Annotated in this window: 46 protein-coding genes, 1 tRNA gene and 1 pseudogene; 17 read left to right on the top strand and 31 right to left on the bottom strand. The window is 41.4% G+C overall.

Translation table 11 applies throughout. The features are described from left to right. The first annotated feature begins 506 nt into the window (after positions 1–506). The 3 genes from ACPEH5_RS14760 to ACPEH5_RS14750 are packed head-to-tail and all read left to right on the top strand — an operon-like array spanning position 507 to position 3789. The gene (locus tag ACPEH5_RS14760; RefSeq protein ID WP_042845733.1) at positions 507–1478 is read left to right on the top strand and encodes an HlyD family secretion protein; all 972 of its coding nucleotides are present in this window, start codon (positions 507–509) and stop codon (positions 1476–1478) included. 11 nt (positions 1479–1489) lie between these two features. Next, a complete protein-coding gene (locus ACPEH5_RS14755; RefSeq protein ID WP_042845732.1) occupies positions 1490–2635 on the top strand; it encodes an ABC transporter permease in 1146 nt (381 codons plus the stop codon). Continuing rightward, on the top strand, positions 2635–3789 hold the full coding sequence (locus ACPEH5_RS14750; RefSeq protein WP_129466607.1) for an ABC transporter permease: 1155 nt from the start codon (positions 2635–2637) through the stop codon (positions 3787–3789). The genes ACPEH5_RS14755 and ACPEH5_RS14750 overlap by 1 nt, the downstream gene beginning before the upstream one ends. On the opposite strand, the gene ACPEH5_RS14745 is transcribed toward ACPEH5_RS14750, so the two are convergent. The 4 genes and pseudogenes from ACPEH5_RS14745 to ubiU form a co-directional block, all read right to left on the bottom strand. Further along, positions 3786–4259 (bottom strand): type II toxin-antitoxin system YhaV family toxin, encoded by a 474-nt coding sequence (locus tag ACPEH5_RS14745; RefSeq protein ID WP_409563990.1) that lies wholly within the window; start codon positions 4257–4259, stop codon positions 3786–3788. The genes ACPEH5_RS14750 and ACPEH5_RS14745 overlap by 4 nt on opposite strands. A gap of 34 nt (positions 4260–4293) precedes the next feature. Then, positions 4294–4546 (bottom strand): annotated as a pseudogene (locus tag ACPEH5_RS14740) (type II toxin-antitoxin system PrlF family antitoxin). Between the two features lie 203 nt (positions 4547–4749). After that, positions 4750–5625 carry a U32 family peptidase gene (locus ACPEH5_RS14735; RefSeq protein ID WP_042845730.1) on the bottom strand — a complete coding sequence of 292 codons (876 nt, stop codon included), beginning with the start codon at positions 5623–5625 and terminating at the stop codon, positions 4750–4752. 17 nt (positions 5626–5642) lie between these two features. Further along, positions 5643–6638 carry a ubiquinone anaerobic biosynthesis protein UbiU gene (gene ubiU / locus ACPEH5_RS14730; RefSeq protein ID WP_042845728.1) on the bottom strand — a complete coding sequence of 332 codons (996 nt, stop codon included), beginning with the start codon at positions 6636–6638 and terminating at the stop codon, positions 5643–5645. Positions 6639–7154: 516 nt separating this feature from the next. Between ubiU and ubiT the strand changes: the two genes are divergently transcribed. Continuing rightward, positions 7155–7679 carry a ubiquinone anaerobic biosynthesis accessory factor UbiT gene (gene ubiT, locus ACPEH5_RS14725; protein ID WP_042845726.1) on the top strand — a complete coding sequence of 175 codons (525 nt, stop codon included), beginning with the start codon at positions 7155–7157 and terminating at the stop codon, positions 7677–7679. Then, positions 7673–8176, top strand: a complete 504-nt coding sequence (locus ACPEH5_RS14720) for a GNAT family N-acetyltransferase (RefSeq protein ID WP_048605868.1) — start codon at positions 7673–7675, stop codon at positions 8174–8176. The genes ubiT and ACPEH5_RS14720 overlap by 7 nt, the downstream gene beginning before the upstream one ends. Here the strand turns inward: ACPEH5_RS14720 and ACPEH5_RS14715 are convergent. Further along, positions 8149–8487 (bottom strand): GIY-YIG nuclease family protein, encoded by a 339-nt coding sequence (locus ACPEH5_RS14715; RefSeq protein ID WP_048605870.1) that lies wholly within the window; start codon positions 8485–8487, stop codon positions 8149–8151. The genes ACPEH5_RS14720 and ACPEH5_RS14715 overlap by 28 nt on opposite strands. A gap of 270 nt (positions 8488–8757) precedes the next feature. On the opposite strand from ACPEH5_RS14715, the gene ACPEH5_RS14710 reads away from it, so the two are divergent. Together ACPEH5_RS14710 and ACPEH5_RS14705 are read left to right on the top strand one after the other, a co-directional pair. After that, entirely contained in the window at positions 8758–9009 is a 252-nt protein-coding gene (locus ACPEH5_RS14710; protein WP_042845722.1) for a DUF1471 domain-containing protein, read from the top strand. A 278-nt stretch (positions 9010–9287) separates the two neighbouring features. Further along, positions 9288–9737 (top strand): YhbP family protein, encoded by a 450-nt coding sequence (locus tag ACPEH5_RS14705; protein ID WP_181468820.1) that lies wholly within the window; start codon positions 9288–9290, stop codon positions 9735–9737. On the opposite strand, the gene nrdG is transcribed toward ACPEH5_RS14705, so the two are convergent. The 12 genes from nrdG to phnR form a co-directional block, all read right to left on the bottom strand. Continuing rightward, positions 9734–10198 carry an anaerobic ribonucleoside-triphosphate reductase-activating protein gene (gene nrdG, locus ACPEH5_RS14700; RefSeq protein WP_042845954.1) on the bottom strand — a complete coding sequence of 155 codons (465 nt, stop codon included), beginning with the start codon at positions 10196–10198 and terminating at the stop codon, positions 9734–9736. The two genes, ACPEH5_RS14705 and nrdG, sit on opposite strands and share 4 nt — an antisense overlap. A 4-nt stretch (positions 10199–10202) precedes the next feature. After that, entirely contained in the window at positions 10203–12347 is a 2145-nt protein-coding gene (nrdD, locus tag ACPEH5_RS14695) for an anaerobic ribonucleoside-triphosphate reductase (protein WP_423727054.1), read from the bottom strand. A gap of 360 nt (positions 12348–12707) precedes the next feature. Next, positions 12708–13094 (bottom strand): 2-iminobutanoate/2-iminopropanoate deaminase, encoded by a 387-nt coding sequence (ridA, locus tag ACPEH5_RS14690; RefSeq protein WP_042845718.1) that lies wholly within the window; start codon positions 13092–13094, stop codon positions 12708–12710. A 163-nt stretch (positions 13095–13257) separates the two neighbouring features. Next, positions 13258–13722 (bottom strand): aspartate carbamoyltransferase regulatory subunit, encoded by a 465-nt coding sequence (gene pyrI, locus ACPEH5_RS14685; protein ID WP_042845717.1) that lies wholly within the window; start codon positions 13720–13722, stop codon positions 13258–13260. A gap of 14 nt (positions 13723–13736) precedes the next feature. Then, positions 13737–14672 (bottom strand): aspartate carbamoyltransferase, encoded by a 936-nt coding sequence (gene pyrB, locus ACPEH5_RS14680; RefSeq protein WP_042845716.1) that lies wholly within the window; start codon positions 14670–14672, stop codon positions 13737–13739. 347 nt (positions 14673–15019) lie between these two features. Then, positions 15020–15535, bottom strand: coding sequence for a hypothetical protein (locus tag ACPEH5_RS14675; protein ID WP_166686950.1), 516 nt, complete (start codon positions 15533–15535; stop codon positions 15020–15022). 111 nt (positions 15536–15646) lie between these two features. Continuing rightward, positions 15647–16150 (bottom strand): fimbrial protein, encoded by a 504-nt coding sequence (locus ACPEH5_RS14670; protein ID WP_129466602.1) that lies wholly within the window; start codon positions 16148–16150, stop codon positions 15647–15649. A gap of 408 nt (positions 16151–16558) precedes the next feature. Further along, on the bottom strand, positions 16559–17356 hold the full coding sequence (phnV, locus tag ACPEH5_RS14665) for a 2-aminoethylphosphonate ABC transport system, membrane component PhnV (RefSeq protein ID WP_048605876.1): 798 nt from the start codon (positions 17354–17356) through the stop codon (positions 16559–16561). 2 nt (positions 17357–17358) lie between these two features. Next, positions 17359–18219: a 2-aminoethylphosphonate ABC transporter permease subunit gene (gene phnU, locus ACPEH5_RS14660; protein ID WP_042845711.1), complete on the bottom strand. Its 861-nt coding sequence runs from the start codon at positions 18217–18219 to the stop codon at positions 17359–17361. A 1-nt stretch (position 18220) separates the two neighbouring features. Next, a complete protein-coding gene (phnT, locus tag ACPEH5_RS14655; protein ID WP_198861469.1) occupies positions 18221–19330 on the bottom strand; it encodes a 2-aminoethylphosphonate ABC transport system ATP-binding subunit PhnT in 1110 nt (369 codons plus the stop codon). 6 nt (positions 19331–19336) lie between these two features. Further along, positions 19337–20350 (bottom strand): 2-aminoethylphosphonate ABC transporter substrate-binding protein, encoded by a 1014-nt coding sequence (gene phnS / locus ACPEH5_RS14650; protein WP_198860980.1) that lies wholly within the window; start codon positions 20348–20350, stop codon positions 19337–19339. A gap of 122 nt (positions 20351–20472) precedes the next feature. Next, positions 20473–21192: a phosphonate utilization transcriptional regulator PhnR gene (gene phnR / locus ACPEH5_RS14645; RefSeq protein ID WP_042845704.1), complete on the bottom strand. Its 720-nt coding sequence runs from the start codon at positions 21190–21192 to the stop codon at positions 20473–20475. A 139-nt stretch (positions 21193–21331) separates the two neighbouring features. Here phnR and phnW point away from each other — a divergent pair, with 139 nt between their 5' ends. Further along, complete coding sequence (phnW, locus tag ACPEH5_RS14640) at positions 21332–22435, top strand: 2-aminoethylphosphonate--pyruvate transaminase (protein ID WP_272663838.1); 1104 nt, start codon at positions 21332–21334, stop codon at positions 22433–22435. A 9-nt stretch (positions 22436–22444) separates the two neighbouring features. After that, a complete protein-coding gene (gene phnX, locus ACPEH5_RS14635; protein ID WP_042845701.1) occupies positions 22445–23254 on the top strand; it encodes a phosphonoacetaldehyde hydrolase in 810 nt (269 codons plus the stop codon). A 54-nt stretch (positions 23255–23308) separates the two neighbouring features. Here the strand turns inward: phnX and argF are convergent, their stop codons facing one another. After that, the gene (gene argF / locus ACPEH5_RS14630) at positions 23309–24334 is read right to left on the bottom strand and encodes an ornithine carbamoyltransferase (protein ID WP_048605881.1); all 1026 of its coding nucleotides are present in this window, start codon (positions 24332–24334) and stop codon (positions 23309–23311) included. 162 nt (positions 24335–24496) lie between these two features. Between argF and rraB the strand changes: the two genes are divergently transcribed. Next, positions 24497–24910: a ribonuclease E inhibitor RraB gene (gene rraB, locus ACPEH5_RS14625; RefSeq protein WP_042845698.1), complete on the top strand. Its 414-nt coding sequence runs from the start codon at positions 24497–24499 to the stop codon at positions 24908–24910. A 227-nt stretch (positions 24911–25137) separates the two neighbouring features. Here rraB and ACPEH5_RS14620 read toward each other — a convergent pair whose 3' ends face one another. The 6 genes from ACPEH5_RS14620 to ACPEH5_RS14595 all read right to left on the bottom strand — a co-directional run bounded on the left by ACPEH5_RS14620 (position 25138) and on the right by ACPEH5_RS14595 (position 33303). Then, positions 25138–25335: a heavy-metal-associated domain-containing protein gene (locus ACPEH5_RS14620; RefSeq protein ID WP_034782721.1), complete on the bottom strand. Its 198-nt coding sequence runs from the start codon at positions 25333–25335 to the stop codon at positions 25138–25140. A gap of 61 nt (positions 25336–25396) precedes the next feature. Further along, on the bottom strand, positions 25397–25849 hold the full coding sequence (gene cueR, locus ACPEH5_RS14615) for a Cu(I)-responsive transcriptional regulator (protein WP_042845696.1): 453 nt from the start codon (positions 25847–25849) through the stop codon (positions 25397–25399). Between the two features lie 44 nt (positions 25850–25893). Beyond that, the gene (locus ACPEH5_RS14610) at positions 25894–26163 is read right to left on the bottom strand and encodes a glutaredoxin family protein (protein WP_042845694.1); all 270 of its coding nucleotides are present in this window, start codon (positions 26161–26163) and stop codon (positions 25894–25896) included. A gap of 57 nt (positions 26164–26220) precedes the next feature. Next, positions 26221–28725, bottom strand: a complete 2505-nt coding sequence (locus tag ACPEH5_RS14605; protein WP_042845693.1) for a heavy metal translocating P-type ATPase — start codon at positions 28723–28725, stop codon at positions 26221–26223. Between the two features lie 205 nt (positions 28726–28930). After that, positions 28931–32071, bottom strand: a complete 3141-nt coding sequence (locus tag ACPEH5_RS14600; RefSeq protein WP_042845692.1) for an efflux RND transporter permease subunit — start codon at positions 32069–32071, stop codon at positions 28931–28933. Then, complete coding sequence (locus ACPEH5_RS14595) at positions 32071–33303, bottom strand: efflux RND transporter periplasmic adaptor subunit (RefSeq protein WP_042845691.1); 1233 nt, start codon at positions 33301–33303, stop codon at positions 32071–32073. Before ACPEH5_RS14595 ends, ACPEH5_RS14600 begins: the two co-directional genes overlap by 1 nt. 283 nt (positions 33304–33586) lie before the next feature. Between ACPEH5_RS14595 and ACPEH5_RS14590 the strand changes: the two genes are divergently transcribed. From ACPEH5_RS14590 to ACPEH5_RS14580, 3 genes are all read left to right on the top strand, one after another. Continuing rightward, positions 33587–33877 carry a DUF1471 domain-containing protein gene (locus tag ACPEH5_RS14590; RefSeq protein ID WP_226619061.1) on the top strand — a complete coding sequence of 97 codons (291 nt, stop codon included), beginning with the start codon at positions 33587–33589 and terminating at the stop codon, positions 33875–33877. Positions 33878–33907: 30 nt separating this feature from the next. Then, entirely contained in the window at positions 33908–34261 is a 354-nt protein-coding gene (locus tag ACPEH5_RS14585; protein ID WP_042845689.1) for a helix-turn-helix domain-containing protein, read from the top strand. Positions 34262–34488: 227 nt separating this feature from the next. Beyond that, on the top strand, positions 34489–34887 hold the full coding sequence (locus ACPEH5_RS14580) for a MerR family transcriptional regulator (RefSeq protein ID WP_042845688.1): 399 nt from the start codon (positions 34489–34491) through the stop codon (positions 34885–34887). Between the two features lie 43 nt (positions 34888–34930). Here the strand turns inward: ACPEH5_RS14580 and ACPEH5_RS14575 are convergent, their stop codons facing one another. From ACPEH5_RS14575 to pepA, 4 genes are all read right to left on the bottom strand, one after another. Then, on the bottom strand, positions 34931–35425 hold the full coding sequence (locus ACPEH5_RS14575; RefSeq protein WP_042845687.1) for a GNAT family N-acetyltransferase: 495 nt from the start codon (positions 35423–35425) through the stop codon (positions 34931–34933). Positions 35426–35597: 172 nt separating this feature from the next. Further along, positions 35598–38468, bottom strand: coding sequence for a valine--tRNA ligase (locus tag ACPEH5_RS14570; protein ID WP_198861468.1), 2871 nt, complete (start codon positions 38466–38468; stop codon positions 35598–35600). Positions 38469–38504: 36 nt separating this feature from the next. Then, positions 38505–38954: a DNA polymerase III subunit chi gene (locus ACPEH5_RS14565; protein ID WP_034782118.1), complete on the bottom strand. Its 450-nt coding sequence runs from the start codon at positions 38952–38954 to the stop codon at positions 38505–38507. A 467-nt stretch (positions 38955–39421) separates the two neighbouring features. Beyond that, the gene (pepA, locus tag ACPEH5_RS14560; protein ID WP_423727053.1) at positions 39422–40933 is read right to left on the bottom strand and encodes a leucyl aminopeptidase; all 1512 of its coding nucleotides are present in this window, start codon (positions 40931–40933) and stop codon (positions 39422–39424) included. Positions 40934–41273: 340 nt separating this feature from the next. Here pepA and lptF point away from each other — a divergent pair, with 340 nt between their 5' ends. Both lptF and lptG read left to right on the top strand, forming a co-directional pair. After that, on the top strand, positions 41274–42371 hold the full coding sequence (lptF, locus tag ACPEH5_RS14555) for an LPS export ABC transporter permease LptF (protein ID WP_281110873.1): 1098 nt from the start codon (positions 41274–41276) through the stop codon (positions 42369–42371). Beyond that, a complete protein-coding gene (lptG, locus tag ACPEH5_RS14550) occupies positions 42371–43447 on the top strand; it encodes an LPS export ABC transporter permease LptG (protein WP_071548680.1) in 1077 nt (358 codons plus the stop codon). The genes lptF and lptG overlap by 1 nt, the downstream gene beginning before the upstream one ends. 59 nt (positions 43448–43506) lie before the next feature. Here the strand turns inward: lptG and ACPEH5_RS14545 are convergent, their stop codons facing one another. The 3 genes from ACPEH5_RS14545 to ampH all read right to left on the bottom strand — a co-directional run bounded on the left by ACPEH5_RS14545 (position 43507) and on the right by ampH (position 45998). After that, entirely contained in the window at positions 43507–44004 is a 498-nt protein-coding gene (locus ACPEH5_RS14545) for a hypothetical protein (RefSeq protein ID WP_129466592.1), read from the bottom strand. Positions 44005–44128: 124 nt separating this feature from the next. Continuing rightward, on the bottom strand, positions 44129–44572 hold the full coding sequence (locus tag ACPEH5_RS14540; protein WP_129466590.1) for a hypothetical protein: 444 nt from the start codon (positions 44570–44572) through the stop codon (positions 44129–44131). A gap of 202 nt (positions 44573–44774) precedes the next feature. After that, a complete protein-coding gene (gene ampH / locus ACPEH5_RS14535) occupies positions 44775–45998 on the bottom strand; it encodes a D-alanyl-D-alanine-carboxypeptidase/endopeptidase AmpH (RefSeq protein ID WP_042845677.1) in 1224 nt (407 codons plus the stop codon). A 413-nt stretch (positions 45999–46411) separates the two neighbouring features. On the opposite strand from ampH, the gene ACPEH5_RS14530 reads away from it, so the two are divergent. Next, positions 46412–46496: transfer RNA gene (locus ACPEH5_RS14530), tRNA-Leu, on the top strand. Between the two features lie 316 nt (positions 46497–46812). After that, a complete protein-coding gene (locus tag ACPEH5_RS14525; protein ID WP_281110872.1) occupies positions 46813–48060 on the top strand; it encodes a tyrosine-type recombinase/integrase in 1248 nt (415 codons plus the stop codon). Positions 48061–48295 lie beyond the last annotated feature (235 nt).

Here is a 48295-nt window from a genome sequence, read left to right as displayed (position 1 = left end):
TTATGGGATGTTGACTACGTTCAGCTCTTTGGGTCATATACTGATGTATGCTCCCCAAGATGTCTTCTCTTGTCGCCTACCCACAATGCGAACTATTTAGAGCATGGCTCGTCATGTGCACGTTATGGGATGTTGACTACGTTCAGCTCTTTGGGTCATATACTGATGTATGCTCCCTAAGATGTCTTCTCTTGTCGCCTATCCACAATGTGAACTATTTAGAACATGGCTCGTTATATTTTACATTGCGGGAGTTATTCACTTTAGCGTCTATTTTTAGTCTTTATTTGGCGAGTGATTATACCGTAAGTCATTGGTTAAGTAATCGACATTTGAGTAAAGGACATTCATCATTATTTGACATAAGAAAAAAATCGATTCAATATTAGACAATGCCCTACCTTTTCGTGATCTTGCGCACGAATTTATTAACGCTGTATTTAATTTTCTTGTCATACTCTAGGGATGATAGTTTCCCCCGTTATTATTTAAGGTTCACATAAATAATGAAAAAAAGAACAATAGTACTGATTTTGCTGATGCTCATTTTAATAGCAGCAGCTGCACTTTTTCATTCCCATAATCAATATTTATTGTTGCAGGGAGAAGTGGATGCACCTGAAGTTATTGTCACCTCAAAAGCGAAGGGGCGAGTGGTTGAACGCCATGTCGAGCGTGGGGACGATGTCAAACAAGGGCAGCTTTTATTAACATTAGAAAGCCCTGAGTTGCAAGCGCAATACGAAGCCTCAAAAGCGGCAAGGGACCAAGCAAAAGCTCAGCTCGAACAATCGATTAACGGGACCCGAGCAGAGACTATTCGGGACCTTAAAGCCACATTAGCGCAAGCAAACTCACAATATCAAAATGCTTCTCGCGAATATGCGCGTTTGAGTAATTTAAAAAGCAAAGGGTATGTTTCAGCAAATGAACTTGATAATGCCCGTAAAGCTAAAGATGTTGCATATTCTCAAGTACAAGGTGCAAAAGCTCGGTTAGAAGAGGGGCAGAATGGGGATCGTGTTGAGTTACGAAAACAATACGAAGCAGCTCTGAATCAAGCAGAACAAAAACTTACAGAGCTACAAGTACAGGTTGATGACCTACAAGTTAGAGCGCCTGTTGACGGTGAAGTCGGCCCTATCCCAGCAGAAATAGGTGAACTATTCAATGCAGGCAGCCCGTTAATTTCATTAATTCGCTTACCTCAGGCTTATTTCATTTATAACTTGAGAGAAGATATTTTAGTCAATGTGAAAAAAGGCGATAAAGTTCAACTTGATGTGCCCGCATTAGGCAATAAGGTGATTGAGGCTGAGGTTCGTTATATTGCACCAAAAGGTGATTACGCAACAAAGCGTGCAACCCGTGCAACTGGTGACTTTGATTTAAAAACGTTTGAAATTCGTTTATATCCATTAGAGCCAATTGATGGGCTGCGGCCCGGTATGAGTGTGCTATGGCACTGGGATAAGTAAAAGGTGTTGCCATGAAATTAAAGTTCGCTTGGCAAGGCTTCGAGCATGCTTTTAGCCGTGAAACTAAAATGGCTATCCGTAGCCCTGTTTTTCACTGGTTGAGCTGGTTGTTTCCATTGATGTTGTTTACGTTGGTGAGTTCTAACTTTTCAGAAGGAACGCTGATGGATTTGCCTGTGTCAGTGGTAGATGACAACCATAGTCCAGTATCTCGGCAAATTATTCGCGACTTGAATTCAGGCCCTCACGCAGATGTAAAAACTATCGATGACAATCTGAATACATCCTTAAAAAGATTAGGCAGCTCAAAAGATTATGCATTACTGTACATCCCCCATGATTTTGAAGAGGATGTGTTAAGAGGGCGCCAACCTGAACTGCGTATGTACTACAACGCTTTATTTTACGCATCGGGAAGTTATGCAATTCAAGACTTTAGCGGCTTAGTTGCGGAGCTAAATGCAAAGTACCGCCAAGAACTGGCGAGGTCGATGGGAAAAGCACTACCGCCGTTGGCGCAAGTGACACTTTCTTATGACAGCTTGTTCAATCCGAGTGGTAGTTATATTTATTACCAGCAGTTTGCTGCGACTATTCATATGTTACAGCTGTTTGTCGTCACAGCGACTATTTATACTATGTCGCGAGGGAGCACTTTACAAAGCGTTAAACCTTTCGCTACTGCCCTATTAGGGAAGATGGCTCCGTATACGTTATTTTTCACGACATTGTTGGCAATTGAACTTGCTGCACTCGTGACCATTTTTGATGCTAAAGTGGTGGGTAACCCATTGTATATGCTGGTGGTAGGCTTCTTTTATGTGATAGCGGCACAAAGTATTGGGGTATTACTATTTAGCTTTACCTCTAGTGCTATTATGGCTTATAGCTTAATAGGGATGCTAGTGAGTATCGCTTTAGCGTTCTCAGGAATGGCTGTGCCTGAATTATCGATGATTTTACCCGCGCGAATTATTTCTAATATTGAACCCCTTACGCATACACTTAATGCAATGTTCGATATTTTCTTACGGGAAATTTCGTTTGGTCGAATTGTAGAAGTTTGTTTGTTTTTATTAATTTACCCTGTCGTAATTGCCTTTTTAGTTCGTAAACGCTTGGTTAAGCGGCTTGCAACTCAAGGAGGGGAAGTTTAATGGCGGTCTATTTTGCGACTTTCCGTAAAGTGCTACTGGGTATGTTAGAAAAGCCGATGTGGCTACTACTTTTAGTCTCATTGTGCGTGATGAGTTTGGTCTATGCAAAACCTGTTTTATGGGATTTGCCTGTTGCCGTGATCGATATGGACCATAGCACTGCTAGCCGCGAACTAATCCGTGATTTAGACGCGACGCCAAAAGTACAATTGCATGGTTATGATAACCTTGCGCAGGCTCGTCAGGATATGATCGCTAGAAAATTATTTGCGATAATTATCATTCCAACCGATTTTCAGCAGCATTTACTAAGTGGTAAAAGCATTACTGTCCCTGTCTATGGTGATGCGACTAACCGCCTCGCTAGCGGCCAAATTCAACAAGAGCTTTCAAAAGCATATCAAACTCTTTTAAACGCTTATAATACGCAATTACTAACAAAAGCAGGTTATAGCAAAGAACAAGCCAAAGTTATCATTACCCCAGTCCGCAGTGAAACTGAGCCGTTGTATAACCCCGGAGTCAGCTTTGCGGCCATTGTTTTCCCAGGTTTATTGGTGATGTTGTTACAGCACTCCTTGTTGATCGCTTGTGTGCGCGTCAGTATTGCGATCCGTTCAACACCGAAAGGTAAACCGCCTTTAGCCGTTTATTTGGGAGCATTATCTGCGTTAATACCCATTTGGTTGTTTTTATCTACGGTCTTTTTTGCACTTTGGCCATGGGTATTGGGCTTCCGGCAAGAAGCACCGCTGTACTTAATTTGGATATTTACCTTCCCGTTTCTATTAGCGGTTATTGGCCTAGGCAAGTTGGTAACAGAATGCTTGCGCAGTGTTGAAATGATCTATTTAACGTTAGCGTTTATCACTACGCCAGTGTTTTATATGTCAGGCACTATTTGGCCATTACAAGCGATGCCAGATTGGGTACGTATGATTGCTTCAGCATTGCCATCAACATGGGCCACAAACGCCATGGCAGGCCTTAACCAAATGGGATTGCCGTTTAGTGAGGTGTTGATGGATATCGTTATGATGCTAACACTTGGTGTAATTTATACGGTTATTGGTGTGTTTATTGGCATGCTAAGAGATGGAGAGTTACGCCATATTAGCCATATGTTTAACCGTTGGCGTAGGCATCGGCATTAATCGTTATTTTTGAGTAGGAAACCTATGGCTGAGTTAGGATCAACGGCTTTTGTTGCCATTTTTGCTTCTTGGCTTAAGGTTTCCCAGTCATCAGGAGGGCTTAGCATTGAGGCAAATACTTGATAGGCATCATTTTTGGAACTATATGAACGTAATGTACTGAAATCATTTACCCAACTAATAATGATGATTTTATCTTTTTCACTGCAACGAAAGAATAAACGGAACTGCTGTAAAAATTTAGCCCGAAACCAATGTTTGTGTTTCGCTCCTAAGGTATTACCTTGGTAAAAAATTGGGTCAAGTGGGTTAACTGCAATTCGTTCTGTTATCACTTTATTAATTGCAGCGAGTAATTTTGTGGGAGCTTTCTTTTTATAGCCTATTGGGGCAGATTTTTTTAAGGTTTGTACTGTACTGACTAATGCAACTAACTGTTCTAAGAAACATGAGTGAAAAAAATTTTCCATCCGTTAATTTCTAACATTCCCTGTGACTCCATGATTAACTATCAGTAAGTGGTGCATCTAAATCAATGTCGATATTCGCAGTAAGTTCATTGACCTTATTCCATAATGCTACAGGCACAGGATAAATGTGTCGTGGATTTTCTTTCATATCTTTTTCTAGGAAATTGAGAAACTATAGGGTCCTCATAGGCGTTTGTTTGCCTAGAAATAATGACATTACCATCTGCTAATAGCGAATATTCAATTATTTCACCAGGTTGTAAGTGTAAAGCATCATGTATGGCCACAGGGATAGTTGTTTGACTGCGTTAGGTAAGGCGGGATTTTGCACGTAAAGAAACAGTGCTTGGGTTTATATCAATCATTTTATTTACTTCAAAAATTTCCAGCCTATCCTCAGTGTAATGCAAATGCAAATGCAAATGCAAATGCATTGTGCAATGCATTTGCATTACACTGAGGATAGGTGGTTATGAGGTGGGTAATAGGCTTAAGGCACCATCGACAACCCTGCAATTTGTCGCCAGTAACCATTGCAATTTTGGTTGATAATATTCAACGGGATCTCCCCATTTTCATTGGCTTTAAACTGCTTGATTACCTCAAGGGTCTCAATGCCTTCAGGTGAAATGCGCACAATATCCACAAGGTCATGCATTGAATACAGGTCATTGCCGAGGTTATAGCAAGCGCCACTGAGTGTTTGAATACCATTTAAGGTAAATACTTGCTGCTGTTCTTGAGAAAGAACCTTGCGCCCTTGGGGGTAGTTAATACAGCAAGTCTCACATTCGTCTTTTTGCCGATTTTCTGAACGAGCCGTAAAACAGCGGGCAGAGTAGGCCAGAGGTAAATGACCGTAGCTCATCACTTCCACCTCAAATTTACCGTGGATACCAATATCATCACATTGATTGAGCAAATTAATTAGCCAATCACGAGATAGCTCTACAGGCATACACCAGCGCGTCATACCTTGGCGTAATAAAATATTTAAAGTTTGTGCGTTATAGCAATTTAACCCGTGCCCAGCGACAAAAGGAAGGTTTCTTTCGACTAACATGTTGACCACACCAAAATCATGGGCTTCAACGAGAAACTCACCATTATCAACTAACTTACTGATTTCTTTAAGTTCGGAAGGGGCTTGAAGAAGGGCAAGGGTACTCAGAACAATTTGTTTGCCGCTCTTGGCCAGTTGTTGGGCGAGCTCTATCCAATCATTGGGTTTCATTTCTCGGCGCTTACTGCAAACCGTTTCTCCAAGGTAGATAATATCGGCTTCACTTTCGATTGCGCACTGATAAAATTCACTTAATGTGTGTTTTGGCCAGTAATAAAGAACCGATCCTAATGAGTACTGCATAATATTTACCTTTTCAATTACTGCCACTTGCGATGATAAGCACCCAAAGTCGTCTGGCTGCCTTCTGAAAGCCCACCTAATACTTTTAGCCATTTAGGGTCGGTGGTGAAGTTATCAGGGTTGGCTTTGTAACGGTCAATCGCTTGGCGCCAAATCCGTGTTACCTCCGTGACATAAGCAGGGCTGCGCTGGCGGCCTTCAATCTTAACCGAAGCAATACTAGCGGCCATGAGTTCTGGTAACAGTTCAATCGTGTTGAGGCTAGTTGGTTCTTCTAGGACGTGGTATTTTTGACCATCGACAAGGTAACGCCCCTTACACAAAGTAGGGTAGCCTGCATTTTCATGTTCTTGGTAGCGGTCGATTAAGACGTCATTCAGGCGAGACTCCATACCATTTTCTGTTTGCTGCCAACGAACAAAACGAGCTGGTGAGCAAGCGCCTACGGTGTTTGGTGATTCGCCCGTTAAGTAGGAAGATAAATAACAACGGCCTTCAGCCATGATGCATAAACTACCAAAAGCAAACACTTCAAGCGGCACAGGGCTATTTCTAGCGAGTTGTTTTACTTGATGAATAGATAAAACGCGTGGAAGGACAACACGATGTACTTGAAAGTTTCGCTGATAGAAGCGGATCGCTTCTGTATTGGTGGCTGAAGCCTGAACCGATACGTGTCTTTCGATATGCGGGTACTTGTTTGCTGCATACTCTAACATCGCGATATCGGCTAAGATTAACGCATCAGCCCCTAAATCCGCAGCAAGATCGACGGAGTTTTGCCAACGTTCATAACCGGTAGGGTGTGCAAATGTGTTAATCGCAATATGCAATTTGCGATTATGGTTATGAATGTAGCGCTCTGCTTCATGCAGCTTTTTTTCAGTGAAATTGAGCCCTGCGAAGTGGCGCGCATTGGTATCGTTTTTTAACCCAATATAAACAGCATCTGCGCCGTTATCGACAGCGGCTTTCAACGCAGGCAAATTCCCTGCTGGGCAGAGTAATTCCATTGGCCTATCCCTGTATAAAATTTAACAACGGACATTCTAGTCAAGGGAACTGTTATAGATTTTGATTTAGAGCAGAGAAATTGTTAATGGATATCAGTATTCGTTAATTAAGGCTGTGGGTGACTGAATTAGTGAGTGACTTTTTTGTGAGTTAGGGCACTAAAGAATAAAATGAGACCCGTTTCATAAATCTGGATATTAAGTCATTTTTGGTTATTTATTGATCATGATTTGTGGTAAAAGCCACCAATAGAAACTATCCATTTTGTTAAAAATAAATATGGGTGACATGGGCAAAAATTGATATAGGATCAGACCAATAAGGTGTTTTTTTGGCAAGATAACTCATCGTGAGCTAAATAGTGTATTGATGATCTCAGTAATTGGGGTTATTAACTACAAATATTTTGTTTAACTAATTGAATATACAATATGTTACCCTAAATAATTCGAGCTGCTACTGTTGTTGAGTAGTTACCCGAAAACGGGCAGACAATTAAGACGGGAGTCAGTACTGTGCTAGGTAAAATTCGTTCTCAACTCATCACAAAAGGTCCTTCATTTTTGAAATTACCTTTAAAAGTGACCCCATTTGCTGTGCAACGCCATGTGCTTGAACAGCTACTAAGTTGGCAATTTCGTGAGTCAGTCAAAGAAGGGGAACTCGATTTTCTCGAGGATAAATGGCTAAAAGTTGAAGTTCGTGACTTATCATTGGTGTGGTTTATCAGTTTGCAAGATGGCCAATTAGCCGTTAAACAGAACGCACAAGCTGATGTCAGCGTTAGTGGTAATGCAAACGACCTTATTTTGATAGCAGCACGTAAAGAAGATCCCGATACTTTATTTTTCCAACGTCGCTTGGTGATTGAAGGGGACACCGAATTAGGTTTATACGTTAAAAACTTAATGGATGCTTTTGAATTGGAAAATATGCCGGCTCCGCTGCGTTTTGCTTTACTGCAATTGGCTGAGGTGATTAAAACGGTTCATGATAGCGAGGACGTAGAGCACAAATCGCCTGCGTTAACTTCATGCTAATTCGAGTTGAAATCCCAGTCGATGCAATGGGAATTGATAAGCTATTGCGTGAAACTTTTCCAACAGAAGCGGAAGCTAACCTTGTTCAGCACTTGCGAGAAGACGGCTTATTAACGCTTGGTGTTGTTGCGACCAATGACAACGGCGAAGTCATTGGTTATGTAGGCTTTACACCTGTTGATGTCAATGGTGAAGACGTACAATGGGTTGGGTTAGCTCCTTTAGCGGTTAGTAAAGCTCACCAAGGCCAAGGCATTGGTGAAAAATTGGTTTATGAAGGGTTAGATAGCCTGAATGAATTTGGTTATGGTGCTGTCGTCGTTTTAGGGGATGAGCGTTACTATTCACGTTTTGGTTTTGAACCAGCCTCAAAACAAGGAGTGAATTGCCAATGGCCTGAACAACAACCCCATTTCCTGATATGTGGGCTCGAAAATGGCGAAATAGGGGCTCATCAAGGCCTAGTGACTTATTCTTCACACTTCAGTAATTTATAGTTAGCTAAGTAATCAATGAGATTATCAGGCTGGTCAATGACCAGCCTTTCTTTTACCTTTTTATTCAACTTCTTAATTTGATATTCCACTTGTGAGGCAGTTGATCGTGAACCGACAAAACACGAGAAAGCTAATATAAGTGGCGTTTTCCCTTTCAATGCTTTTGCGCCTGTACCCGCTTTATGTTGTTCAAAACGGCGTTGCACATCTGTCGTGATACCACAATACAAGGCATTATTTTTCTCTCTTACTAAGTAAAGATACCAATTACTTTGCTGATCTTCGCTTTTTTTTGATGTGTTTTTTATCATTTTGTGCTGGCGTGTTGAGATAAAACAATAGGTTAACAACGAATATATTCGTTAAGAAAGATGTTTATAACATATTAAATTTTAAATGAAAAATGATATAAAACTGTCACAAATCCGTAACCTCAAGTTAGGTTTTGATTCAAATAATTTGAATAACTATAGCAAAATTAGCTAATTTTCATTCTGAGTTAAAGCGCATAATATGATCCATATCACAGAGGGACAGTAAAAATCCCAACTAAAAATCAAGTTTGTTAAAAGGAACATACCATGAAAAAATCAACATTATTCGCTGCTGCTTTAGCTTTAGGTGCTGTTTCATTTGGTTCAATGGCAGCTGATGAAGTTCAACATTCTAGCCAACCGGCTGCAGGTTATGTATCTGTAACAGGTGCTGTGAGCGTAAATGACCTTACCGCACAATTAGCCAAAAAAGCTGATGAAGCTGGTGCGACCTCATTCCGTGTCATTTCTGCTGGCGGTGAGAATTCAATGAGTGGTACAGCAGCTATCTATAAATAAATTTACTCGTCATACTTCGAGCCGTAGTGTTGTTGGCCGTGTTTATTCGCACTAGTCACATACTTATGTATGCCTCTAGCGCCTCGTTTACTTGCCGCCTAGCTACAACTCGAATTATTTAGAGTAAAGACTTAGGTGAGATAGCCTAAAAAGCCAAGTTAATTAGAACCATTTTCTAATTAGTTAGGCTATAGTAATAGCGAATTTACGCCTACGTTCAGAACATTTTAAGCAAGCTCACGGGGTTATCTCCAAGAGCTTGTTCTGAACGGGTTTATATGGAAACCGCTATGACCCCTGAACAAACCTTACAACACATCCAGCGCTATATCGCCCGCCAACACGTTTTTTCCTTATTTGCTCATCATCACAATGATATCTGGCCTGCCAGTTGTTATTATGCATTTGATGCGAAAACTATGTCGTTGATTTTAATGACTGATGCCAGTTCGAAGCATGGACAATTGATGGTAGCTAACCCACAAGTCGCTGGGACGATTTCGACACAATCGAAAACGGTCAATCAGATACAAGGTATTCAATTTATCGGCAAAATAGCAAGGTTGGAAAGTAAACCAGAACAACTAGCTAGAACAGAGTACTGCCGTCGTTTTCCTGTGGCATTGACAGCGAAACTGCCTATTTGGCAGCTTCACTTAGACAATGTCAAAATGGTGGATAATAAATTGGGATTTGGTACAAAATTACATTGGACCCGAGAAGCTTAGCGCAAATGGTGGATCACCTGATTTGCGCTGCCACGCCAAATTAAACGTGGGTCGTGCAAATTTTGCTCAAACTTACCGTCAATCAAGGTATTCACAAAACTGACCACCTTTTGTTGCTCAAGGGTAAGCTCATTCAATTTGTATCCCGTCCATACCCAAATGTCTTTATCTGGGCAGACTGTTTTTACTCGCTTCACTAGCTTGAGTATCGCTGGCAAATTGGCGGGATGTAGCGGGTCTCCACCGGACAGGGACAAGCCCTGCCGACGAATACGCGTGTCTTGCAAATCTTGAATGATTTGATCTTCCATTTCTTGGGTAAATGGTACGCCGGAATCCACCCGCCATGTGCTTTGGTTATAGCAACCGCGGCACTGATGCACACAGCCAGAAACAAACAGTGTACAGCGGGTACCTGGACCATTAACAACATCAACGGGGTAATATTGGTGGTAATTCATCATATTAACCTAATTGACCATTACCTAGATGCTTAATACGACGTTTCACCTCTTCTTGTTTCCCCGCATTGAAGGGCCTAGCATCTGGGCTACCTAAATAACCGCAAACTCGGCGAATAACAGAAACTCGGTTGGTGTCATGGTTTCCGCAAGCAGGGCAAGTAAACCCTTTACTGGTACAGGAAAACTCACCAGAGAAGCCGCATTCATAGCATTCATCTATTGGTGTGTTGGTTCCATAATAAGGGACGTGCTGATAGCTATAGTCCCACACATCTTCCAGCGCCCTAACATTATGTTGTAAGTTCGGGTATTCGCCGTAACAGATAAAACCGCCATTCGCGAGAGCAGGGTAAGGGGCTTCAAAGTCAATTTTGTCGTATGGGTTGACTTGTTTTTCAACATCTAAGTGGAAGCTGTTGGTGTAGTAGCCTTTATCTGTGACACCAGCAATAACCCCAAATTCAGCAGTGTCGATACGGCAAAAACGGTCACACAGGTTTTCACTTGGTGTGCTGTATAAGCTGAAACCGTAGCCTGTTTGAACTTTCCATTCATCAGTAGCTTGGCGTAAGCGGTTGACGATAGCCACTGCTTTTTCGCGCAGTTTTTCGCTGTCATACACATGCGTTTCTGAACCAAAGAGTGCATTGATTGTTTCATGTAACCCAATGTAACCTAAGGAAATTGATGCTCGTCCATGCTTAAATATTTCAGCAACATTATCATCAGCTTTTAACCTTACACCACAAGCACCTTCCATATAGAGGATTGGGGCAACGCGGGCTTTCACTGTTTCTAAGCGGGCAATACGAGTCATTAAGGCTTTTTTCGCGATAGCGAGGCGTTCATCCAGTAATGCCCAAAATGCATCTTCACTGCCTTGTGCTTCGATAGCAATACGAGGCAAGTTGAGGCTGATAACTCCTAGATTGTTGCGTCCATCATGAATTTGTTGCCCATTTTCTTCATATATACCCAGAAAACTGCGACAACCCATTGGTGTTTTAAATGAGCCAGTGACATCAACAACACGATCGTAATTAAGAATGTCGGGGTACATGCGCTTACTGGCGCATTCTAAAGCGAGTTGTTTGATATCGTAATTAGGGTCACTTAGCTTATGATTTAAGCCATCTTTAATCGCAAATACGAGTTTAGGGAAAACGGCTGTTTTACGGTTTTTACCTAACCCTGCAATACGATTTCTGAGGATAGATTGCTGAATTAATCGGGCTTCTTTTGATGTGCCAAGACCAAAACCAAAGGTGACAAATGGGGTTTGGCCATTCGCGGTGTGTAGTGTGTTAACTTCATATTCTAATGATTGGAAGGCGTCATAACATTCTTTATCGGTACGGCTTTGGGCATAACCTTCTGCGTCTGCAATTCCCCATTCTTTGGCGACTTTTAGGTGTTTTTCGTAGCTGATTGCGACATATGGCGCTAAAATTTCGTCAATACGGTTAATTGTTGTACCGCCATAAATATGACTCGCAACTTGTGCAATGATTTGTGCTGTTACTGCTGTTGCGGTAGAAATAGATTTCGGGGGTTCTATTTCGGCATTTCCCATTTTAAAGCCGTTAGTTAACATGCCTTCAAGGTCAATTAACATACAGTTAAACATTGGAAAGAAAGGGGCATAGTCGAGGTCGTGATAGTGGATTTCGCCTTTTTCATGAGCAATCACGACATCACGAGGTAAAATATGTTGTTTAGCATAGTGCTTTGCGACGATCCCTGCGAGTAAATCACGCTGAGTTGGGATGACCTTACTGTCTTTATTTGCGTTTTCATGGAGTAACGAGACGTTACTTTGTTCTATAAGGCCTCGAATATCATGAGTCAGCTGGCTACGTTTTTCGCGTTCGCTGTCCCTATCGTGGCGATATTCAATATAAGCGCGTGCTAAGTCCTTATACGGCCCAGCCATCAATTGGTTTTCTACGGCGTCTTGGATCTCGGCAATATCCACTTGGTTTCGGCTGCAAAGTTGCTCTTTAACTATAGTTGCAACTTGAAGACAGTAATCGTCATCCTTAACATTTACTGCGGCAGCAGCACGTTTAACGGCTTCCTGAATTCGTGGAAGGTCAAAGTTGACCTGACAACCATCTCTTTTAATCACAACCGTTCCCACTGTCATTCTCCTTGCTAAGTTATCCACAGCGTTAATCAAAGTATTTTTGATCTTGATTATTACGACTCTTCTGTGGATAAAATGTGAATAAATACTACATATTGTGCCAATTGATATAATTAAAGCACAATATGTAGGATATTGCTTTTTTTTAGCAGCAATAAGTTTGATCCAAAACAAGGAAAAAAATTAATTGTATGAATATCAAAAGCGGGGAAGTTAAAAATAAATACTTATCATCAGGGAGTGCTAATTTAACTTAAATTATAGTTTTGTTCGCTAGACTTAAGAAAGGATAAGCTGTATCGGTATTATCAAAATAACACCCCATATAAAGATGATGGGGTGTTTAAAGCAAATTAGCGGTTACTTACGAACAGCAATAGCTTCGATTTCAATTTTGACATCTTTAGGTAGGCGGGCTACCTCGACGCAAGAACGAGCAGGGAATGGCGCATTGTGTTGTTTGAAAAATTCTTCATAGGTGGCATTCACTGTCGCAAAGTCATTTAAATCTTTTACAAACACCGTTGTTTTCACGATATTAGCTGCACTTAAGCCCGCTTTTTCTAAAATAGCTTTGACGTTAGCTAGGGATTGACGTGTTTGTGCGGCAATATCTTCCGGGACTTCACCTGTTTTAGGGTCAACAGGAATTTGGCCTGATGTCATCACTATACTGCCCAAATCTACGCCTTGAACGTAAGGACCGATCGCTGCTGGTGCATTTTCTGTATTGATTTCGAATGACATAATTACTCCGTTTCATCACGTAAAGAGAAGATACTCATGTTATTTCAACCTGCGGCTATATGTGCGGATTTGAATATAATTTGAGTATAACTGTATGGGTCATCAGGCGCTATTATAAACATGGATCACGCCTGAACAACACCGCAGTCTACGCTGAAATATCCTATTGGTTATTGATCACAGCGTCTCTATCGAATTCTTTTTCGCAAAACTGGCAGGTCAGAGCCACTTCTTTGTCGATTTTTTTCACACGAAAACTGCTGGATACCGGCTCATTATGGCTAATACAGTTACTGTTTGGGCAAATCAGTACGTTATCGATATAGTCAGGCAAGGTGAGTTCTAATTTTTCCACCACTTGGTAGTCTTCAATACGATTGACAGTGGCTTCAGGGGCATACATTGCTAATTGGTTAGCTTGTTCTGGAGTTAAAAAGGTATTTTCAATTTTAATAATATCTTTTTTGCCCAGATTGCTAGAAGGCAGGTTTAAGCCAATAGTGATACGCTCATCGGTTTTTGTCAGTTTAAATAATTTCAGGAGCTTGAAACCAATTTGAGCAGGAATATGGTCGATAACGGTGCCGTGGCTGATCGCTTCAACTTGTAATTTATGGTCGTGTGTCATGGTGATTTTCCTCCTCAGATAGCTAATTCTTTATTTAAAACCAGTGATAACAATGCTTGTCGTGCATAAATCCCATTGCCAGCTTGTTGGAAATAGTAAGCGTAAGGTGTGCTATCGACATCGACAGTGATCTCATCGATTCGTGGCAGAGGGTGTAATACTTTTAAGTTCGGTTTCGCACAATGTAAATCAGCAGCATGAAGAATAAATTGGGCTTTAACATTGGCGTATTCTGATGGGTCCAGACGCTCTTTTTGTACGCGTGTCATGTACAGAATATCGAGCTCTGGCATGACCTCATCAATATTATTATGCAGGCTATAAGTTGCGCCTTTCTCTTCTAATATATGCAAAATATGATTTGGCATAGACAGAGCTTCAGGTGCAATAAAATAGAAGTGGTTGCCTTCAAATTTTGATAACGCTTGGGTCAGAGAATGCACTGTTCTGCCATATTTGAGGTCACCAACCATGGCGACTTGTAGATTTTCTAACCTACCTTGTGTTTCTTGAATAGTGAACAGGTCGAGTAAGGTTTGAGTAGGATGTTGATTCGAGCCATCCCCTGCATTGATGACAGGGATATGCCCTGCAAACTGGCTGGCTAGTCGAGATGCCCCTTCCTGTGGGTGGCGCATTACAATTGCATCAACATATTGGCTAATCACCGAAATGGTATCTGCCAGCGTTTCGCCTTTCTTGCCTAATGATGTATTGGTACTGTCAGAAAAACCAACAACCGAAGCGCCTAAGCGGTGAATAGCGGTTTCAAATGATAAACGTGTCCGCGTTGAAGCCTCAAAAAAACAACTTGCGATGACTTTATGTTTTAGAAGTTCAGGTTGTGGCTGTTTTTTCAGTGAAGCGGCGACGTTGAGTACGAGTTCAAGGTCTGAACGATCTAAATCATTAATTGAAATGATATCGCGTTGGTATAAAGGGTTCGGCATTGTTGTTCTCCTGTGTCAGCAAGACATGTTAGGTCTATAGGCCAAAAAAAAGCCCCTCAATTGAGGGGCTTTCTTGGAAATACGAAGGGGAAAAACAGGCTGTCCAAACCGCCTGAAGGCAGTGTGTTGGAGGTGTTCTCTGTAAAAAATACAGCAGCAGCGTTCATAGTTTCTCCCGGCAAATTGTGGCGCATTATACGCATCTCATTCTTTGACGCAAGCGTTTGCATAAAGAAAAATAAATTTTTTTAATTTTTGCATTTAGAGCGAAAACTTGCCTACTGAATAAAAGCGGAAAAATCAGCGAGATGAGGGTGGAGTTACTGATTGTAGTTATTGTTTTTGTATTACGGGTAATCTACCGCTAAGTTCCCTGCAATGTTAAATGAGTGCTCACCGTAGTCGCCGGTACCATTAGGCGCAACCCTGATTATAGTGGCATCGATATAATAACTTTTTTGATTTTTTATCATCGTAATATCAACGCTTTTATTCGGGAGAATAGGTGCTCCTTGCCAACTTAATTTCACACCAAACGCATGACTTGAAGTTTGAAATAGTGTATTTGAATTGGCGGTCGGTGCTGCGTTAAACGATAGCTTCGCGTTGACGGTAGCATTACAGTCAATATTGAGTGCGATTTTATGTGGTGCGGTTTCTTCGCCTATACGATTACTATGGCTAACAGATAATGAGCGATGGCTTGCGATTGTGTTGTCAGAAATATGACATATAGTGGGTGTCATTGAAAATGAGCCACTAATATGGATAGGTACATTTTGCGTTGCCGCTTGTGAAATAGAAATAGCGCTGAGGAGTAGCCCAAAAGAGATGAAAACTTTAAAAAAAATAACGGAATTCATAATGTTTCCCAAATGATAAATCATGCATTTTATCTATTTTCATATAAATTATTATTACGTGGCTGAGTAATGAATTAACCCAGCCACAATCATATAGAGGAGTAATAAATATTACTGATAGGTAATTGCTAAGTTAGCCGTAATGTCAAAGGTATGATTACCAAAGTCATTGGGACCATTAGCAGTTAAACGGGTTAGGCTGGTAGAAAATGAAATACCGTTCCCACCTTTTACCACTTTAAAGTCATCACTTTGACCAGGTTTAACTATAATATTGTTATATTTTAATTTTACACCGAATGCATCACTTGATGTTTTAAATGTTTCAGGTGAATTTGGTGCGTTATTTGCGACAAAAGTGAGTTTAGCATTAGCAGGGAATTGGCATGTGAAGCTTAAATAGCCAGAACTATGGAATGCAGTTTCATCGCCGACTTTTTCTAGTGTATTGATCGCACCAAAATCTGTTCTGTTTTCAAGCTTTGCATCATTACAAGGTTGGGTGACATTTGAGAAGGTGCCTTTAATATTAATTGGCATATTTTGAACAGCTGATAACGCAGGTAAAGAAACACACAGTAATAGCGCTAAACCACTTTTTTTTAGCAAGTGCATAATAAAAATCCTTTTATTGATTTTGAGAAGTATTTTATTTTAATGAAGTTATTAAAAATATTAAATAGACGATATTTAAATAAACATTTAATTTTGTTTTAAAAAATAAACCCCATTAAAAGACTCTTTTTAAACTGTAGTGGTTTATGTGTTTAATTATTTTAAGAGTAAATGCTTAGGTAATATTTTGATATAAATGATTTATATTTTAATAACTATGTTTGTTTACTTAAGTATTATATTTAATATTGCATTTGTATTTTTTGGTTAATAACCATTTTAATGTTAATGAATTTGTTATTAATGTTAATTTAAATGATGAACTGAATATATAATTATAATTTTGGTAATATCAAAATATTGAAAAATGAATAAAAGCTCATTGCGAGCTTTTATTGGGGGTTGCTCTTATTTTTGACTTAACTTAGTCGCTATTTTTTCTAGCTTGAACATTAATAATAAGGTGATGGCGACCAGTACAATGGTCAGTGCTGAGCCATCTGCGATATTACCACGGTCGGTTAAGCTAAAAATTGAGACGGGCAGGGTGGCCCAACCGGGGGGATATAACATCATCGTTGCGCCTAACTCCCCTAAAGATAGGGACAGGCTTAATGCTAATGCTGAGATCATCCAAGGCATCAAGAGTGGTAGAGTGACGTGACATAGTCGATACCAAGGTGAAGCACCTAAACTAAAGGCGACATTTTCAATATCAGGGGAAATGCGGGTTAGCCCAGTAGAAACATTGCTAAATGTGAAGGCTGAAATTAATACAAAGTGGGCACTGAATACAATCCAAAATGTCCCGTTCATTTGTAGATATCCTTGGCTAAATGCAACAAGGATACCAAGACCAATAGAGACTGAAGGTATTGCGCTTGGTAAGTAAAATGCGATACCGAGTAATTTTTGCCATTTCCCGCTCTGTCGTCTGAGCGCCAATGCGGCCCAAAGCCCACAAAATAGGGCAAATAGGCTGGCACAAAACCCAATAATTAAACTAGAAAGAATAGCATCCCAAGCTGGGCCACTGAATGCATTGACAAAATGCTCAAATGTAAACCCTGAAGGCAAGATACCATTCCATTGCTGGCTGAAACTCGACATTAAAATCATCACTAACGGCAGCAAAAATAATAGTGAAAACAAGCTAATAGCAATCAAGGTTGCGACGGCTCGACCTTGTTTAGACCAAATCAACATAGTTAATTCCTTACTCCGAGGCGAGTTGTAGCCATTCTATAGAGAAAAAATAACCCGAGAGAAAGTAAGATGTTTACTAAAGCAATCATACAGGCAACCGCATAATCAGACTCTAGTATGGCTTTGCTGTACACCATCATAGGTAAGGTATTCACGCCTTTTGCGCCGATAAATAAAACGATCCCAAACTCATTGGTGGTTAATAGTAAGCAAAGACTGCCGCCAGCAAGTAAGGCGGGAAGTGCGGCTGGAAAAATCACTTGAGCAATAACACGAGCGGGGTGCGCACCTAAAATACTCGCAGCTTCTAATTGGCTTTTATCTATTTGCCGTAGAGCAGCCATCAATGGGCGCATAATTAACGGCGTGAATACGGTGATCTCGGCTAAAATGACCCCATTGATAGAATATAGGAAATCAACTGGCGGTAGTTCGAAATCAAATAATGCCATTAACGTGCCATTTAGTAGCCCAGCGGAACCATAAATAAAAGTAAACGCGAGAGTAATCAAAAAGGTGGGTAATGCAATAAATGTATCAATAACTTGGGTAATAAAACGGCTACCAGGAAAGGGGATAAACACTAATATCAGGGAAAGTATGCTCCCTACGATAAGGCAGCCTAAGGTAGCAAAAAACGCGATTTGCAGGGTGTTCCATAGACCATTAATGAAACGTTTAGATTCAATTAGTTGCCAGAGTGCATCTAGCCCCCAGACACCAGTTTCATTTTGTAGTGCTTGTTGGGCGATTAACAATAACGGATAGAAAAAGAGTGTGGCTAACACCAGCAATGGCGGTATTATCCAATAAATGGGTTTTAGAGAGATACTTGACCGTTTTGGCACACTGATATATGACATGTCATTCCTCAATCAATACGGTATCAGTAGGCGAAAACCATAAGGTGAGTTTATCGCCTACTTTGGGCTGTGAAGCTAAGTGCGTTACCGCAACACTGACTGTTTCGCCCGCAACATCACAGACTAAATGAGTCAAGTCCCCCTGCCAGCGAATTGATCGTAAAACAGCCTGCAATTGATTGCTCGTTTCGTTTCTTGGCGTTAGCGTAATATGTTGTGGGCGGATGCATACCCATTTGTGTGTGCTTGCTCGCATACCGGGGGTATAAGCTTCCAGCAATGTACCACTACAGCTCACATTGACAATTGCTGGGTTGGCTGAAAAACCGAGGGCGGTAGCATTTAAAATATTGGCACGGCCTAAAAACTCAGCGGAAAAACGGTTTGGTGGGCGGTGATATAAGGCATTCTTTTCACCATGGGCGACGAGATAGCCCTCCTTCATGATACCAATTTTGTCGCCTAGGGCGAGGGCTTCTGTTTGGTCGTGGGTGACATAAAGAATAGTTAATTCAGGTAGTTCACGGTGTAAGCGTGCAATTTCTTCTACCATATTATGGCGAATCTGTGCATCAAGCGCAGAGAGAGGTTCATCGAGTAATAAAACGCGAGGACGTACCGCAATCGCTCTAGCAATCGCCACCCGCTGTTGTTGCCCTCCCGATAATTGATGAGGGTAGCGAGTCGCATAATCTGTCATCCCAACAATCTTCAAAGCCTCGGTGACCCGTTCATTGATCAAGACTTTAGGTTGTTTCTGGGCGCGTAATCCAAACGCTACGTTATCCTCCACCTTCATATGAGGAAAGAGTGCATAGTTTTGTACCACCATCCCAAGCCCGCGTTGATAGGGAGGGAGGTGGGTGATATCGGTATCACCTAATAATATCCTTCCACTATCGGGTTGAGCAAACCCTGCAATAGCACGCAATACAGTGGTTTTTCCTGACCCTGATGGGCCAATTAGTACTAATATTTCTCCGGGGTCAATGGTTAGGCTTAACGGCTTAAGCACGACATTGTTATGATAGGAAACACGCAAGGACTCTAGTGTGATCCCTGAGTGTTCTGTTTGCTGCATTGCGGCAGTGAGTTTATGTTTCATTAGCATCACAAATTACTCACCATCAGTGACTTTTTGCCAACGTGAAATATCGCTGGAAAGTGAAACTTCGACTTCATCCCAATTTGGTTGCCATGTTTTAACACCTTCAAGCATTTTCACAGCTGTACGGTATTGTTTATCGGAAGGCGTGATATCGGAACGAACAGGCATTCCCCATGACAACTCACTCACACGGCTTTGTGATTGTTTATCTAACAAAAAGTTAATTAATTTTTTGCCATTTTCTGTTTCAGGCCCGTTTTGTACTAGGCCAACAACATAAGGCAAAACGAGCGCACTACGCTCCCCATTATCATCTTTTGGCCAGAAAATTTGTACATTTGGGTTGCGCGCCATTTGGGATAAATTCATTTGTAAATCGCCATTGGCAATATAAAGCTCACCTTTGTTAACTAGTGCGGTCAGTTTACCGGTAGAGGCGGATGGGCCTACGTTATTAGCTTGTAATTTACCGAGGTAATCAAACCCTGCATCTTTGCCATTAAAACTATGAAAAACTTGCAGCATGACAGCCGTACCGTCACCGGCTTGCCCTGGCGTAGAGTATTGCAGCTTATTTTTAAAACGCGGGTCGAGAAGAGAAGCCCAATTTTCTGGTGGTGATTTTAGTAACTTAGCATTATAGATAAAGGTTAAATAATTATTGACCAATGGCGTGTAATAGTGATTTGAAGTTGGAATACTGGCCGCAGCCTCTGGAGTAAATTTTGCTAACAGTTGAGTTTTAGCGGCGCGTTGGATAAACGGAGGAACAGTGATTAGCACATCGGCTTGTGGGTTGGTACGTTCTTTCGCTAAGCGTTCAACTATTGCACCAGAGCCACTTTCAACATATTGCACTTTGATGCCTGTTTGTTTGGTGAAAGCTGCAAATTGGTTTTTATACCAACTATTATTACCGTCATGTAGGCCATCAGCTGAGTAAACCGTGACAACATTATCGGCAAATACTGTTGTTGAACAAAAGGTTGCCATCAATAGGCAGGCTAAGTGAGTTTGTTTCATTGTCTTCTCCTGTTAGGGTAAAATGCACTCTGGTATATACCAGATTCTTTTACGCTAACGGGTTTATATGACAAAAAGATGAAACAGAGCTAAATAGTGAAAATATTTTACTGATGTTGGTTTTACAATGTATCGACTTCAATTCTCAGGCTGTCATGACGCCAATATTCCACATCGTAATCTAGAACTCTTCCGTATTGATCATAGTTCAAACGCTGCAGTAGTAATGCGGGACGACCCACCGCGACCCCGAGTGCATAAGCGGCTTGAGGAGGCATGGCTGTTGGGTAGAATGACAAGTGCATACTGGTATATATCAACCCGAAATGGGTTTCATATACCTCGGTTAAACTGCCATTGAGATCATGGCGTAGTAACTCGGGGACTCGGGCTGGTAGGCAATGATTTTCACAATAACAAACAGGCCTTTCATCGGCAAAGCGTAGGCGTGTGAGTAAGTATATTTGCTCGAAAGGTTGGAGCTGCAACGGACTCATGGCGTCAAGGGGGACAGTGACAACTCGGCCATCTAACAAGGTCGTTTTAGGCTGGCGGTTTTGCTCAAGGCAAAGTTTATGAAAATTAGTATTTTGTGTTGGGTCTAACCAAAGGCGTTCAGGAGTGACAAACCAGCCACGGCGTTCAGAACGATAAATTGCGCCGCTTGATTCTAATTGCGCCAAACTTTCACGGATAGTGACCCTCGTGGTACCAAAAATAGCACAAAGCTCGCGCTCAGAAGGGAGCTTATCGCCACTTTTTAGTTCCCCATTCTGAATTCTTTTTTGTAATTGAGCCTTAATTAGCAGGTACTGAGGCATTTCATCCGTTGATAATTTCATTGTTATTTCCGCTGATTATTTCTTCCACATTATACATAGTTATATGAATTTTTTGTTGCACGGGCACTTTTCCTTTGACCTTTTGATCTCCCTAAGACCATTATAATGGAAATCTGGTATAGACCAATAGGTGAATTGAATGACAACCAAAAATTATTTGCTGTTAACACCGGGTCCGCTAACTACCTCTAAAACGGTGAAGCAGGCCATGTTATTTGATAGTTGTACATGGGATGACGACTATAACTTAGAGGTAGTACAAAAGGTCCGCCAACAGCTAGTTGCCCTATCAACGGCGCAGTCAGGCTACTCATCGGTATTATTACAGGGCAGTGGCAGCTATGCGGTGGAAGCGGTTTTAGGAAGTGCGATACACCCAGAAGATAAATTATTGATTATCAGTAATGGTGCATACGGCGCACGGATGGCTGAAATGGCACAGCGTTTAGGGATTACACATCATCTCTATGATTGTGGTGAGGTGGTAAAGCCAGATATTGAATGGATAGAACAATTACTACAACAAGATAGCCAGATCACACACATTGCGATGGTACATTGTGAAACGACGACGGGGATTTTAAACCCGATAGAGCAAGTCGCCGCGCTAGCGAAGCAGTATCAAAAACGCTATATCGTTGATGCCATGAGTAGCTTTGGCGGTATCCCAATGGATATTGGGCAACTAAATATTGATTTCTTGATAAGTTCGGCAAACAAATGTATTCAAGGAGTACCGGGCTTTGCATTTGTGATAGCACGCACTGAAGCACTTGAAAATTGTAAGGGGCGCTCTCGCTCATTATCTCTCGATTTGTATGCCCAGTGGCGTTGTATGGAGGATTCCCATGGTAAATGGCGTTTTACCTCACCAACGCATACGGTATTAGCCTTTGCTCAGGCTCTTAAAGAGCTTGAAGCTGAAGGGGGGATAACCGCTCGTTTCCAACGTTATCGGCAAAATCAGCGAAAACTAGTCGCAGGTATGCGAGCTCTCGGATTTAAAACATTATTAGATGATAGCAACCATTCACCGATTATCACCGCATTTTACTCACCAAGTTCAGTTAATTACCAATTTAAAGAGTTCTATCAGCGATTAAAATCGCAAGGTTTTGTTATTTACCCAGGTAAGGTGTCACAGAGTGATTGTTTCCGTATTGGAAACATTGGCGAAGTGTATGAAACAGATATTGACGCATTATTGTTAGCGATAGAAAAAGCCATTTACTGGAAACAATAAGGAAGAATTATGAACCGCATTCAGGCTGTTATTCTGGATTGGGCAGGTACTACGGTGGATTTTGGATCTTTTGCCCCCACGCAAATTTTTATTGAAGCATTTAAGCGTGTGTTTGATATTGAGATCACCTTAGCACAAGCCCGTATTCCTATGGGGTTAGGTAAGTGGCAACATATTGAAGCACTTGGGAAATTACCTGAAATTGACACTTTATGGAAGGTGAAATTTGGGCGCTCAATGACCAGTGAAGATATCGATACAATCTATGCGGCATTTATGCCATTGCAGATTGCCAAAGTTGTCGACTTTGCAGCACCAATAGCTGGAGTTTCCGACACAATCACTACTTTACGCCAGCAAAATATTAAAATTGGTTCTTGTTCTGGTTACCCTCGCGCAGTAATGGAGAAATTAGTACCAGCAGCACAAAAACTCGGTTATCACCCTGATTACTGGGTCGCGAGTGATGATATCCCAGCGGGAGGACGCCCGGGGCCTTGGATGGCATTGCAAAATGTGATTGAACTAGGCGTAGAAGCAGTATTTTCCTGTATAAAAGTTGATGACGCAGTGCCCGGTATTGAAGAAGGCCGCAATGCAGGAATGTGGAGTGTTGGGTTGTCTGTTTCAGGTAATGAATTTGGCAAAACATGGGAGGAGTACCAAAGTATGCCAGAAGAGGCAGTTAGCCAACTGAAACAGCAGGCGGCTGATAAACTTTTTGCCGCAGGAGCTCATTATGTTATTGATACTTTAAACGATTTACCTTCAGTTATCGATTCCATTAACCAGCGTTTAGCAAAAGGTGAGCGCCCTTAACGCTTGATTATGGCACCATCGGCATGATATTCGTGCCGATGGTGATTGCCAATCTTAGAAGATATTTACCGGTAGTTCAGGGGCTAATGTTGCGACCATTACGGCTTTGATAGTATGTAAGCGGTTTTCTGCTTGGTCAAAGACGATACTATAAGGGGATTCAAAGACTTCTTCCGTGACTTCTAGCCCACCATACATATTGAACTCTTTCGCTAGCTGAGCCCCAAGCGTGGTATCTTCATTATGGAAAGCGGGTAAGCAGTGCAGGAACTTCACATTCGGGTTGCCTGTAAGCTTAATCACATCCATATTCACTTGGTACGGCTTTAATAAATTAATACGCTGCGCCCAAGCCTCTTTGGCTTCTCCCATCGAGACCCAAACATCAGTATAGATAAAGTCAGCTCCTTTAACGCCTTCAGCCACATCTTCAGTGAGCGTAATTTTTGCACCTGTTTTTTTCGCTATCTCTTGGCAAGCATTGACCAGCTCTTCTTCCGGCCAGCAGCTTTTCGGGGCGACTAAACGCAAATCTAAACCTGTGAGAGCCGCAGCTTCTAACATCGAGTTGCCCATGTTATTGCGTGCATCGCCTAAATAGGCAAATTTAATTTCTGAGAATGGCGTATTTGGTCGGTGTTCTTGAATGGTCAGCAGATCGGCTAATAACTGTGTGGGATGGAATTCGTTGGTTAATCCATTCCATACAGGCACTCCCGAGTGCGCGGCTAATACTTCTACGGTTGATTGAGCAAATCCCCGATATTGAATGCCGTCGTACATCCGCCCTAGCACCCGTGCGGTATCTTTCATGGTTTCTTTATGACCGATTTGGCTACCAGAAGGCCCTAAATAGGTCACTCTAGCGCCTTGGTCGAACGCACCAACTTCGAATGCGCAACGTGTGCGAGTAGAGTCTTTTTCAAAAATGAGGGCAAAGTTTTTACCTGCGAGGAGAGGGTGTTCTGTACCGGCTTTTTTTTCTGATTTTAACCAAGCTGAGAGTTTTAACAGTGAATGAATTTCGCTAGATGTAAAATCAAGTAGCCTTAAAAAATGCTTGCTATATAAGGGGTTCATAAATTACGGCCTTTTTATGTTGAATTAATATTCAATTTATATCCATAAAAATTCAAAATCAACCCCAAGTGAAAAAGAAATTATTTTTAAATGTATGGTTTCACTGTCAACCCTATGGGAGAATGGGGCGAGACTAGCGATAATGGAACAAGGGGTGTGGATATGGTAGATAAAGCTGAACTCGATGCGCAGTATGAAGAAACTCGGTTAATTATCGAGGAACTGTTAGAAGATGGTAGCGATCCTGATGCATTGTATGCAATTGAGCATCATTTCTCTGCGGACAACTTTGCGTTATTAGAAAAAGCAGCAGTTGAAGCATTCAAGCTAGGTTATGAAGTGACGGATGCGGAAGAGTTAGAAATTGAAACAGGTGAAACGTTGATGTGTTGCGATGTGATCAGCGAAAGCGCATTAAACGCAGAACTTATTGACGCACAAGTTGAACAGCTAATGAAGCTGGCGGAAAAAATGGGTGTCAACTATGATGGTTGGGGCACTTATTTTGAAGACCCAGATGCAGAATATGATGACGAAGACGGTGATGATATCGAGCCCGAAGATCGCGTTCATTAATTCTAACATCTAAGACTGTGATAATGAGCCTGCCTTTGAAAAATGACCAAAAGCAGGCATTTTAAAATAAAATAGTTGAACTGGATGTACAAAAGGTTATTTCAACAAGGCGTTTGTTATTCATGCCCTTGAAGATTGACTAATATTCAATAACCTATTCGATTTTTCGCCAAACAAAATATGTTTGTCTGCAGTCTGAAATATATTAGCTATTACTCCCTACTAAATTATTTAGGATCTGCCGGGTATCCCGCGGTGCTGAGCGCTGTACGGAAAATACTTTCATCTATATGGCTGGTAATTAGCACTTTTTTTGTCGTTGGGTCCGTTTCTACCTGTGCATTAGCATCAATATCTAACACAATTTTGGTAATTGATTTAGCGCAGCCACCACAAGCCATTTTAGGTATTGTAAGGTTAATCATTTTCTAACTCCTATTATTAACATTTTGATAAATATACAGCTTTACCCTATTGGAAGGTCAATCAGTTTTTTACTGAATAATTTGCGAGTTGTCCTTTTTTAGTGACTGGAGTTTCAAGGTATTCGGCTGGATTCACTAAGTTTTCAATGATAGGGCAGTCAGGATCACTATTACCGTGGCAATGTTTTGTCAGTACTTCGAGAGTATTTGCGATACCTTGTAGATCATTAATTTTTCTTTTTAATTCATGAAGATGAGTAAGTGCCATATTTTTAACATCAGCACTAGCACGTTCTCTATTGCGCCATAAGCATAGTAGAACTGAAATCTGTTCAGTCGGGAAACCTAGGGCTCGGGCGCGACGAATGAGGTTTAGGCTATCAATATCTGTTTGACTATAATAGCGATACCCTGCATTAGTCCGTTTTGCTTTGGGGATTAACCCAGTCTGCTCATAATAGCGGATCATTTTTGCTGAGATGCCAGAAAGTTTAGCGGCTTGACCGATATTCATAATCTTATCTCCTCAATAGAATAGGTATTTTAGAAATAAAATACCTAGCTATTTTCTTTAGGTAGTTTGAGTGCTGCTAATATGTTTGGTTTTTGCGATGAAAAAGTACCGTAAAAAATATGTTCCCCAATGATGATAATGGGAGCAACACGTACACCTGTTCGAGCTTTAGCTTCAGCCATAATTTTGGGGTCGGTAAGGTCTCGTTCTTCAAAAGAGAGCTGTTCTTTAGCTAACCAATCCTTAAGTTGTTGACAGTCAGGGCAAGTTGGCGTGGTGTAAATCAATATTTGTTCTTTTGATGAGAGTGTCATAGCTAACTCCTTTCTACGAGTAAAGCCAGACTTTATAAAGTCTGGCGATTAAGTCCTTTATTGAGTTTGAGCCATACTATCTTTCATAGGGGCTTGGAAGCGTTTTAGACGTAAGGCATTACCTAATACGAATACGCTAGAAAGTGCCATTGCGGCGGCGGCTAAAATAGGTGAAAGCAAAGTTCCGTTAATTGGGTATAGCAAGCCTGCGGCTACTGGGATCAATAGCGCATTGTAAGCGAAAGCCCAGAACAGATTCTGTTTTATGTTACGAATAGTTGCTTGGCTTAATGCAATGGCATCAACAACACCGCGTAGATCTCCTGACATCAATACGACATCTGCGGCTTCAATAGCGACATCTGTTCCTGTACCAATTGCTAATCCAACATCTGCTTCGGCTAATGCTGGGGCATCGTTGATACCATCACCAACAAATGCGACTTTATTACCATTGTTACGGAACTGTTTTAGGGCTGAAACTTTACCATCTGGCAATACTTCTGCGGCAACTTCATCAATCCCAAGCTGTTTAGCGATAGCTGCGGCAGTCGCTGCATTATCACCGGTGATCATGGCAACTTTTAAACCTAAAGCGTGTAACGCGTTAATAGCCTCTGGTGTTGTTTCTTTAATGGGATCAGCTACGGCGATAATTGCAGCTAAGCGACCATCAATAGCTGCGTACAATGGGCTTTTTCCTTGCTCTCCTAGTCGTAGCGCAGATTGCTGGAAGTGACTGACATCTAATCCGAGTTGTTTCATAAAGCGATCGGCGCCAACAGAGACTGCTCGACCATCTACTCTGGCTGAAATACCAAATCCTGGGACAGCTTCAAATTCTTCAATTGCCGCAAATGTCAGACCTTTTTCGTTTGCTGCGTTGACAATTGCTTCCGCAATCGGATGTTCAGAACGGGTTTCAATTGCAGCGACCAAGGATAAAACTTCATCATATTCAAAGCCATCTGCAGGGACTAGGTCAGTGAGCTCTGGACGTCCTTTTGTTAATGTCCCCGTCTTATCAAGAGCAACTACAGTGACATCGCGTAGAGCTTGCAATGCTTCGCCTTTGCGGAATAGAACACCTAACTCAGCCGCTCTTCCTGTTCCAACCATGATAGATGTCGGTGTTGCGAGGCCCATTGCACATGGACATGCGATAATGAGTACAGCAACAGCATTAATTAATGCGAAGGTCAGGGCTGGGTCTGGGCCAAATATTAGCCAAATAAAGAATGTGATCACGGCACCTGTCATAACGGCAGGTACAAACCACATCGTGACTTTATCAACTAACGCTTGAATAGGTAATTTTGACCCTTGTGCCTCTTCAACTAAACGAATTATCTGGGCTAATACAGTGTTTGAACCAATTTTAGTGACGCGAAAACTAAACGCGCCTGTTTTATTTATTGTGCCGCCAACAACTTCAGAACCTACTTCTTTAGATACAGGAACAGGTTCTCCTGTGATCATGCTTTCATCAACATAGGAAGCGCCTTCGATGACTTCACCATCTACAGGGATTTTTTCACCAGGGCGAACGAAAACAATATCATCCGTTATAACTTGATCCAGAGGGATCTCAATCATTTTTCCATCGCGTTCTACACGAGCCGTTTTAGCTTGTAACCCTACAAGGCGTTTAATCGCTTGGGAGGTTTTTCCTTTCGCTCGCGCTTCTAATGTGCGACCAAGTAGAATTAACGTTACGATAACGACAGCTGCTTCAAAATACACATTTGCGGTGCCAGCTGGGAGAACTTGGGGGATAAACGTTGCTACTACTGAATACCCATAAGCCGCGGCAGTACCTACAGCAACAAGTGAGTTCATATCAGGCGCAGCGCGTAATAGTGCTGGAACTCCTTTTTGGAAAAAGCGCAAACCAGGACCAAACAAAACAAGGGTTGCTAATATAAATTGGATATACCAATTGAGTTGCTGCCCAAGGTTTTCTGATACCCAGTGGTGAATACCTGGAATAAAGTGTGAACCCATTTCAATAATAAATACTGGTAAGGTAAATATAGCCGCAGTGAACAACGCACGACGTAGAGAGCGCTCTTCATTTTCACGGCGCTCATTGGCTTGGTCATTTGCATTGGTCGTTGTATCTGATAAACGGCGAGGTTTATAGCCAGCTTGAACAATGGCTTCTTCCAAAGTGGCGATAGTGACCACTTCAGATAAATGGCGAATACGGGCGCGTTCTGTTGCTAAGTTAACATTCGCTTCAATTACACCCGGTATTTGTAATAATGCTTTTTCAACGCGACCGACACACGATGCGCAGGTCATCTCTTCGATCGCCAGTTCGGTTGTTTCTTCCCGCACTTTATAACCTGAGCTTTCTATCGCGCGGATTGCTACGTCTGGATCAACATCACCTTTAAAGGTGATATCAGCACGTTCTGTTGCTAAATTCACCACAGCCGTATCAATATTTGTAACCGCTTTTAATGCCTTTTCAACACGACCAACGCAGGATGCACAGGTCATGCCTTCTACTGGCAAGCTCAGTCTATTGACTGAGGTATTAGAAATATTTGTTGTCATGGACCTACCCTCTTGAATGTCTTTATTGAGTAAAGACTAACGTTTACCTTAAGGGTAAGGTCAAGTGCTATTTTTTAATTTTTATTTATATTAATGATAATTTCCTTTATTTTTTTGTTTTATAATGAATTTTATTTGGTGATTAAATAGAAAGCTCACCAAACTACTTGTGCTTAGTGAGCTTCCTTATCGGATAAAATATACGTTATGTTGATTTCTTGGACGTTAATCTCCGTATCGTCATATAAAATACAGGGGTTAGCAATAAGCCGAAGAAGGTGACGCCTAACATGCCGAAAAATACCGCGATCCCCACTGCTTGTCTCATTTCAGAGCCTGCTCCAGTGGCTAGTACCAGTGGAATAACTCCAGCAATAAAGGCGAAAGATGTCATCAAAATAGGGCGCAATCTTAGGTGCGAAGCCTCCAATACAGCGGTTAGTGGATCTTTTTCTTGCTTCTCTTGCACTATTGCGAATTCAACAATCAAGATAGCATTCTTCGCCGCAAGACCGACCAGTACAATAAAGGCAATTTGTGTGAAAATATTATTATCCCCGCCGAGCAACCAGACTCCCGTAATTGCTGACAGTAGTGCCATTGGGGCTATTAGTAATACTGAGAATGGTAACGACCAACTGTTATATTGGGCAGCTAATATTAAGAAGGCAAATAGTACAGCTAATGGGAAAATATAGAGAGCAGAATTACCCGCTAATTGTTCTTGGTAAGTTAAATCTGTCCATTCAAAATCCATTCCTTCAGGTAAGGTATCACGTAAGATTTTCTCCATTGCGTTAGTTGCTTGACCAGAGGTATAGCCTGGAGCTGCATTGCCAGTAATATCAACGGAAGGATAGCCGTTATAATGGATCACGCGGTCTGGGCCATTTGTACGAGTAATAGTCACTAATGCACTTAAAGGGATCATTTCGCCATGTTTATTACGCACTTTGATCAGTTCAATATCTTTTGGGTCCATTCTAAATGGAGTATCAGCTTGAACAACAACACGATAGGTACGACCGAAGCGATTGAAGTCATTGACGTAGAGAGAACCTAAATTGATTTGTAAAGCATCGAAGATATCGGTCAGTGTTATTCCTTGAGACTTGGTTTTCTCACGGTCAATATCTACATCTATTTGTGGGGAATTAGTCTGAAAACTAGCCATCATTCCTGTTAACTCGGGTGATTGCATCGCTTTCATAAGGATTTGTTCTTGCACTTGTGCTAATGCATCAAAACCTAGGTCAGCCCTATCTTCGATTTGTACTTTAAAACCCCCCATTGAACCAAGTCCAGGCACAGGAGGTGGAGGAAATATACCAACAAATCCGTCAGGTATCTGGCTGAATTTGCCCATTAAGCGCTCTGCAATCGCATTTGCAGACAAGGAGGGGTCAGTGCGCTCATCAAAAGGCTTGAGCATGGCAAACATGAGGGCAGAGTTAGGCAAATTAACAGGCCCATTCACTGAGAGGCCAGGGAAAGCCACTACATTTTCAACTCCTGGTTCCATCAATGCAAGGCGTGACATTTCTTTGACAACGGCTTCTGTTCTATCGAGAGATGAACCGGATGGTAATTGAGCAACGCCAATCAAATAGTATTTATCTTGTGCGGGAACAAAACCATTAGGCACTACTTTGAAGCCTAATGCGGTTAGCCCAACAAACCCCAGATATAGCACTAGAACAATTAAGCTTCCTCGAATACAACGGCGTACGATTAGAACGTATTTGTTAGATAATGTATTGAAAAAAATATTAAATTTTGTAAAGAAACGACCAAATATTGCATTGATAATACGAGTAAGCCAATCTAACTTTGTATTTTTATCATGGGATTTGAGCAAAATCGCGCTAAGGGCAGGGGATAACGTTAGCGAGTTAATTGCTGAAATAATTGTCGAAATAACAATGGTTAATGAAAACTGACGATAAAATTCTCCTTGTAGGCCAGACAAAAATGCGGTGGGAATAAAAACGGCGGCTAGAACTGAGGTAATCGCAAGGATTGGGCCTGTAACCTCCTCCATTGCCTTAAATGCGGCTTCTTTTGGGGCTAAGCCCTCTGAAATATGCCTTTCAACGTTTTCGACGACGACAATAGCATCATCGACAACTATTCCTATTGAGATAACTAAACCAAATAAAGATAACGTATTTAGAGAAAAACCAAACAGGTACATAAAGGCAAATGTGCCGATTAAGGATACTGGTACAGCGACTAATGGAATAATAGAAGCACGCCAACTTTGTAAAAACAAAACAACAACCAGGACAACTAATATGGTGGCTTCAAGCAGTGTGATGGCGACAGATTTTAAAGAAGCACTGACAAATATGGTTGGGTCATAGGCGATTTTATAATCGATTCCTTCGATAAAGTTAGCTTGTAAACGCGCCATAGTTTCTCTGACTGATTCGGCAACCTCTAATGCATTTGCCCCTGGGCTCATCACAATTTGTAGCCCGACTGCATTTTGCCCATTCAGCAAACTACGAAGTGAATAATTATCGGCACCTAGCTCTAGCCTAGCGACATCTTTTAAATAGGTGGCTTGTCCATCTTCTCCTGAGTGAATAATAATATTGCCAAATTGTTCTTCAGTTGTGAGTCGTCCAAGGGCGTTTATACTAACTTGAAATGATGATGTTGCATTCGGTTGTTGCCCAATAGAGCCTGTAGCAACTTGGACATTTTGTTCTCGAATAGCGGCAACGACATCATTTGCGGTTAGCCCTAATGAGGCTATTTTTGTTGGGTCAATCCATGCTCGCATCGCATATTCACCTTCACCCCATACTAATGCGCTTGCCACTCCAGGTAGTCTTGCGATTTCATCACGGACATTGAGTAATGCATAGTTAGAAACAAACAGAGGTTCGTAGACATTATTAGGCGAATACATATGGACAACCATTAGTACGTCCGGTGAAGTTTTCTCTGTGGTAACGCCAATTTGCTGAACTTCTTGGGGTAAACGGGGAATAACGCGTGATACTAAGTTTTGTACTTGGATCTGCGCGATATCGGGGTCAACATCTTGTCTAAACGAGATTGTGAGCACCATTTTTCCATCGGTTGACATCTGTGAGCTCATATAGAGCATGCCCTCGACGCCATTTACTGCTTGCTCAATGGGGGAGGCAACGGTGTCTGCAATCACTTTTGGGGTGGCACCAGGATAACTCGCAATAACTTGAACTGTCGGCGGTGTTACCGATGGATATTCGCTTAGGGGAAGCTTATAAAAGCTTAATACCCCAGCTATCACTATAAATATTGATAAAACCATAGCGAAAATAGGGCGCTGTATAAAGAAATGAGGAAACTTCATTATTGTTTCTCCTCGACTTCATTGACGGTCAGATGTTTGTTGTTCGTGGTTGACTGAGTTGCTTCTGCTGCTAATGAGGGATGCATAGGAATAGGATTAGGCATGACTTCCATACCGGGTCTAATAAGGCCTTTAATAATAATTTTCTCACCAGCAGTTAAACCGTGATTAATGACTCGGAGGCCGCCAATCATGGCGCCTAGTTCCACAGGGCGATATTCTGCCTTATTATTTTTATCTAGAACGAGGACGTAGTTCTGCCCTTGATTAGAAGCAATCGCTTGGTCATCAATTAAAATTGAAGGTGTTTTTTCTCCTATAGGCAGTTGTGCACGAATAAACGTACCGGGTATCAATTTGCCATCTTTATTGGCGATAACCGCTCTGACTTTTACTGTGCCAGTCGTTCTCTCGATTTGATTGCCAATAAAATTAAGGGTGCCAGTATATTGCGTATGTTTTTCATTTGGTAACCGTATGGTCACTGGAGGTAAAGCTGTCGCGCTATTTTTTATTGTTGACTGCTGTAAACTTGTTAGTTTATGAAAGGTAGTTTCATCAATATCAAAGTAAGCATATATTGGGTCAATAGAAACAATCGTGGTTAAGCGAGTCGCCTCATTCGTATCCCCACCAGTCACTAAATTACCTTCAGTAATAAATGCTCTATCAACTCGACCCGCAATCGGTGAACGGATTTGGGTATAAGATAAATTTAATTTAGCGGACTCTACGGCTGCTTTGGCGGATTTTACTTGCGCATTATTAGCCGAAAGTATAGAAAGGGCATCGTCATAGTCTTTACGGGAAATCGCCCCTTTATTGACTAATCCTTTGAGGCGCTGGTAATTTCGCTGAGCTTGTATGGCTAAAGCTTCTGCTTGGCTTAATTTTCCTTCTGCATCAAGTAGTGCTATTTGAAAGGGTCGCGGATCTATATGAAAGAGTAAATCCCCTTTTTCAACCAGTTTCCCCTCTGGAATTTCTATCGAATTAATGCGTCCACCAACCCGAGGGCGTAAATCCACGATTTTGGGAGACGCTAAATAGCCTGTAAATTCAGAGGAAGGGACAATTTCTTGTTGAATAACTTCTGCTACAGGCACTTTGGGAAGTATGGTGGAACTTGCTGTTTCTGATTTGTTATCATTATTTGCGTCTTGAGCAATAACTAGACCACTTATGCCCATGGCTACAACAAATGTAGCGTATATCCCGATTTTTATTTTCATAATAAACCTTACCTAATTAATTGATCTCATTGTTAGCTTAAAACTTGAATAAGAAATATTTGGGCAGGGTAAAGGTTACAGTAGTTGTAAGGTCAACCGTTTTAATTTAATAAGGCTTTAATAGGATATTAAAAATCGAAAAGGAACCTTTAATTAATTCAATTATGATTAATTGACTAAAATATACTGTGCAAAAATAGAAATAAGCTATTGACCTTGTATCTACTTTAAGGTTTTTAATAATAATCATTAATTTAAATACATACTTAAATAAGGGTTAATGATGAAGAAGATGATAGTTTTATTAGCGTTAAGTTTATTTAGTTACCAGGGTTTGGCTTCCGGTAATAAGGTTAACTTTCAGCCGGTATCAAATAAAATAATTGAAAATAATTCCTCAACAGAACCTCACAGAAAAATATTAGTAACAAAGACTTTTGTTGGTGATGCTAGTTTGTCATCAATTGAAATGCAGGCTCAGCAAGAAGCTAAAAAGTTAGGAGCGAGCCGCTATAAAATTGTTGGCGCAAGCGGTGAAAATCAACTTCGAGGACATGTCACATTTTATCAGTAAAGCCATTCGGTTTTATTAAGGAGATGAGCGATGAGTCATCAAACCATTAGAGAAAATGTAATACAAGATATTCTTTTGTGGATCGATATGAATGTAGATAAACCACTACAGATAGCGGAAATCTCTGATAGAGCAGGATATTCAAAGTGGTATTTCCAACGTATTTTTAAAAATACGGTTGGTGTGAGTTTAGGACAATATCTTTTAATCAGCCGCTTGTTAAGGGTATCAACAGATTTGAAAGAAACCAATGATAAAATCATTGATATCGCTTTCAGGTATGGATTTGATGGTCAGCAAGGGCTAACACGAGCATTTAAGCGAGAATTGAAAGTGACCCCTGCTAAATATAGGAGAGAAACAATGCTAAGATATCATGCATAGTTTAGTGAATAGGTTTTAGAAGAAGGAATAGAATTAGCTAGTCATCTGGCTAATTCTATATACCAAAAGAACCAAAAAATACGATACTAATAAATTTAATTATATATTTTAATAATATAGTGGACAAATGAAAAAAAATATGTTTTTTTCTTGACATTACAATGATGGTAAGGATTAGTATTATTGAAAGTTTACAATGGGCTGTATCCGTTTTTAGGTGGTCAATAATGAAAATAGGTGAATTATCAAAACTATTCAACATTCCAAGGGAGACTATACGTTTCTATGAAAAAGAGGGGTTAATTATTCCTCCTAATAGAAATGATAATAACTATCGAAGCTATAGTGAAAATCACATTGAGAGACTAAGGTTTATTAAAAACTGCCGTAGTCTTAATATGTCTCATCGCGAAATAAAAAAACTATTAGACTTAGTGGATAATAATAGTAATGATTGCCAATTAGTTGAATCTGTTATTAATACGCATTTAATTAATGTGAGAGAAAATATTGAAAAATTAATTAACTTAGAGAAGGAACTAATTATTTTACAAGAACATAGTGATGAAATAGGTTCTCGATATAAATGTGGGATCATAAAAAATCTATTATCTAAAGAATATTAGATAAATAAGGATAGCATATTGACTACCCTTATAAGCTTTATAATTACAACGCTTTTAACATACGAATTTCACAGTCGCTATGGCCTGTATTACCTAAAGGGGCATCAATAAATTCAAAACCTAACTTTTCGTATAGCTTAATTGCGGCTTGTAAGTCTTTGGTGGTTTCTAAATAGCAACGGGTATAACCTTGTTGTTTCGCAAACTCCAGTGACATCTGCACAATTTTTTTGGCTAAGCCTTTGCCACGTAATACGGAAGATAAATACATTTTCTGTAATTCCGCTGTTTCGTTATCGCCGCCTGCCAGTTGTGAAACACCGCCGCCACCGACAATTTCCCCATCCATTTCTACCACCCAATAAGCGCTACGGGGTTTGTTGTATACCTCAAATAAGGTATCTAAGATGGGGTCTGCAACGGCAAATCCTTTATCTGCAGTTAAACCATGTTCAGCAGAAACTTCACGGATCACCGCGGCAATCCCTGCATTATCTTGTTGTTCAATAAGTCGAACGTTATAGTTTTGTGTTGTCATGTGAAACTCTTGATTATTATTGTGTACAACTCAGTGTAGAGAGAACCAGAAGGGAACTTCAATCTGAGAACTGCGAACGCAGTCGTTTGATGATACTCGAATTATTCAGCAAGAAAAAGCCCTTATTAGTTAAACCAATAAGGGCTTTCAAGTCGGCTAAATTAATGAACCGTTATAAAGAGGCAATTGTCACTTTTTGCGCTTCAATTTTCGCTTTCGCTTCAATATTAGCGGTTAAACGCTCACGCTCTTTTTCCACTACCGCAGCAGGTGCACGGCTTACAAAACCTTCATTTGCCAGTTTGTTTTCAATGGTTTCGATCTCTTTAATCACTTTTTCCAGCTCTTTATCTAAACGAGCCAGTTCGGCGTCTTTGTCTACTAGACCCGCCATTGGGATCAGTAACTCAGCACCACCAACTAATTTGGTGACAGATATAGGCGCTTCTTCACCTTCAGTTAATACTGAGATGCTTTCTAAGCGAGCCATTGACTTGATAAAGTTCTGGTTTTCATCGACACGACGTTTCGCATCGGCAGAAGCACCACGCAGCATTACATCGAGCGGTTTACCTGGGGAAATATTCATTTCAGCACGAATATTACGCACGGCGATAATCGCTTCTTTGATCCACTCAAGGTCACTCAGCGCGAGTTGATCCACTTTAGCCGCATCGAACTCAGGGAACGCTTGTAGCATGATAGTATCAGCGTCGATACCTTTCACTACTTTGACGCGTTGCCAGATGGTTTCAGTGATAAACGGAATGATAGGATGTGCAAGGCGCAGTAAGCCTTCTAATACCTCAATTAAAGTGAAACGAGCCGCACGAACTTGTGCTTCGTTACCTTTATGAACCGCAGGTTTAGACAGCTCTAAATACCAGTCACAGAACTCGTTCCATGTGAAATCATACAGAATACCCGCTGCGATATCGTAACGGTGAGTGTCTAACGCATCGCGGTAAGCTTTCACTGTCTGATTAAATTGTGCCATGATCCAGCGGTCAGCGAGTGAAAAGCTCATCTCTCCGCCGTTTTGGCCGCAATCTTGACCTTCCGTGTTCATCAACACGAAACGGCTCGCATTCCAGAGTTTATTACAGAAGTTACGGTAACCAGACAGGCGTTTCATATCCCAGTTGATATCACGACCTGTTGAAGCTAATGCCGCTAAAGTAAAGCGCAGTGCATCGGTTCCGTGGGCTTCAATTCCTTCTGGATACTCTTTACGGGTGCGTTTAGCGATCTTTTCAGCCAATTGTGGCTGCATCATGTTGCCTGTGCGTTTTTCGAGTAAATCTTCCAGAGAAATACCGTCAATCATATCCAGTGGGTCAATAACGTTCCCTTTGGATTTCGACATTTTTTGGCCTTCTTCATCGCGGATCAGGCCTGTCATGTAAACAGTTTTAAATGGAACTTGTGGCTCGCCATTTTCATCTTTAATGAAATGCATGGTCATCATGATCATTCGGGCGATCCAGAAGAAAATAATATCAAACCCACTGACTAATACATCGGTTGGATGGAAAGTTTTCAGTGCATCTGTATTTTCTGGCCAGCCGAGGGTGGAGAATGTCCACAAGCCGGAAGAGAACCAAGTATCTAGAACGTCATCATCTTGACGTAGTGTGATATCTGCCCCTAAGTTGTTTTCACGGCGAACTTCGTCTTCGTCACGACCTACGTAGACGTTGCCTTTTTCGTCATACCACGCGGGGATGCGGTGACCCCACCACAATTGGCGAGAAATACACCAATCTTGGATATCACGCATCCACGAGAAATACATGTTTTCGTATTGGCGAGGAACGAACTGAATACGACCGTCTTCGACAGCTTTGATGGCATCACGGGCTAAAGGCTCAGTACGTACATACCATTGGTCAGTTAGCATTGGCTCAATAACGACACCACCACGATCGCCATAAGGGACGGTGAGGTCATGAGGTTTCACCTCAACGAGTAGGCCTAATTGCTCAAACTCTGCCACAATAGCTTTACGTGCTGCAAAGCGCTCCATGCCACGGTATGCTTCAGGCATTTCGCTGCTATAAGCGGTTGATGGGTTACCGTTAGTATCGAAAACTTCAGCTTCGCTACGTACGTTACCATCTAAATCCATCATGTTAATCATCGTTAACTGATGGCGCTTACCGACTTCGTAGTCATTAAAGTCATGAGCTGGGGTGATTTTCACGCAGCCCGTGCCTTTTTCCATATCGGCGTGCTCGTCACCAACAATAGGAATACGGCGGTTAACAATTGGTAGGATAATTTCTTTACCAATCAAATCTTTATAGCGAGGATCTTCTGGGTTAACAGCAACGCCAGTATCTCCCAACATGGTTTCAGGACGTGTAGTAGCAACGACTAAATAGTCTTTGCCTTCGGCGGTTTTTGCCCCGTCAGCTAATGGGTAACGCAGGTGCCACATAGAACCTTTAACTTCACGGTTTTCAACTTCTAAATCAGAAATTGCGGTGTGCAGTTTTGGGTCCCAGTTAACAAGGCGCTTACCACGGTAAATTAAGTTTTCTTTGTAGAGACGAACGAAAGCTTCTTTAACAGCTTTAGATAAGCCTTCATCCATGGTGAAGCGTTCGCGTTCCCAATCAACAGAGTCGCCTAGCCGACGCATTTGTTGAGAAATAGTGCCGCCAGATTCTGCTTTCCATTCCCAAATTTTGTCAATAAATGCATCACGGCCGTAATCGTGACGGTTTTTGCCTTCTTCTGCCGCAATTTTACGCTCAACGACCATTTGAGTCGCGATACCTGCGTGGTCAGTACCTGTTTGCCATAAGGTATTTTTACCTTGCATACGTTGGTAACGGATCATGGTATCCATGATGGTTTGTTGGAAGGCATGCCCCATATGCAGGCTACCAGTGACGTTCGGTGGTGGAATGACGACACAGAAGCTATCTTGGGTGGTATCCCCATTAGGTTTGAAATAACCGCTTTTCTCCCAGTGAGCATACAGTGATTGCTCAATTTCTGCGGGGTTATAGGTTTTATCGAGCGAAGGCTCATTCATTGGGCTATCTGGTTTCTTTTCCATTATCTTTTGTATTCAGTAAGTTGGCGGCGCCGCCATAGTCAAATTGAAGCCGACGCTACGGTATATTTTGTACCGCTCACGCGCCAACTGTTTTAAAGTTTCATCAATAGGTACGAAGTCTATCACTTCATGGAAAGCCGTGGCAAAATCTGCGAACTGATTTTGTAAATTAATCAGTATATCACGTGGCGTATTTCCCCGTTTGGCAGGCCAACAAATTTCAATAGGCGCACCATAACGAGGGCCTTCACCCGCTAAATTATGGGGAACAAACTGATGTGGATCACGCTGCCACAAGGTTTCATCTATTTTTTCTGCCTGTTGCTGCGTTTCGCAAGCAATCAGAACTCGCTTCCCATTACGCCACAATTGAGCAGCAAGCTCGCAAGCTAGCCATTCATGGGCTTCAAGATCAGGAAGCGGTGAGGCTTGTGTTAGTTGGTAAAATGTACCTTTTTTCATATACCCATTATACCCGTCATACTTCAGTTTGTAGGGGTGTTGGCTACGCTCTTTCGCCTTAGTCACATACTTATGTATGCTCCTAAGGTCTCAGTCGCTTGCCGCCTACCTACAAACTGAATTATCTAGGGTATAGCTTAAATCGCTACCCTTCAATTTGCAGGGGTGTTAGCTACGTTTTTTCGCCTTAGTCACCTACTTAGGTATGCTCCTAAGGTCTCAATCGCTTGCCGCCTACCTACAAACTGAATTATCTAGGGTATAGCTTAAATCGCTACCCTTCAATTTGCAGGGGTGTATTTTGGTAACCAAGCGCAGTATATATCTATGCTTAATTATATCCTTTTTTATAGCTGCCTCAAAATGGCTTTCTCAGTGCCTTGAAAACCAAAAAACAATATCCCGAATCACTATTGCTCATCGGGATATTTTTATGGACGAGATACAGCTAAATCATTTAAATGGGATTACTCATCACCATTTAAACCCGCGCGGTTTAGTAAAAACTGCGCTAGCATCGCGACCGGACGACCAGTAGCCCCTTTCGCGGCACCTGAACGCCAAGCGGTACCTGCAATATCAAGGTGTGCCCAGTTATATTTAGTGGCAAAGCGAGATAGGAAGCAGCCAGCGGTAATTGCACCTGCTGGACGACCACCTGTATTCGCTAAATCAGCAAAATTAGGGGTGATTTGGTCAAAATACTCATCCGCTAGTGGTAAGCGCCATGCACGGTCACCCGCTTGTTCCGAGGCATTTAACAGCTCATGAGCTAGTGGATTATGGTTTGACATCAACCCTGTATAATGGCTACCTAATGCAATTACACAAGCCCCTGTTAAGGTAGCGATATCAATAACCAGCTCAGGTTCAAAGCGTTCAACATAGGTGAGTGCATCACACAGAACTAACCGACCTTCCGCATCAGTATTAAGTACTTCAACGGTTTGCCCTGACATGGTAGTTAAAATATCGCCGGGACGATAAGCGCGACCACCAGGCATGTTTTCACAACCTGCTAGTACCCCAATCACATTGATTGGAAGTTGCAATTCAGTGATAAAACGCATCACGCCATACACACTTGCCGCACCACACATGTCGTATTTCATTTCATCCATGCCTTCGCCTGGTTTGATTGAAATACCACCTGAGTCAAAGGTTAACCCTTTACCGAGCAGAACAATTGGCTTGCTGTCCGCATCTGGGTTGCCTTTATATTCCATAATGGACATCAGTGATTCATTTTGTGAACCTTGCCCCACTGCTAGATAGGCATTCATTCCCAGCTCTTTCATTTGCTCTTCACCAATCACACGAGTGGTTAGTTTGCTATCTGAAATATCTGCTAGTTGACGAGCTTGAGAGGCTAAGTAACCGGCATTACAAATGTTTGGTGGCATGTTACTTAAGTCTTTCGCAGCTTTAACCCCTGAAGCAATGGCTAAGCCATGGGAAATCGCGCGCTCACTACTGGTCAATTCACGGCGTGTTGGGACATTAAACACCAGTTTGCGTAGTGGGCGACGGTGCTCTGTTTTATTACTTTTTAGTTGGTCAAACACATACAGCGATTCTTTTGCTGTTTCGACTGCTTGACGTACTTTCCAGTAGTTATTGCGGCCTTTTACATGTAATTCAGTTAAGAAACATACGGCTTCCATTGAGCCTGTTTCATTCAGAGTACTAATTGTTTTCTGAATAATTTGTTTAAATTGGCGTTCATCTAATTCGCGCTCTTTACCACAACCGATAAGCAGAATGCGTTCAGACAGAACATTTGGTACATGATGGAGTAGCAGGGATTGCCCTACTTTACCCTCAAGTTCGCCGCGGCGCAGCAGGGCGCTGATATATCCGTCACTAATTTTGTCCAGCTGTTCAGCAATTGGGGACAGACGGCGTGGTTCAAAGACTCCGACAACAATACATGCACTGCGTTGTTTTTCCGGGCTACCACTTTTTACACTAAACTCCATGCGTTCTCCTGAATCTTAAAGACAAAGGCCGATGCTCCCGCTAGAATTAGCGTTTCGCATGATCTACCTCATAGAGAATGAACTCTTTATGTTAAACTGACCATCTATACGCGAAATAAACCAAGTTGTATGCTGTTTATCGCGATACAACTACGAAGTATGGCGAGTATATTTGGTTTCGCGAATATTAAGCATGTTCTGATATTTTAATCAGTATAGAGAATGCTTTTATATCATTCTAGCCATACAATAAACTAGAGTATATGTTAGTAAATGGCAGACATTGAACGAACTTAGCCATTTTCTACCCAAAAGACAAGTTTTCACAGGCGTAATAAGCGTGATCATTATTAGATATTTGGTACGGGAAACCCTGAAAAGTCAGTTAGCCATACTTTTTGTATTGATGCTAATCTTTTTTAGCCAGAAGTCGATAGATATTCTGGGCGCTGCCGTTCAGGGCAATATTCCATCAAACTTAGTACTTCCTTTACTGGGGTTAGGTGTGCCTGAAATGGCGCAACTTATCTTACCTTTAAGCCTATTTCTTGGGCTATTGATGACCTACAGTAAGCTTTATACTGAAAGTGAAATTACGGTAATGCACGCCTGCGGTTTAGGGAAAAGTGTTTTGGTCAAAGCGGCGTTAGTGCTGGCCATGATTACCGCCATGGTGGCAGTTGCCAATATTACGTGGATGCTACCGTGGTCATCTCAATATCAAGAACAAGTGTTAGCGGATGCTAAAGCTAACCCAGGTTTAGCCGCAATGGTGGAAGGGCAGTTTAAAACCACAAAAGACGGCAACTATGTTTTGTATATTGGTGATGTAAAAGGGAGTAATTTCAAAAATGTTTTCCTAGCGCAGTTACGTGCTGCGAATGAACAGCGCCCTTCTGTAGTGGTTGCCGAAAGTGGTTATATGAAGGAAGACCCTGATGGCCGTCAAGTGGTCATTCTTAATGAAGGGACCCGTTACGAGGGGACGGCATTATTACGTGATTTTCGTATCACTGACTTTGTCAATTACCAAGCCATAGTCGATCATCAAACAGGTGAGGCTCGTAATGACCGCGTTGAGCAAAAGAATATGCTGCAATTGTGGAATGAAAATACACCTGAAGTGAATGCAGAGTTTCATTGGCGTTTAACGATTGTTTTCTCGGTTATCGTCATGGCTTTAATGGTGGTACCTCTAAGTGAAGTGAACCCACGTCAAGGTCGGGTGCTAAGTATGTTACCTGCGCTGCTGTTGTACCTCATCTTCTTTTTGCTGCAAAGTACGTTACGCAATAGTGCAGATAAAGGTGATATTGACCCAAGGTATACCATGTGGGCAGTGAACTTAGGGTATTTAGTCTTAGCGGTGATCCTCAATGCATGGAACACTGTTCCTATGCGCCGTATGCGTCTTAAATTGAGTAAAGAGGTTGCCTGATGTTTGGTGTTTTAGATAGGTATATCGGTCGGACCATCCTAAATTCTATTTTGGTGACGCTTTTTTTATTGGTTTCACTCGCTGGGATTATTAAATTTGTCGAGCAACTGCGTAAAGTGGGTGATGGTGATTACACTGCGTTGAGCGCGGGGGTTTTTACTTTACTTACGGTACCAAAAGATATTGATGTTTTCTTCCCGATGGCGGCCTTATTAGGGGCGTTAATGGGCTTAGGTGCACTCGCTTCACGTAGTGAGCTGGTGGTCATGCAAGCTTCTGGTTTTACCCGTTTACAGATTGCCCTTGCGGTGATGAAAACGGCTATCCCTCTGGTTATCGTGGCGATGTTCATTGGTGAATGGATTGCACCAGCCGGTGAGCAATGGGCGAGAAACTACCGTGCAGAAAAAATCGTTGGTAATTCATTAGTGGTTACTGACGAGGGAATGTGGGCAAAAGATGGCCGCGACTTTATACACATTCAGCGTATTAATAACGCAACATCGATTCAAGATGTATCGATTTACCGTTTTGATAAGCAACAAAAACTTAACTCGGTGATGTTTGCTTCAAGTGGGGAGTATGACACGGCAAATAAACAGTGGGTGTTATCTCAAGTGGATGAGTCAATATTAAGCAGTGAGAAAAAAATTACGGGTTCACAGCGGTTGACGGTTGACTGGAAAACTAACCTTACCCCAGAAAAACTAGGGATAGTTTCTTTGAATGCGGATTCGTTATCTATTCGTGGCTTATATCAGTATGTTTCTTACTTGAAAGAAAGTGGTCAAGTTGCAGCTGTTTATGAATTAAGTATGTGGAAAAAAATATTGGCGCCACTCTCTGCCGCTGTCATGATGTTAATGGCCGTTTCGTTTATTTTCGGGCCATTACGCACCGTACCAATGGGGGTACGTGTTATTTCAGGTATTGTGGGCGGCTTCTTATTTTATGTGCTAAACCAAGGGTTTGGTAACTGGAGCCTTGTTTATTCAGTACCACCGATTATTGCAGCTATCTTGCCAAGCTTATTGTTCCTAATTGTCAGTATTGTTTTATTAGTGAAACGAAAATAGCGTTTTATAGGTCATTAAAGGCTGTGTATCTTCGGGTATCACAGCCTTTTTCTTTGTCGTCATTTACTTAGTAATAAGTTTCCTAATTTACTGATAATTCTTAATAGTTTATTCTGAGGACGGAATAAAGCTTGTTGTTGCCTATTATCTGCAGATGTACTGATATATTCACCTTTAATCCCAATAACATTCAATCGACTTTTATTCGCTAACTGTTGAGCACAAGAAAAAATACCGCCATTCGCCGTATATGACTGGCGAATAAGATAAGCTTTTTTCCATTCTTGCTCTGTGAATGCGATTTGTACTTCTTTTCGTGCTTCACTGACAAGTTTTTTATATTCAGGTGTTTGTTCTAATTTCTTTTGATTGTTTTTTAAAGGATGAGAATTGAGTGATCCAAGATTTATTTCTACTGATGTCGGTTTCTGCGGGGCAGGGAATATGTTTTGGTGGTTATGGATTCTTCTAAGTTGGAGAACCAACTCAGAAACGTTGCCCTGTTTAATGGTACAGGGCCGTGTTATATGATGTAAAAAAAATGGAGAAGTACGCATTTTAATTCCTATTCATCAAGTAGAAGAGGGATTAAGATTAGCCTTGAATCAGCTTACAACATTGCATAAAACGATTATAAATATAAGAAATAGCTTGAATAATAGGGCATTAATACTGTTATTATTAACCAACTATTGCGTAACCTAATGCACTGATAAAGGCGACTACCCTTGTTTGGGGTTGAAATAACTTTTTTCTGGCTCCTGAGATATGACTTTGGTTATCAATAGCTAAAATATTTTGGCGACTCCGGTTTGCTAATTGCTGAGCAAGTGAAAAAAAACCACCTTTCATACTATTTTGTCGTTTAAATTTAAAAGCCGTTTGGCACTTTTCCCGATATATTCGCCTTTCTTCTTGTCGGTAAGCTTTGATAGCTTGTAATTCTGAGCCATCTAAATATTTGTAGGGGTATTGAGTAGCAATAGACCTATTCTCTACGTACTCTGGTTTTTTAGTACAATGGCCTTTAATACTATTCAAAATTTCTATCAATTCAAATTGGCTAATTTTCGGGCATTGTGTAGCCTGACAACTTAATGTTATCGCGTGGTTTTTTGTTTTCATTTTAGCTCTGGATGTGTTAATGGAAGGCTAAAAGATTATCGGGAATTTGAATGAATTGATTTTAAAAATGGGTAGTAAAATTATCAAAAACAGCCTGAATATATCAGGCTGTTGTCGCAATTAATGAGATAATGCGGGTAAATCCACGTTTTAGGGTCGGGGTGTAACTCGCCATTGTTTGTAATGCTTTGGCGGTACTCCTTCAATGTTTTCCATATGCGTGGTTAGAAGATAGCGAAGCGACGAGTTCATTAACGCCAATAGTTAACTTACTAAATTTGCTGCTATCTTTTCGGGTCATGACGACAAATACCCCAATGTTTTGCTGTGGGATCATCGCCATATAGGTATTAAACCCACCGCCGCCGCCTGTTTTCTGGTAAATTCCTGGAGTGCCATTCTTCGGTTTCATATAAACCCACCCAAGGCCTAACCCATCCGCATGGCCAGCGACGTCCATTCCTTTAATTTCTAACAATTTTTCGCGAGGGAAATAGATGCCTTGCTCACGAGCCGCGGTGACTTTCCTTAAGCTCTTATCTGTCGATAAAAATTGTTGCATCCACTTTTGCATATCTGCTGGGGTTGAATACACACCACCGCTTCCTGCTGCTGCAAGTGTATTATGGCAAGGGCTTGGTTTAGTGCCTTCCATTAAACGTGCACATTGAGCTTTATTGGGTGTATAGGTGGTATTGGTCATTTTGGCTGGGGAGGTGACATAATGACTAAACAATTGTGGGTAAGAATGACCTGATGCTTTCACCATGGCATCAGCTAATAAGTCATATGCAAGGTTAGAATAGGATGCCTCAGTGCCTGGCGTCGCATCTAATTTGCCTGTTTTTAACCATGTCCAGCGGTTATCTTGGGTTGGCCAAATAAATACAGGACGCCCCCATTTTCCGCCTGGTTGCTCACGAGGTAAGCCACTGGTGTGGCTTGCAAGGTGGTAGAGGCGAATCGGCTGCCCACTGGCGTTATCAGGCACAGTAACACCATGATAGGCATATTGTTGCAGCGGGTCAGTAATTAATAACTTTTTGTCTTGTTCAAGCTTGATTAATATTTCACTCGTCATCAATTTAGTAATTGATGCTATGCGAATGAGTGAATTTGGCCCCGGTTTTTTACCATTGCCGGGTGCCGTTTCGCCATAATAACGGGATAAAACTTGGTTATTATCAATAACAATTATTGCCATACCTCTGGCGTCGCTTTCGTTAAAAATACGATTGGCATATAAATCGACAATTTTAGCAACGCGTTCGTAGGTCCTTCTATCTCCTTCAAAAACCTGCCAGTCAGTAGATGCAATATCATTCGTTTGCAGAAATTTTGGTGTTTTTTTGGTCGTTGTTGAACATGCCATCAAGGCTAAAGACAACGCAGATACTGACAGAATTTTTAGTAATGATTTCTTCATGTTTGAAGCCAGCCGATATGATTGTTTGCAAATGGCTATTCAGCCAATCTTATTTTTTCTTAGCGAAAATTTTCATTACCACACCAATTAAGATGCCAATAAAGATCCCTGTCGCTATCCACCCAACAAAACCCATGATAAAGCCTTAATGTTTGTATTAGATTGCGGATAAACTAACAAAAATAATTGTCTATCGCCAGTGACCCAGCGTTGTGATAAGAAAAATAGTTAGGGAAAGCTACCATATCGGCTAATGAAGATATAAACAAAAGAAGCTTTCTTTCTCTTATCATGTGATTTTAGCAATATGCGTTTTTTTTAATCGAACAGACTTGATCTTCAAGAATAAGTGTTGCCAGTAGACACAAGGCAAGTATAATGGCAGCGTTTTCCAAGAAACACATCACTTCAGTGCCGGAGTGGCGGAATTGGTAGACGCAGTTGATTCAAAATCAACCGCCTTCGGGTGTGCCGGTTCGAGTCCGGCCTTCGGCACCATAAGAACATCAAGAGACGTCAACCGACGTCTTTTTTTGTATCTGAAATCCAGTGTTTGCAAGGCTTCCCCCGCGTTTTCAGTCAATGCATGTCAATCTAACTCAACCCACATCAACCTCCGAGTGAGTATACATCTGAGTATATCTTCGCTTCGATAATATTTGTATACTCATTATATCTCGAATTACCGATGCTAAAGCAATGCAGGCGCAGCCTGTGGCGTAGACACTTAGTTGTTTGTGTAACTCGAAATCATCAACAGTAATCTGAGATATCTTGTTTATATACTCACTCTGGGGTGAAGAGGATAAAGAATATGGCATTAACCGATACAAAAGTTCGTGCAGCTAAACCTGAAGAGAAAGCTTATACACTGACAGACAGTGATGGCTTATTTCTGTATGTTCACCCCAATGGTTCTAAATATTGGCGTTTCCGTTTTCGCTTTGGCGGCAAACAACATTTAATGGCCTTTGGCGTATATCCTGAAATCTCCTTAGCGGATGCAAGAGAAAGAAGGAATGCTGCCAGAAAGCAAGTTGCTTTAGGTATTGACCCACGCGAACTCAAGAAAGAATTAAAGGAAAAGCAGCAAAAAGAATTTAATACCTTTGAGAAAGTTGCTCGTGATTGGCACGCAACAAATAAGAAATGGTCTGAAGGGCATAGCCATCGAGTACTCAAAAGCCTAGAAGACAATATTTTTGCTGCTATTGGTAAACGCAATATTGCCGAACTGAAAACTCGCGATCTCCTCGAACCGATTAAAGCCGTAGAGATGTCTGGACGTCTTGAGGTGGCGGCTCGTTTACAACAACGCGTGACAGCTATTATGCGCTATGCCGTACAAAGTGGTTTGATTGATTATAATCCTGCACAAGATATGGCTGGCGCAGTAGCGACAGGTAAACGAGTTCATAGAGCGGCATTAGAGCTTAAACGCCTACCTGAGTTCTTACAACGCATCGATGATTATAAGGGAAGACCTTTAACTAAACTTGCAGTCAAACTTACCTTGTTAGTCTTCATTCGTTCCAGTGAGCTGCGCTTTGCTCGTTGGGATGAAATCGATTTTGAAAATGCCATGTGGACGATCCCCGCAGAACGCGAAGCGATAGAAGGGGTTAAACACTCCCATCGCGGATCAAAAATGCGTACCCTTCATTTAGTGCCTTTAAGTCGACAAGCCATAGAGATCTTAAAACAGGTCTATCAATTTAGTGGTAATCATGAGCTGATCTTTATCGGCGATCATAATCCTAGAAAACCAATGAGTGAAAACACGGTTAACAACGCATTACGTGTGATGGGTTATGACACGAAGACAGAAGTGTGTGGACATGGCTTCAGAACAATGGCGTGTAGCTCGCTGATTGAGTCAGGGCTATGGTCGAAGGATGCAGTAGAGCGCCAAATGAGCCACCAAGAACGCAACTCAGTAAGAGCTGCTTATATTCATAAAGCAGAACATATCGAGGAAAGGCGGTTGATGGTGCAGTGGTGGGCTGATTATCTGGATGCGAATAGGGATAGGCATGTGGGGGCGTTTGGGTTTGGGAAGTGAAAAGTGTAAATATCCACTTCATCAGTAGATGATTTAATTTGTAATACATTGAATTTATAAAAATTATAGACAATGTAGATTATGCTGTTTTCGTCTTAATGATGAACAGTATAATTGTGTTATGTCATATTCAAAATTTTTGGTCGTGTATTCAATATAGAGATCATCACAATAGGTAATACTCCCGCTCTATGAATGTGCCGATGATTTTATCATGCATTTCAGGCGACTTCGA

Source organism: Providencia sp. NPDC089933 (assembly GCF_049545585.1).
GTDB classification, from domain to species: Bacteria; Pseudomonadota; Gammaproteobacteria; order Enterobacterales; family Enterobacteriaceae; genus Providencia; species Providencia huashanensis.
Note: the sequence above shows the minus strand (reverse complement) of the source record. Positions and strands in the feature narration are given on the sequence as shown.

What these genes read in the sequence shown, in the direction of transcription:
- ACPEH5_RS14610 (WP_042845694.1), bottom strand. Translation starts at nt 26,163, where the DNA reads ATGACACTCTCATCAAAAGAACAAATATTGATTTACACCACGCCAACT.
- ACPEH5_RS14710 (WP_042845722.1), top strand. Translation starts at nt 8,758, where the DNA reads ATGAAAAAATCAACATTATTCGCTGCTGCTTTAGCTTTAGGTGCTGTT.
- ACPEH5_RS14670 (WP_129466602.1), bottom strand. Translation starts at nt 16,150, where the DNA reads ATGCACTTGCTAAAAAAAAGTGGTTTAGCGCTATTACTGTGTGTTTCT.
- ACPEH5_RS14540 (WP_129466590.1), bottom strand. Translation starts at nt 44,572, where the DNA reads ATGAAAACAAAAAACCACGCGATAACATTAAGTTGTCAGGCTACACAA.
- ACPEH5_RS14600 (WP_042845692.1), bottom strand. Translation starts at nt 32,071, where the DNA reads ATGAAGTTTCCTCATTTCTTTATACAGCGCCCTATTTTCGCTATGGTT.
- ubiU (WP_042845728.1), bottom strand. Translation starts at nt 6,638, where the DNA reads ATGGAATTACTCTGCCCAGCAGGGAATTTGCCTGCGTTGAAAGCCGCT.
- ACPEH5_RS14715 (WP_048605870.1), bottom strand. Translation starts at nt 8,487, where the DNA reads ATGATAAAAAACACATCAAAAAAAAGCGAAGATCAGCAAAGTAATTGG.
- ACPEH5_RS14720 (WP_048605868.1), top strand. Translation starts at nt 7,673, where the DNA reads ATGCTAATTCGAGTTGAAATCCCAGTCGATGCAATGGGAATTGATAAG.
- rraB (WP_042845698.1), top strand. Translation starts at nt 24,497, where the DNA reads ATGGTAGATAAAGCTGAACTCGATGCGCAGTATGAAGAAACTCGGTTA.
- ACPEH5_RS14675 (WP_166686950.1), bottom strand. Translation starts at nt 15,535, where the DNA reads ATGAATTCCGTTATTTTTTTTAAAGTTTTCATCTCTTTTGGGCTACTC.
- ACPEH5_RS14565 (WP_034782118.1), bottom strand. Translation starts at nt 38,954, where the DNA reads ATGAAAAAAGGTACATTTTACCAACTAACACAAGCCTCACCGCTTCCT.
- ACPEH5_RS14735 (WP_042845730.1), bottom strand. Translation starts at nt 5,625, where the DNA reads ATGCAGTACTCATTAGGATCGGTTCTTTATTACTGGCCAAAACACACA.
- lptG (WP_071548680.1), top strand. Translation starts at nt 42,371, where the DNA reads ATGTTTGGTGTTTTAGATAGGTATATCGGTCGGACCATCCTAAATTCT.
- ACPEH5_RS14760 (WP_042845733.1), top strand. Translation starts at nt 507, where the DNA reads ATGAAAAAAAGAACAATAGTACTGATTTTGCTGATGCTCATTTTAATA.
- ACPEH5_RS14545 (WP_129466592.1), bottom strand. Translation starts at nt 44,004, where the DNA reads ATGCGTACTTCTCCATTTTTTTTACATCATATAACACGGCCCTGTACC.
- nrdD (WP_423727054.1), bottom strand. Translation starts at nt 12,347, where the DNA reads ATGACAGTGGGAACGGTTGTGATTAAAAGAGATGGTTGTCAGGTCAAC.
- ACPEH5_RS14575 (WP_042845687.1), bottom strand. Translation starts at nt 35,425, where the DNA reads ATGACAACACAAAACTATAACGTTCGACTTATTGAACAACAAGATAAT.
- ACPEH5_RS14605 (WP_042845693.1), bottom strand. Translation starts at nt 28,725, where the DNA reads ATGACAACAAATATTTCTAATACCTCAGTCAATAGACTGAGCTTGCCA.
- argF (WP_048605881.1), bottom strand. Translation starts at nt 24,334, where the DNA reads ATGAACCCCTTATATAGCAAGCATTTTTTAAGGCTACTTGATTTTACA.
- ACPEH5_RS14525 (WP_281110872.1), top strand. Translation starts at nt 46,813, where the DNA reads ATGGCATTAACCGATACAAAAGTTCGTGCAGCTAAACCTGAAGAGAAA.
- pyrB (WP_042845716.1), bottom strand. Translation starts at nt 14,672, where the DNA reads ATGCCGAACCCTTTATACCAACGCGATATCATTTCAATTAATGATTTA.
- ACPEH5_RS14705 (WP_181468820.1), top strand. Translation starts at nt 9,288, where the DNA reads ATGGAAACCGCTATGACCCCTGAACAAACCTTACAACACATCCAGCGC.
- ACPEH5_RS14755 (WP_042845732.1), top strand. Translation starts at nt 1,490, where the DNA reads ATGAAATTAAAGTTCGCTTGGCAAGGCTTCGAGCATGCTTTTAGCCGT.
- pyrI (WP_042845717.1), bottom strand. Translation starts at nt 13,722, where the DNA reads ATGACACACGACCATAAATTACAAGTTGAAGCGATCAGCCACGGCACC.
- phnS (WP_198860980.1), bottom strand. Translation starts at nt 20,350, where the DNA reads ATGAAACAAACTCACTTAGCCTGCCTATTGATGGCAACCTTTTGTTCA.
- ridA (WP_042845718.1), bottom strand. Translation starts at nt 13,094, where the DNA reads ATGTCATTCGAAATCAATACAGAAAATGCACCAGCAGCGATCGGTCCT.
- ACPEH5_RS14620 (WP_034782721.1), bottom strand. Translation starts at nt 25,335, where the DNA reads ATGATTAACCTTACAATACCTAAAATGGCTTGTGGTGGCTGCGCTAAA.
- phnV (WP_048605876.1), bottom strand. Translation starts at nt 17,356, where the DNA reads ATGTTGATTTGGTCTAAACAAGGTCGAGCCGTCGCAACCTTGATTGCT.
- ACPEH5_RS14595 (WP_042845691.1), bottom strand. Translation starts at nt 33,303, where the DNA reads ATGAAAATAAAAATCGGGATATACGCTACATTTGTTGTAGCCATGGGC.
- phnW (WP_272663838.1), top strand. Translation starts at nt 21,332, where the DNA reads ATGACAACCAAAAATTATTTGCTGTTAACACCGGGTCCGCTAACTACC.
- phnX (WP_042845701.1), top strand. Translation starts at nt 22,445, where the DNA reads ATGAACCGCATTCAGGCTGTTATTCTGGATTGGGCAGGTACTACGGTG.
- cueR (WP_042845696.1), bottom strand. Translation starts at nt 25,849, where the DNA reads ATGAATATCGGTCAAGCCGCTAAACTTTCTGGCATCTCAGCAAAAATG.
- ACPEH5_RS14580 (WP_042845688.1), top strand. Translation starts at nt 34,489, where the DNA reads ATGAAAATAGGTGAATTATCAAAACTATTCAACATTCCAAGGGAGACT.
- phnU (WP_042845711.1), bottom strand. Translation starts at nt 18,219, where the DNA reads ATGTCATATATCAGTGTGCCAAAACGGTCAAGTATCTCTCTAAAACCC.
- ACPEH5_RS14590 (WP_226619061.1), top strand. Translation starts at nt 33,587, where the DNA reads ATGAAGAAGATGATAGTTTTATTAGCGTTAAGTTTATTTAGTTACCAG.
- phnT (WP_198861469.1), bottom strand. Translation starts at nt 19,330, where the DNA reads ATGCTAATGAAACATAAACTCACTGCCGCAATGCAGCAAACAGAACAC.
- pepA (WP_423727053.1), bottom strand. Translation starts at nt 40,933, where the DNA reads ATGGAGTTTAGTGTAAAAAGTGGTAGCCCGGAAAAACAACGCAGTGCA.
- ACPEH5_RS14745 (WP_409563990.1), bottom strand. Translation starts at nt 4,259, where the DNA reads ATGGAAAATTTTTTTCACTCATGTTTCTTAGAACAGTTAGTTGCATTA.
- ACPEH5_RS14750 (WP_129466607.1), top strand. Translation starts at nt 2,635, where the DNA reads ATGGCGGTCTATTTTGCGACTTTCCGTAAAGTGCTACTGGGTATGTTA.
- ampH (WP_042845677.1), bottom strand. Translation starts at nt 45,998, where the DNA reads ATGAAGAAATCATTACTAAAAATTCTGTCAGTATCTGCGTTGTCTTTA.
- nrdG (WP_042845954.1), bottom strand. Translation starts at nt 10,198, where the DNA reads ATGAATTACCACCAATATTACCCCGTTGATGTTGTTAATGGTCCAGGT.
- ACPEH5_RS14585 (WP_042845689.1), top strand. Translation starts at nt 33,908, where the DNA reads ATGAGTCATCAAACCATTAGAGAAAATGTAATACAAGATATTCTTTTG.
- phnR (WP_042845704.1), bottom strand. Translation starts at nt 21,192, where the DNA reads ATGAAATTATCAACGGATGAAATGCCTCAGTACCTGCTAATTAAGGCT.
- ACPEH5_RS14570 (WP_198861468.1), bottom strand. Translation starts at nt 38,468, where the DNA reads ATGAATGAGCCTTCGCTCGATAAAACCTATAACCCCGCAGAAATTGAG.